This window comes from Clostridium coskatii, from assembly GCF_001675205.1.
Taxonomy (GTDB): Bacteria; Bacillota; Clostridia; order Clostridiales; family Clostridiaceae; genus Clostridium_B; species Clostridium_B ljungdahlii.
Map to the genome: position 1 here is coordinate 1 of NZ_LROR01000051.1, position 45,884 is coordinate 45,884.

Sequence of the window (45,884 nt, forward strand, 5' to 3'; positions counted from 1 at the left end):
TTTTAAGCTGCATATGAAATTCTGTAATTTCAAAGCAATCATCTAAATCAAGTGAATAATTGCTAAAATTTATTGCTGTACATTCCTTAATACAAAGATTTTCAACGGACCCTTTACCCTGAATGGCATTTTTAATTTTAGTAAACTGCTTACCTAAACTAATAACGTTCTGTGCCCAAAGGATATCCTTATTCAAAAGTTCTTCTTCTGTAATAAGGAACAATGCTTCCGTTGATTTCATCTTACTGTAAAGTTTTTTCTTCTTCCAATTATTCTTCTTTTTCGACTGTGCAGGTGTTTGATTTTCCTTTATGGTCTGCACCTTTTCCACAGTTTCCTTTTTCTCTACAGCTTGTTTTTTCTCTACAGTCTGCTTTTTCTCCACAGTCTGCTTTTTATTTGCAGTATTTCTCTTTGTGTAAGGACCATCGTCAAACATATTTATACCTTTATCTGATAGAAATTGACGTGCTCCAGGCGTAAGTCTTGTTCCCGGTTCTAATTCATAATCTGTAAAAGGTTCTTTTCTATATAAATCCCGCAAATCAATTTCGGTAATAAATTTCATTTTGGCCCCCCTTTACTTTTATTTTAAAAATAAACATTTTTTAGGGCTCCGCCGGCTAATCCGCTAGGAACACTAATCTTATAATAAGGCTCTGAAAGTTTTATTTGCCTCAACTGTCGGAAACATAAATTCTAATGTTCCGCCATCAAATCAATTTTATTTACTACACCAATTACAGGTCATCTAATAAATCTTTATAAAACCAGGGAAATTACACATTAACACATATTGACTAATTAACTGCTTATTAATGCTTAATAACCGCAACTGGGAAATCATATTCTTTAATCCAGCCTTCAATCCTATCCAAATCATCACTGCTTAAGCTTGGATCTCCCTCTATTGGATAATCTATACCCAGCTGTGTATATTTATTTACGCCTAATTTATGATAAGGAAGCAGATCTATACCTTTAAAGTTTTTGTAATCACGGAAAGGCATCAAGAAGTTAATTACACCATCAAATTCTTCTTTGCTATCATTCAAGCCTTTTAACAGGGGCATCCTAATCTTCACGTTATATCTGTGATTAAGAAGTTCCTTCAAGTTCTTCAAAATTTGTTCATTATGCACTCCTGTCAATTGATAGTGTCGTTCAGGATCAATATGCTTTATATCAAAAAGGAACAAATCTGTGAACTCAGCAACCTTAAGTATTGCTTCTAATTTTGCATGACCACAAGTTTCAATGGCTGTATTGATTCCTTCCTGCTTACATACCATAAGCAAATTTGCTGCAAATTCCCACTGCATCAATACCTCGCCGCCACCTAGTGTGACACCACCACCTGAAATTTCATAAAACTGCCTGTCCTCTTCTATAACTTCCATAATTTCAGAAACAGTCTTTTCTTCTCCCATAATGGATATTGCAGACTCGGTACAAGCATTCTCACACTTGCGGCAACCTAAACAATCAATACTATGATCTACCTCATGTTCCATTCCTTTTGACATTGTATGTATTCCAACCGGACAAACAGAGACACAAGCACCGCAATTAATGCATGAATTCTTTTTGAACATAACTTCATATTTTCGTAATTGTCCTTCAGGATTGGCACACCACTTGCAACGCAATGGGCATCCTTTAAAGAATACCAGTGTCCTTACTCCCGGTCCATCATACATATTGTATTTTTGCACATTAAAAATGACTGCTTTTCTTTCAATCATTGCTGCCTTCGCATTACTCATACTAACCAATCTCCTGTTTGATTCATTTTGGTGTTCAGATAAATTTTTAACCGAGCCTGTCCTCTTGCATACCTTGCAGTATGCAAGATACAGACATCAGATAAATTAATTAAAAATCAATGGAATACTATGTTTAAAAATGTGTCAACATAGTTCTACTAATAATTTCATCCTGAACATCCTTACACAATTCAACAAAGAATGCACTGTAACCTGCTACACGAACAATAAGATCTCTGTACTGTTCTGGATGCTTCTGTGCTTCAATCAAAGTCTTGTTATCCAAGTAATTGAACTGCATTTGTCCATTACCAAATAAGCAAGCAGTACGTAACAATGTGATAATACCTTCTTCTCCTTCTGGAGTTTCAAGCAATCCTGCCATAAGTTTAAAGTTATGAACCATACCTATGTTCATATTGTCACAAGACATCTTGGAAACAGATTTAATAATAGCAGTAGGTCCTTTGAAATCTGCACCCTGAGTTGGACTGATACCATCAGATAATGGTGTCCAAGCTTTACGTCCATTAGCAGACGCACCTGTCAACTGACCAAATGGAGTATTATTTGAGATAGATAAAGTACCATGACTCAAAACAGAGTACAAAGTCTTATATTTACGATGTTCCATCTCTGTAAAGTTGATTAAATCTGCAGCAATTAAATCTGCATAATCATCATCATTACCATACTTAGGAGCTTTTAAGCAATCATTTCTAAGTTCTTCATATCCAACAAAATCAGCTTTCAATGCTTGATTTAATTGCTCTAAAGTACATTTCTTGTCATCAAATACTACCTTCTTGATAGCAGCCATGGAATCTGCATATGTAGCCAATCCAGTCCATACAACACCAGGTCCGAAATTGTACATAGCACCACCGGCAGAAACATCTTTACCGTGTTCCATACATCCTTCATACATGATGGACATCAAAGGCTTTGGAGCTAAATCTCTGTGAACACGCTGAGAAATAACTGTAGCAACATCAGTCCATTTTGTAATATACTTAATTTCTTCTTTAACAGCAGCATCAAACTCTTCATAAGTCTTAAATCTGCTCAAATCTCCCATATCAGGGCAAACTTGTTTTCCATACCATAAAGGAACACCATGGTTTAGAACTAATTCTATACATATAGGCCATTGAGTATAAGCTGTAGAAGTCCACTGATATAAACGTCCAGCCTTCTGAGGCTCAACACAGCCCATTATACAATAATCTCTAGCATCTTCTATGGAAACACCTTTTGCAAGCATCATCTTAATATGTGCATCATCAAAATGGCAAGCTGGGAATCCCATACCAGCACGAACAACATCAACAATCTTCTTCAAGTACTTCTTAGGTGATTTGTTGTGAATACGGCAAGCTAAAGATGGCTGATAAATCTTAACGTGGCGAACAGCATCCATCAAAAGATAAGTCAAGTCATTTGTTGCATCAAGACCGTCACGAGTAACACCACCAACACACATATTTACGAATGGTTGGTAACCTGCAAAGAACTTAGAAGCACCTTCGCTTGTAACCCACATCATTTCAGACATTTTGATTAACATGCAACCAGCTAATTCAAATGCTTCATAATTATTCATACGTCCTGATTCTATATCTGCCTTATAGAATGGATACATATATTGGTCAACACGGCCGATGGACATACCAGTTTGGTTTTCTTCAACTACGAGTAATGACTCAATAGTCCAAACTGATTGAATTGCTTCCCAGAAGTTGCTAGGCTTATGTGCAGGAACATGAGCATTAACTTCTGAAATCTTTTGTAATTCTGCCTTACGTTTAGGGTTTGTCTCTTTTGCAGCTAATTCAGCAGCATATTCAGACATACGTTTAGCGTAAATCATAACTCCTTCAGTAGTATCAATAACGGATTTATAGAAATAAATCTTTTCGATATCTTCAGGATTTTCATAATCTAATTTTGCTAAATGATCCTTTGCTTCCTGCTGAATATCTGCCATACCTTTTTTCATTAAGATAACATCATATCCAGGGTTTGAATCACCACCACCATTAGTTGCATGGTAAGAGCAATCTGAAACAAATGATTCACCAGAAAGTTCCCAAACACCTGCTTCACGGTACTGGTCTTCACAGTATTCATCAACGGATTTACCTTGCCAGAATGGGAAAAGTTCTTCACGCATAACCTTTTTATCTTCTTCAGATACATAAAATGGATCTTGAGGACGTGTTCCAATAGTATCTATTTCATCTTGCATCCATCTCCATGCTATATCAGGAGAAAAAGCTCCAGCACGAGGTGCACCACAAGGAGCTCCTACAATTAGCTCATCATCTTGAATTACTAAAGGTGCAGTTTCACAGCAATAACGGAAACATTTAGCACGTAATAAAATCTTAGGCATACCAGGATTTTCTTTAGCAATCTTTGTAATAGCCTTAGCACGATATGTTGTTATTGAAGGCTTTTGCTTTAAATAGTTTTCCTTTATTCTTTTTAAACGTTCTGTCATTCCATTTGGAACTTCTCCATTATTAGTGCAAGGTTCTGCACAAGCTGCAGATGCTCCATTATCTTCTTTTGTAATTTCTTGAGAAACGCCTTGAAATATCTTCATTAAGGCTGCTTGTTCTTCTGCAGACATATTTTTAGTTGCCTCTGCAAACTTATTTGAAAATTCACGAATATCCAAAACACTTACCTCTTTTCTTTCATAATTATTTTAGATTTAACTATTTGAGTTTTAAACTTATTGTTTACCATGTTCCAACACATCTGCACGCTATTTAATTTTTTCCATAGCCTTTTTCAAAATATGCTGCAACATTTGTATATCCTCTGGATTATAGTCTGACTGCTTTGTCATACCACTCAAATCACTTTTTTCTTCTGTAAACAATCCATTAGTATTGACAATCTCTTCTACATTCCGTACGCCATATCCGACTTTGCGGACGTAAATAAGATTCATTGGTGAAACATTATCGGAGGTAATACCTTTACCTGCCGATCCACTACCTAAAGTTAAAGCAGGAAATAAATTACTTGTAGCACCCATACTACCAAAGGAAGCAGGCGTATTAACAAGTATCCTACCTACAGGTTTTTTTAATGCAAACTGGCGAATTACATCTTCGTCTTTTGAATGTATAACAAGAGTGTGACCATGTCTCTCACTTAACAGCAACTCAATACACTTTTCACATGCATGCATCCAATCATCTTCAATGTAGTAAGCTAGTACCGGACAAAGTTTCTCCTTGGAATAAGGATTATCTTGTGAAACATATTTCTGCTCTGAAATTAGCACTGTGCTACTTTCAGGAATGCTGAAACCTGCTTTCTTAGCCAATCTCTGTGCGGATTTGCCAACCATTTCTGAATCCATACTGCCATCAGAACGGAAAAAGAGAGAACCCAGTTTTTGTGCTTCCTCCTCTGTCATGAAATATGCACCACTATTTTGCAACTCACGTTTAACATCAGATGCAACACAGCTATCTACAACAATAGATTGTTCAGCTGATGGTACTATTCCGTTATCAAAGGTCTTACTAGCAATAATATCTCTTACCGCCTGCTTGATGTCAGCTGTACGTTCAATAAATGCTGGTCCATTACCAGTTCCTCCATAGATAACAGGTTTTCCAGATCTATATGACGCTTTAAGCATCCCGGGAACACCTGTATTCATAATCAAAGAAGTCGCCTCATGGTTCATCAACTCGATTGTTCCACTAGGCGTCACAGTATGTAAGTATGCAAGAGCTCCTTCTGGCAACCCATATCCTTCAGCTGCACGAATCATGATGTCAAGCGCCTTACAAATTGTTTCCTTTGCTCTAGGATGTGGAGAAAAGATAATTGCATTACCAGACTTAATTGCAATTAATGCCTTATATATGGTAGTAGAAACCGGACTAGTTGCAGGACATAATGCAATAATTACACCCATAGGTACACCTACATCCATGGTCTTATCCTTACCATTTTCGTTAATAATACCTACACATCGCATTCCTCTAAGCTTAGTTGGCAAATACTCACAGGCAAATCGGTTTTTGATGCATTTATCCTGCCATTTTCCATAACCAGTTTCATCCTGTGACATTACAGCAAGCTCTCGGGTATGTTTTCCGATTTCTTCTGCCATACGTTCAACAATCTCATCTAACTTTTCTTGTGGAAAAGTTGCTAACATTTTTTGTGCTCGTGCAGCATTTTCCACAAGGATTCGGGATTCTTGGATGGAGAGCAAATCATTATCAATAATATTCATTTCTAACTCTCCCTTTCATTTTTACTAACTAAGTACTGTACTTCTGTACTTTTTCATTTTATGTGGTGGTATCATATCACCCACATATTAAGGAAGTAAATTTTCAATTGTATAACGTTTGGTGATCTTCTGAAGATCCGGATGTGGACTTGCAATAACAACTGAACTATAAACTTCAGTGCCCATATCTTTTACAGCTTTTACTCCAGCTTCTACAGCTGCTTTGCAAGCTCCTACGTCTCCGGCAACCAATACAGAAATATAACCGGAAGCTACATTTTCATAGCCAATTAATTCAACATCTGCAGCTTTACACATTGCATCTGCAGCCTCTAAAACAAAAACCAAACCAAATGTTTCTACTAAACCTAAAGCTACATATTTGCTCATCTGTTTTCCCTTTCCTTTATCATATTTTTTACTATATTTTTATGCATCGATGTCATGTACTGAAACAATGTCTCCAACACCTTTAATTGGTCTTGGCATAACATTGTGTGCTGTCAATTTGCCTATTGCTGCAGCAGCAGCAGCTCCTGCTTCCACAGATGCTCTAACGGCAGCAACGTCACCCTTTACCATAATTGTAACAAGAGTGGAACCTATATTTTCATATGATATCAGTTCAACATCAGCAGCCTTCAGCATTTTGTCTGCTGCTTCAATTGCAGGAACCATCCCTAATGTTTCAATAAGGCCTAATGCCTCTTCGCCATAATACCTCATTTCATAACCCTCCTCCTCTATACGCAATTACGCAGTATGGATCTTTTTCAAGCAAATGCAACTTTGATTCAATCACCTTTGCTTGAAAATATTTATTATTTGAACTAATAATTTGAACTTATGGAATCCAAGTTATTAGTCTTTAATATATTTATTAATTGTAGCTGCTCCTTCTTCATTTGCGTGATAATAAACTCTCAAATTACCTGATTTATCCTCATCAAATCTTGTTTCTTCAAGGAGACCATTAGCTTCAGCTGTCATTAAAGCTTCAATTACAGCATCTTTATTAAGTGCTCTAAAATTACCATAGTCACCTTTTAAAGCTTCAATAACATCTTCTGCACAAGCTTCTTTAACTGTTGTAAAGTGTTTTAAAATAGCATAATTAAGTGGTTTCATACAATTAATCCTCCTTTTTTCTGAATAAATCCAGTGGATTCATGGAAATTACTAAAATACCTAATACCATGAGTACTGCAGCAATCCAACCAATAGCAGGTATTGACCAACCTGATTTGCCAAAGATTACACCAAGTACTATCCAGCAGCAGAATGGACCCCAGAATGAATAAGTACCATTACAAGCCATACCAAGAGCTGCACCACACATACTATTACCCTTATACCAACTCATATATGAAACAAATGCACAAAGACCACTTATGGAAAACCAAATCATAGCAGATCCACTTGTAAATGCCTGAAATACAAGACCAGTTGAAAGCTTAACACTACCTGCAAGCATACCCATAATAGGTATTAATATAATTAAGTTTGAAATACCTGATGTTGCCTGACGAATAGTAATACCAATCTCAGAGTCAATCATAGATGTACCAAAACCAGCTACACAGCCTTCAAAACCCCAACCAAGAGCTGCTATGAAAGCAATAGCAATACCTAAAAGAGCACCTTTAGGAGCACTTCCTGTAATGCTTGTACTACCAATCATAAAACTAGCAGCAACACAAATAACTATACCTAACATCATACGTTTATTTAATTCTTGTTTGAATAATATTCTACCTAATATAGCACCAATAGCCGGACAAAGAGCTGTAATAGGAATAACTATTGAACCAGCCATCTGAAGACCGATAACATAAGCTGTACTGGAAATTGGTCCTCCTATAAGGGCTGCCAAAATCATTACACGGCCTGGGGTGGTATTAATACATCTCAAGAAATCTCCAAACTTACCTTTAATACCTGCATAAAGCATTGCCCATATAGCACTACAAGAATCATTTACTGCACTACCAAGGGCACCCAATACGTATGTAATAACAAAAGCGGATAATCCTGCTTTATTAGCTCCATACCAGTCACCCCAAACTCCCTTAGTCATACCTAATGACAAAAATGCTGAATAAAATCCATACATAATACCTGAAAATATAGCAATTGATATACCTTTTTTAAAAAATTGTGATGATAACTTTTTCTTAGCAGCAATTGCAGATGCACTAACCGCCCCTGTCATTTCACTCATAAACAAAATTCCTCCTCATATTAAAAAACTAGACTGATGAAAACGTTTTTGCAATCTAATGATATGTTAACTCATTAGAACATTTTTTCATGGTACAAAATGCCATATTTTAATGCATAATATCTGCTAGTTTTTTGGAGTTCTTGTACTATAGTCATTTTCTTGCACTAATAGTATTGACTTTAATCAATATACTTATTAATTGTAGCTGCTCCCTCTTCATTTGCATGATAGTAAACAACTAAATCACCTGACTTATCCAATATAGACCTTGTTTCTTCAAGAAGTCCATTAGCTTCAGCTGTCATTAAAGCTTCGACTACAGCACCTTTTTTAAGTCCTTTAAAATTGCCATAATCACCTTTTAAAGCTTCGATAACGTCATCTGCACAAGCTTCTTTAGCTTTTGTAAAATGTTTTAAAATAGCATAATTAAGTGGTTTCATACAATTAATCCTCCTGTTTTCTAAATAAATCTATTGGATTTACAGCAATTACGAAAATACCAAATGCCATTAATATAGCAGAGAACCATACTATAGGAGCCATTGACCAACCTGATATTCCGAAAATTACGCCAAGTATAATCCAGCAGAAGAATGGTCCGAAAAATGAATATGTTCCATTGGTTGCCATACCAAGAGCTGTACCAGTCATACTATTACCTTTGTACCAAGTCATAAATGAAAGATAAGCACAAAGACCACTTATAGCAAGCCAAATCATAGCAGGGCCACTTGTAAATGCTTTAGCAGTAAGATGAAATGCAAGACCTGCATTATTACCTACAATTACAGATATAATAGGAATAAATATAATTAAATTTGAAAGACCTGATGTTGTCTGACGAATAGCAATACCAATCTCTGAATCTACCATACATGAACCATAACCAGCTATACAACCTTCTAGTCCCCATCCAAGTGCAGCAATAAGAGCGATAACCATACCTAATCCTGCTCCTGCAGGTGCATTTCCAGTAACACTTTGAAGACCAATCAAACCACTTGCACAAACACAGATAAGAATACCTACAATCATATGCTTGTTTAATTCTTGTTTATATAAAACTCTACCTAATATAGCACCAATAGCTGGACAAAGGGCAGAAATCGGAACAGCAAGTGAACCTGCCATCTTAAGAGCTACAACATAAGCTGTAGTAGCAACTGGACCTCCCATAAGAGCAGCTATCATAATCAATCTACCTGGCTTAGTATTAAGACATCTAAAGAAATCACCCAATTTACCTCTACCAGCTGCAGCAATTAATGCCCAAACTGCACTAGCAGTATCATTTATTCCACTACTAAGTGCACCAAGTACATATGCAATAGTAAGTGCTGTTAAACCTGCTGTATTTGCACCATACCAGTCACTCCAAACTCCCTTTGTTGTAGCTAATGTCAAAAATGCTGAATATAGTCCATATGAAATTCCTGAAAATAAACCAATTGCAATACCTTTTTTAAAGAAACTTGATTTTACCTTTTTTTTAGCAGCAGCCAAAGCTGCATCCATTGACAGTTCCATAAACAAACCTCCAATTATTTTATTATATTGTTATTTGATGAGAGGCCTCATCTTAATGCGAATTTCAGATTAAGACGCTTTTGTAATATTAATATATTAATACATTACTTATTGTAAACGAATAGAAGATCTTTTCATGGCATAAAGCGACATATGTTATTTGGACAATATCCGCTTATTTTTTTATCTTTTTGTACTATCGTTACCTTATTGTATTAATAGTATTAATTTTTTTCAATAAAATATTAAAGGAATTATCTTACTTTGTGAATAATTTAGAATAAAGAGATGCATTTTGCGATAAGACAGAAGATTATGCCTACCACTTCTAGAATTGTTAAAAATTATACAAAATGTTATGCAATCTGCTTGCAGTACATATCTAGACGCACAGCAATGCTTATACCCCACTTTCATAGTCACTTTCACTATGTCCATGGGAGTGTTAGCAATAGCAGTTATCAGATAAACTTCTGATTATTTGCGAAAGCTTTTTGAGTCCTAGCTCCAAGTCATAAAGAGAAGCATAGGAATAGGATATCCTTATATTATAATTTTTAGTAAAATCGTATATATATCCTGGATTTATTAATATTCCATTTTTACAACATTTATAAAAAAGTTTTTTCATGTCTATTTTATTTTTAAGCTTTAACCATATATAAAATCCTCCTTTTGGCACATTCCAACTAGCCATGTTAAAAAAATATTTTTCAAGAACATTTAATGCAATTTCTCTCCTTATTTTAAGTTTCTCTCTCAGTTCCTTTAAATATATTTCATAAAATCCACTTTCTATCCATTCTGCAGTTACATACTGTGAAATGGAACTTGCACCATAATCCGTTTGCATTTTAACATCTCCAAGTCGCTCAACAACAGTTTCCGGCGCAACAACCCACCCTATTCTTATTCCTGCTGCCATTGATTTCGATGTAGTACCCATATAAAGTACTATTCCATTTTCATCTTTTGCTTTTATTGGATAAGGTGGTATTTCATCCAACCATAATTCCCTATAAGCATCATCTTCAATAATTGGAATTCTCTCTTTATTACATAAATCCAATAGCTTGTTTCTTCTATACTGCGGCATTAATATACCTGTAGGATTATGGAATGTTGGAATAGTATATAGAAGAGATGTATTTCTATCTATATTTTTTAAAATTTCATTTAACTTAATTCCATCTGCATCCATAGATATTCCACTAAAACTAACTCCGGAAAAGTCAAATACATGAAGTGATTTTATATATGATGGTTTTTCCACAAGTATCTTGGAACCAGGCTTTAGTATGCTCATTGAAATCAACTGAAGAGCTTGAAGTGAACCTGAAACAATTAGTATTGAATCCGGTGACACATTTATATGAAACTTTTTTAAATACTTACTTATAACCTTTCTCAATTTAAGTGAACCCTTAGCCATTTCATAGCTTAAAGAAGTTATATTATTGGACACAGTTTTAAATACCTTCTTCATCATATCTTTTGGAAATAATTCAGGAGAAAGTTCACCTGTACCAAGCCTTATTATATTGTCCTTATACTCCATCTTATTTATAATTTGGATTGTATGGAGGTTAGGTTTGTGTATTCCACTTTTTATATAAGGTTCCCAACTACCTGGCAGCATAGAAGCCATCAAGGACCAAGTATTATTTATAATTCTGGTACCTTTTTTACTTTTTCCCTCAATTAAACCATCAGCTTTTAACTCGTCTAAGGCTTCTACAATAGTGCTTCTATTTACTTCAAATTTTTCTGCCAATTCTCTCTGTGATGGTAACTTTTCTCCTACAGTCCACTCTCCATTTCCTATTTTCTCCTTTATATAATTTACAATTTGCCTGTACATAGAAATACAAGATTTTTTATCCGGTTTCCAATCAATGTTTAACATACATATTCAAATCCTTTTATTTTGATAATATAAAATTAAAACCAAGTCTTACCCCGTAATAAATTATTATTATACCACATATTCTATTAATTACCTTAATTGATTTTTCATTAAAACTGTGCTTAAAAATTGACATAATAGCTGCAAGAGAAGTAAACCAAAAAATTGATGCCATGCATGATCCCAGTATAAAGTACCAGGAGCTTTGATAAGAAAGAGATGCCCTAAATCCTCCAAGGAGAAGTGAGCCATCAATAATAGCCTGTGGATTCATCCATGTCACAACAAAGCAAGATATAATTACTTTAACTAAGTTTTTTTCTATATTAGTTTTTTCATCAATATCTGGTTTACTTCTTATAAGGCTTATTCCAATGTATATAACAACTATGCATCCAACCAATAGCACAACCGATCTCAAAACCTTTGATTTTTGGATTATGGTTCCTACACCCCAAAAGCAGGTTAGTGCAAGGGAAATATCAAAAAATATAGTTATAAAAGCTGTCCTAAATGCCTCTGCTCTTTTACTAGCAGTTATAGCTGAATTAATTACATATAAGTTCTGCATACCAATTGGAGCGACATAAGAAATTCCAAGTAAAAATCCTTGTAAAAAATATCTAATCATTTTTCCACCTCTAAAAATTCATATTATAGAATCTCCAAGTAAAAAACAAAAACCCTATAAAGTCAATTATATTTATTAAAATGCCAATGTCTTCAACCAAAATCTAAAATTTATACCAACCAAAAGATTTTATTTTCTTTGTATTGACAAATCAATACCCATATATTAATATTTAAGTTGGAAACCATATGTACCATATCAGTTTCTATAGTGTAAATCTTGATGAAAGGAAGCTATATTTTTATAACTTTTGTGGTGTAATTATGGAGAATATCAGTACAAAAAATAATGAAATGTTAAGCGTAATTATGTTAAGTTTGGTTCTAGCACTAAGGCAAATGGCAATGACTATTGTATCCCCTTTTATTTCCGTTTATAGTAAATCCCTTTTATACAATACTCCTCTTCTTGCGGGGTTAGCACTTGGCATATTTGGACTTACACAGGCAATTTTCCAAATACCATTTGGTGCTTTAAGTGATAAGTATGGAAATAAAATCATGATGCTTATCGGCATCTTACAGGTTGATATAGGACTTGTAGTTGCTTTTTTAGCAAAAAATATATATGTTTTTATCTTTGCAAGAGCACTTCAAGGAAGTGGTGCAATACTGGGTGTTGGATACTCTTGGGTTTCAAGTATGGTAACTAAAGACAAGGAAATAAAAGCCCTAAGTATTTTAGGTGCTTTTGTATCCTGTGCAGCTGCCCTTTCTTTTGCACTTGGCCCTATTATTCATAATTTTCTTCCCGTAAACAAAATGTTTTTAATTTGCGCCCTCCTTATATTTGTAAACTGGCTGTATATACTTTTATTCCTAGAAGATAGTAAAAACTATACTAATAAAATAAAAAATTCATTTAAAGAAAACTTTAGGATTCTTGTTAAAAATAAAACTTTTATAATATTAAATAAAGCTGCATTTTGTAATAATTTTATGATGATGGCAGTATTTTACGTACTTCCTATTTATCTTAGTAACGTAACAGGTATAAATGGTATGTGGAGAATATTTATTCCATCCATAATTATTGCTATAATATTTATGAAAAAGGCAATAAGGTACATGAAAAAATATGGCAGTAATATAATCCTTGCTGCAGCCTTCACAGTTTCATCCTTAAGTATATTTTTTTACTTTCAAAAAACATCTTATATATTTTTGCTTCTAGGTACTATTTTTTTCTTTTGTGGATATATGTGCCTAACAACAATACTTGCAACCAATGTAAACAATATAGTAAAAGATGATTTAAGGGGTACAGCAAATGGTATATTCAACTCATTTCAATATATTGGTTCCTTTGCAGGGTCTATTGCTGCAGGAGCATTGTGGGGATTTTCACAAAGAATAACTTTGATTATCATAATATTTACTGGACTAGGTGGAATTTTTACAATAATTTTTAGTAAATCAAATATAAAAGAGGAAGGTAAAATATGAAAGATAAAATATTAGACACAGCTGCTAATAAAATACAAATGCATGGCTTAAAAAAATTCACTCTAGACGAAATAGCCAAAGATTTAAAAATCAGTAAAAAAACTATTTATAAATATTTTAATAGTAAAGACGCAATTGTAGAGGAGTTTTTTAATACAGTAGTGGAAAGTGATAAAAAAAATATGGAAAACTCTTTAAAGCAGCAAAATGACTTTATTTTAAAAATTCACTCTATTATATACTCAAACCATAAGTACAAGATTCCCATTAACTTAATAAGTGAAGCAAAAATGTATTATCCAAAAGAATGGGATAAAATTCAGGAATTAAAGCAATATAAACTTGATTCTATTAAAAAATTATTAGAAGAAGGAGTTTCAAGCGGCGTAATAAGACAAGATATTAATTTACCAATACTCATCAAAATGCTTGAACAAACAGCAGATACATTTCTAGATTATAATTTTCTAATGGATAACAAAATGAAATTTTCGGAAGCTATCCAGGAAGTATTAAAAATTATCCTATATGGAATATCAACAAAATAATATTTATTAAAGCACCAGTTATCAATTGGATTAATAACTGGTGCTTCATAAAATTATATTAAGTTTATATTAGGGTTATATTGAGGTCATATTGGGTCATATTAAAAAGTTACCTTTTTTCCATCATATATACATTGAAGTATCTTTTTCATTTGATCAAAATCTATAGGCCTTGGATTAGCTCCTGTACATGCATCTAAGAGCGCATTCTTTGCTATAAAATCAACATTTGAATTGAAATCATCTTTGCTTATACCATAATCTTTTAAGGTCAAAGGTATATTCAATTCCTTATCCATATCTTGTACCATTTTAACTAGAGAATCTACCAATTCATCTTCAGTAGTTCCTTTAAGTCCTAATATTTTAGCTATATTAGCATATCTATCTGAGCAAGCTTTTTTATTAAAATCTAAAACATATGGAAGATATATTGCATTAGCGCATCCATGTGGTATGTGCCATACAGCTCCCGTTTTATGTGCTAAACTATGAGTTATACCAAGAAGTGCATTAGAAAATGCCATACCTGCTAAACATTGTGATATATGCATCTTATCTCTAGCCTCTTTATCACCCTTATAGGATTTAAGTAAGTTATCCCTTGTCATAATTATGGAATGTATTGCAAGTGGATCTGAAATATCTGATCTAGCTGATGCTACATAAGCTTCTAGTGCATGAGTTAATGCATCCATACCAGTATGTGCAGTTAATTTAGGTGGCATTGTCTGGGCTAATGCTGGATCAACTATAGCTATATCCGGTGTCAAATTGAAGTCAGCTAAAGGATACTTTATTTTAGCTTTATAATCAGTTATTACTGAAAATGAAGTAACTTCAGTAGCTGTTCCACTAGTAGAAGCTATAGCTACAAATTTAGCTTTTTGTCTTAATTCTGGTAATCCAAACGGAACAATTGCTTGTTTAAAAGTAAAATCTGGATATTCATAAAATAGCCACATAGCCTTTGCAGCATCTATTGGTGAACCTCCTCCAATAGCAACTATCCAATCTGGCCCAAATTCTGTCATTATTTTGGCACCTTTCATAACGGTTTCCACAGATGGATCTGGTTCAACACCTTCTATTAGTTTAACTTCTATGTTTGCTTCTTTTAAATATTCTTCTACCTTGTCAAGGAAACCGAATCTCTTCATGGATCCTCCTCCAACAACTACTACAGCTTTCTTACCTTTTAACGTTTTCAAAGCACCCAAAGCGTCTTCTCCAAAGTAAATGTCTCTTGGCAACGTAAATCTCTCCATTATTATTCCCCCTAATTTTATTTCCATATATTTTTATTCCCATATATTTCATTAGCAAAATTCGTACCAATCAACTTACTTACTTTTCAAATTTTCTATATCATTAGATATTGTACCCAAAGCCATACCAGTTAAGGCTTCGAGGTACTTTTATAGCTTTTCCAACTTTATGCTTATCTTTAATAATACCAGTACCTCTGTTCAAAAAAAGAACAGGGTTTTGATCAAATAAAGAACACAATCTTCAGATAATTCTGTAATGTTATTATTTGGATAATAGCCGTATATTCCTTTGTATTACATTAAAATTTTCATAATACTATATTTTATTGATTTCTATCTCATCTATTAAGTGCACCTTTTTTGTACACTATGAGTAGATAACTGATAGTTGAATTTTTTCTTGTTTTATTTTAGGCACTATTCTGTAAATTTTCTATAAACAAATACCTTCTAACAGGTGATGATATTTTACCCAGTTAACTCCAAGGACACTTCCCAATGAAATAAAAGTAGTGGTCCATATAAGAGCTCCTATATATGCATTAACTGAAAATCTTTTATATGACATATCTGCAATGCCTGAAACATACCCCGTAACATGCCTTACACCTGGAATAAAGTAGGCTATAATTAGCAGCTTATTACCATATTTTTTAAGCCATAGAGATACCTTATCAAATTTATTTTTATTCATATGAATATAATGTCCATGTTTTTCGAAAAAAGCTGATCCTAATATTCTTCCAATAAAATAGGATAGAGTTACACCTATACTTACTCCAAGTGAAGCAATTAATATACTTAAAATTAAACTCATTTTCCCCTTATAAATAACATATCCACAATAGGTCATAAGTGCCTCTCCAGGTAAGGGAAACGCTATAAGTTCCAGCATTAACGCTATTAATAATACAATGTATCCATAATGATTAAATAATCCTATTACATACTGCAAAATTTTCACCTCACATATACAAGTATAACCCTTATGTTATACTCATTGTCCCTACTACTGCATGGTCACAAAGGATTTCTTAGTTTTTCCACACATATTTTAGATCACATTTTAAGTGTTGCATATATCAATCATATCTGACAAAGGAAATATTAATGTAACTTTAGTTCCTTTATTTATATCAGAGTTAATACTAATTTTCAACCCCAATTTTGAACAAAGCTTTTCACATAAATATAGTCCCATTCCTGTGCTTTTGCTAAACTTTCTTCCGTTCTCACCAGTAAACCCTTTTTCAAAAACTCTATTTATATCTCTATCTACTATACCCACTCCATTATCCTCTATAGTTAACATTACTAAATTAGCTTTCTTCGCTGAATATATAATTATCATTGGCTCCTTATTACTTGAGTACTTTATAGAATTTCCTATTATCTGATTTATAATAAATTCAACCCATTTTCCATCAGTATATACAATTTCATCAATATCTTTTATATCTAATTTTATTTTCTTATGAATAAAATCTCTATAATTCCTTTTGACTGCATTTCTTACTGCATTATCAAGGTTAATTTGTTTTATAATATAGTCTTTACTCACATTGTTACTTCGTGAATAATAAAGTACCTGTTCTATAAATCCCTCAATTCTATCCATCTGGAAATCTATTTTATTAGTTACTTCATTTTGATTATTTTCAAGTATAAGTTTTGTAGACGCTATTGGTGTCTTAATTTCATGTACCCAGGTCTCTATGTATTCTCTATAATCTGCCTGCATATCTTTATAATATTTTACATTCTCATGCATATTTCTGCTTACTACTTTAAGTATATAATTAAGCTTTTCCCCTTCTATAAAGCTTGCTTCCTTTATTACCTCTGGAAGAAGATATTTCTTATCTAATTTTTCTAATATACTGTCAATTTCATCATAATAATTTTTATATTTTATAAATTCTAAGGCCATATATGAAATTAGTGGTAAAAACCAGATGCAAAAAAACAATACAATTATAATGAAGTTAACATTAATAGCAAGCATTATGACTGCTAGCACAATAAACATCAGCATATTACATAATATTACTACCATTTTATCTTTAATAAATTCACCTATACTCATAGCATTATATACCCTAACCCTCTTCTTGTCTCTATCGGATTTTCTATACCTATTTCCTCAAGCTTTTTTCTTAATCTGTTAATATTAACATTTAAGGTGCTGTCATCTACAAAATAATCTGCTTTCCACAAGTATTCCATAAGTGAATCTCTTTTTACTATATTTCCTCTATTATTTATTAAATAAGAAAGTATCTTAACCTCATTTTTAGTTAGCTCTAAGGATTTGTCTTTATAAATAACTGTTGCATTTGAAAGATTTAAATTAAAGTCTTTGTAATTTAATATATTATTAGTTTTTAAGTTTCCATAGGTTCTTTTTAATATATTTGTTATCCTTGCAAGTAGTATTTCTGTATTATAAGGTTTTGTTATAAAATCGTCTGCCCCCAAATTCATACTAATTAATTCATCTGCATCACCATCTCTGCTAGTAACTATTATGATGGGAACATCTGAGGTTTTACGTATTTCTCTACATATATAATAGCCATCAAACTGTGGAAGATTTATGTCTAGCAGTATAAGGTTTGCATTCTCATTTTCAACATACTGTATTATATTATTAAAATCTACAGGAGCTTTCACTTCGTATCCATATTTCATTAAAAAATTTTGTAATTCTTCTCTTATAACTTCATCATCTTCAATAATAATAATTTTTCTCATTATTTTCTTTACCTTTCTATATAAAAGACTATTAAACTTTGGCAAACAAAATTTAATAGCCCTAATAATTATTATAATATTAGATATTATTTTTTACTATATTTTTATATCCTGTATATGTTGTATAAAAATATCCTGCGTAAACTGCAATAAATAATAACGCTGTTATTAAAGCTGAAAATCTAATATCTATTTGGTTAAACTTGCTTATTTCTTCATTAACTACTGAAACACCAATAATAGAATGAATTAATGCAAGCGTAACTGGGAGACTAAAATATATCAGAGTTTGAATGAAGATTGTTTTATCTATCATTTTTTTGTTTGCACCAATTCTCTTTAAAGCTTTATATCTTTCTATGCTATCACTGGCTTCTGATAATTGTTGAAGAGCAAGTACTGCCATACTGGTTATTAGAAATATTATTCCTAAATATATTCCTATAAATAATAATGCTGTTGTTCCACCCTTTTCACTGGAATAAATATCATCTTTTGAATAAACATTCATATTGGAAATACTTAAGTTTGCATATTTATGATTTAATAAATTCTCATCTATTTCACTATATTTTTTATTATTTTGTTCTCTATTTTTATCTGAATACATCACATTAAGTATGGATCTATTAATTTTATTAGAATCAGGTAAAAATTTATCATTTATAACTATAGTTAAATAAGTATCCTGTATGATATAATTTGCAAGATTTTCTTCTATAATTTTATCGTTTTTAACCAAGTACTCTTTTCCTTTAATATTAACTTTCTTACTACTTTTAAGCTTTTTATGAGCTAACTTAACCAGCTCATTATAGTTGGACATAAGTAAAACTTCATCCTTATTTAAGCTTATTTCTTTTTTTCCTCTCAGTTTCAACATTTTATTATAATCGGATATTTTAACAAAGGATACACTGTCATCCCTATGATCCTCATCTGTAATTGATAATAACCCTCCTACTTTTACTCCTGAAATATATTCATTGTAAGATGCATACTTTTCATTTTTACTTGTTTTAAAATTAATTTTAGCTAACACATCTTCTAAATTGTTCTTTTTACTATTATTGTATACTGTTATACTAGCATCAAAAGGTGCCTCTTTTTCAAGCCCTGCTTCGAAATCCTTCTTAAGACTTATTCCCGTAGATAATATAAGTATTGTAATAAATAACATTAAACATATTACTGACATCGATATAAAATTTGTATTAACTTTACTGCTTATTTGTTTTACTACAAATATATTTAATCCTTTTAAATATACATTCTTATTTCTATTTACTATATATAGTATTACTCCAGATAAACTAAAGAAGAATAATACCGTACCTACTACCGAGAAGACTATTAATGGCTTAAACATAGGATTTCTTGTATCCAAACCTATCTTTAGTATAGATTTATACGTAAATCCAAGTAATACCACACATAGAATAAAAGCTAATAAATATGTAAATGAATTTTTAAATTTTGTATCTTCATTTTTCCTACCTGCTGTTAGTAAATCAATTATTTTATACTTAGAAATAACAAATACATTAAATATCATAACAAGCAAAAACATTATTCCAAAGTATAATATAGTCTTACCTATAGCACTTGTTGAAACAGCAAATCTGTATTCATTTATAGGAGTCTCAAATAATTTTAATGTAAAAATAGACAGAACCTGTGATGTTCCCATTCCTAATATAAGACCGGCAATTAAAGATATGACTCCAACTATAAGTGTCTCTGTTACTAATATCCTAGATACTTTTCCTTTTCCCATACCTAAAGACATGTATATTCCTAATTCTTTTTTGCGTTTCTTTATTAAAAAATTATTTGCATATAATATTAAACTCCCTAATATCATTGATACAAATACTGATACGCCAGACATCATTTCCATTAACCTGGATATGTATTTTGCATTTGAAGATTTTACATCAATAAGTGCCTTTTGTGAATCTATAGAATTAAAGCTGTAAAATATACAAACAGCCAGTATTAATGTTAAAAAGTATATAGTATAATCTTTATAACTTTTCTTAATATTGTTTATAGCTATCTTAGAATACATTGTTGTCATCACCTCCAAGAAGAGTTATAACTTCTATAATTTTATTAAAGAATTCTTTTCTAGTATTATTCCCTCTTACAAGCTCGCTGAAGATTCTTCCATCTTTAATAAAAAGTATTCTATGAGCATAGCTTGCTGTAAAGGAATCATGAGTAACCATAAGTATGGTAGTATTCAACTCCTTGTTTAAACTTTCAAATCTTTCAAGTACTAATCTGGAAGACTTTGAATCCAGTGCTCCTGTTGGTTCATCTGCAAGTACCAGGGATGGATTAGTTACTATTGCTCTTGCTGAAGCAACTCTTTGTTTTTGTCCTCCTGACATCTGATAAGGATATTTATTTAATACTTGTCCTATTTCTAAATATTTAGCTACTGATTTTATTTTTTCATCTATTTCTGAAATTTTCTCGCCTTTTATTGTTAATGCTAAAGCAATATTCTCATAAGCTGTAAGAGTATCTAATAAGTTGAAGTCTTGAAATATAAACCCTAACTCATTTTGTCTAAACTTGTCCAATGCTTTTGATTTTAACCTGGTAATGTCACTACCATTTATTATTATCTTTCCCACAGTAACATTATCAATAGTTGATATACAGTTAAGTAATGTAGTTTTACCACTTCCTGAAGGTCCCATTATTCCAACAAACTCCCCTTCATCTACCTTAAAGCTGATATCATCTATAGCCTTTGTTACATTATCTTTACTACCATAATACTTTTCAATTTTTTCTACACTTAATATATTTTGCATTCCCAATTCTCCCTTTTTTCTTAGTACTATTCTAAACATTAATGATTTTGTTATCTGATGACATTACCATCAAGTGATTCAATTTTACATGTATATCACTTAATCCGTTATTTGTCTCACTGGTAATGGATGCAATAATATAAATACCCATGATATTATATAACCATACCTCGGTTGCTGCTCAGTAATTAAATAAAGCAGCCCAAAACCACAAAAAATTATATATAGTAAGTTTATTAGCTTATTATCTAAATATTGTTTTACATGAAATAATCGTTTATATATACACATCATTAAAATAATATATAACATTTGAGAATAAAAGAATAATACTATGCTCAAAGTAAATCTTGAATTTAATATGCTAATCTCACCTGTAGACCAATATGCTCCTGAAAAATCACCACTTGACCATTGTCCTATAAATTTAACTATATAAAATCCAATTAATTCATACAACGGTGTACTCGTCAATCTCTCCTTAATAATAGACTTACAAGCTGATTCAACCTTATCATAATTAAAATTATATTTTTCTGCTACTTGACTGTCTTCATTATTCCACATACCTATAGCTTTAATATTTGTACCTTTTAAGGCAGAGGTCCATACAGCTGGTTCTCTTCCATGCCACAGCGAATATTCTGTTATATTCAATCTTAACAATATGGTGTTAGTAGTGCCTAATGGAATTAAAAATGAAACTATTAATAATATACTTATAGTAATGCTTTTCCTATTTTGATAATAAATTATTAAATAAGAAATGTACGCTATAATAATAACAATACCTACCATTCTAAAAAGATTACCTATACTTAATAATAGTCCTGAAACAAGAATCCACAGTGAACCCTTTTTATTTTTTATTACTAAAATGAATATGTAGATACTTCCTAAAAAAAATGTCATAGCTAAATTTTCTGAACAAATTACAGAATTATAAAATATAAATGCTGGAAATACACATGCTATAAAAGAAATTATGATTGATTCCTTTTTATTTCCGTATAATTCTATACTTATCAAATAAATAATATATACATTTATTGTTGATAAAATTATGTTTATTAATTTAATTACCAATAAAGCATCTGGAAATACTTTAATTATCATTCCAAAATATAATGTTAATATTGTTAAATGGGAAAACCTGGCTATATAGCTTGTACCTTTAAAGACTGAGTAGTCTCCATATGCAAATTTTTGACCACAATTATAAATTATTTCAAAATCTGAAAATGGTTTAACATCTATTAATAAAATGTATAATAGCCTTAATGAAAATGCTAATAACAAAATTATTAATAATATTACTTTATCAAAATAATCTTTTTTCAAAAGTTTACAAATAAAGTATCCTATTAATGAGCAAATTAAAAATAAAATTAAACTACTTATTATTAAATATATTATATTTTTGAATGATAACTTTATAAGACTTAGAAATGACATTCCTATACTTCCTAATATAATCAATAAAAAAAGAATTTTTAAAGATATGTTCATGAAGTTTGCAAACTTTTTTTTGATATAATTCATACTGCCCTCCTTTGCAATATTGTCGATAATTTATATAATACTTTCATTTTGAGATATTAACTGGCACTATTAACGTCATTTCATGTAACTTATTTTATACGATTCTATTTATGCCATCAATTGAACTATATTTCATTAACATTACATTTTTGTTATATTATTTTCTTTAACATAAACAGAGTTCTTAACATCAGATGGAGTTTTGACTCCACCTGATGCTTAGAACTCGTTATCCAGGGACGTACCTTCTCTAATACTCCAACTTCTTTAAGTTGGAGTATTAGAGAAGGTAGTCATCGGATAAATATAGGTCTGCGGCACTAATTTCTTAATGCCACAGACCTATGTTATAGATGTTCAATCTTAATATAAAATTATTAATCTCTCATATGTATGAGAAAAAATCTTATATTTTTATTTCCCCAACCTAAATCCCAGGGTACATGATACCTATCTGTAGTATGAGAGTTAACCAAAGGGTAATTGTGAGAATCAAATCCCGTTACTATTGCAAAATGATCTATATTACCTCTGCCTTTCTCATAAGCTATTAAATCACCTGTCTTTAACTTACTAAATACTCCATTAGATGTATTTGATATAGTAGCAGTCAACTGGTCAAAAGTTCCAATCTTTATAATTCTTCCCCTTCCACTGTGTAACAAATAGTTTTTTAATCCATCTGCATTTGACCAAGCTCTTGTACCTGGGTGCCATTCACCGTTGGTACGCATGGCACCTCCTTCTTTATCTCCCAATACTTGAGATATAAAATTAGTACAGTCTCCCCCTGCTCCATTATAATCATCATACTTCCTATTATATTTAAAATTATTGCTATTTCCCCAAGCTATACCACAATACTTGTCAGCATAAGCCACTGCATTTTTCCTGTCATAAACCATTTTCCTTTTACCACTGAAATTACTGGAATATTTTCTTGAAGAACTTAAGTTATTATTTAATGCTGCTGTATAAAGTTGAAGAGAATCTTCGAAGCAATCAGTGTACCAGTCACTAAGTACAAGCCACTTTCCATCCTTTTTTACTACACTTGCCGTATGGCGTATACCTACTCCAAATGAATTTAATGGACTAGCTTCATCATTTTTATATTTATAATCAAACTTATAACTTTCTGCAATAACTAATCTTACTGCGTTACCCCGAGGTATAGCTTTTCTTAAATTTATAGTAGATTTAATATCTTTAAATTCTATATTTCTTTTGCTACACCAATCCTTCAAGTATTTAGCTCTTTTTACCTCATGCTCTAACGCATATTTGCCACTTGGTCTAGATGTATCATAGTAATTATTCAACGTTGAATAATCCCCAGTTTTAAGAGCATCACACCGAAAATTATATATTTTTTCAATTTCTGCACTTATCTCTTCCTTATTTATACTTTCCCTAGACTTGCATATTGAACATTTAAGTATAGGGACCGTTAAGAATATAAATATTAAAGTTATGTATTTTAACAATGACATAACTTTAATTTTTTTCATCACATGATTTAATCTCACGAGTAGTCTCCTCCTAAAAGACGGCTTAACAATTTGCCCATTATTTTAATAAACAGAGTTCTTGGCATCAGATGGAGTTTTGACTCCACCTGATACTTAGAAATCGTTATCCAAGGACGTAGCTGCTCTTTTACTCCTACTTGGAGAAAAGCAGATATCCCAAATCTTTGATTTGGCGATAGTCGCTTTCACAGAGTGCGTGGGAGTATCAGAGCAGGTAGTCATCGGATAAAAACCTTCATATATATGATTAGGAATTTATCATAAAATCATGTGATAAATATATTTCCAAATTTATGTGAAATTTTGTATTTTATCCTACTTAATATCAAACATAGCATTATTTAATGATGTCTATCTTTGTTATTTAAGTATTTAATTATATTAATCATAATTTTTATAAAAGCAAATGTTATACCTTCCAATACAATTAATCCACCTGCAATAATTAAAACTATTCCTGCGCTTTGTGACAATCAATATCACTCCTTCTAATTTAAACATATCTATTATTATACCCATTTATAAAAAATATTTTTTCTTTGCGTCTTAAGTTTTAAAAGTGGTATACCGCATTGAAAATGGACAGATTGAAATTGCTTGATATAAGGTATGCTATGAAAAATAAGAATTTTTAGCAACTTAAAGAAGACTAGGCATAGAGAATATACCTAGTCTTCTTTTTTATAATAGTGAACCTTTTACAAAACTATGTATATGTAGCTTTGTAAGGTGTACAAAAAGTATATTTAACATTTTTTGCTTTTCATATAATCATTAACTTTATACAGATAGTATTTATGCTCTCTAATCATATGGTCCGGAAGGAGAGGATTTAATGTACCTATTGCCATAACCTCACAACTGGATCTCAATTTTAATATTTCTTGTAAATATAGGATAAATTTTTTCATTATTTTTTCTGTTTCTTCAATCAACAGCATTAAAGCCCCACTGCCTGATTCACTTTGCATCATCATCATTTGTAACTCATTACCTTTCACTGCCAACATATCAAATTTCATCTTAAATTCAAGTGCTTCACCGCTAAGGATTGATTCAGTAGGATCTAAAAATGAAGCATAAGCCGAGGCATGACCTGAACTATCAGATATCCACTTATTTAATAATTCTATAAAATGTATAGGATCTTGAATACTTTTTAAATAATCTTCTGGATACATAAGTTGAAGTCTAAATTCCATAGCTTCATTTATTTGATGACTAATAAGAGTTGGCGGCAAATTCATCCCTAATTTACAGGTCAAAAGACCTTTAAGTATACTTACTTTAAAATTTATGAAGTCATTAAGAACTTCAATTAAACCAGATGTATTTTCATCAAAATTGTCTTTGCTTTCAATTTTGTCCATAATTTTTTGAAAAAAGTTTCTAAAAATTATTGTTTTCTGAATATATGGCACTTCTTTAGATGTTAATGCACTATTTTGAAATATAGCATGGTCTCTCATTATACCTGTCCAAAATAATAAATCTTGTTTTTCATTAGGCAAAAAGCTTCCTCCATACAATTTTCATAATCTACATTTAGTTTATGTATGTTCTTCAATATTGTTACCATAAAACTTATCTATTCTAATATGACCCGTTTTTCTCATTTACATATTTCGTAATATTAAGCATAATTTTTATAAATACAACCATTATTGTTCCAATTGTAATTAATCCACCTATAGTAATTAAAAATACTTTTAAAGCTCGCGGCACCTAATCTCACTCCTCTTCTTAAAGTTTAATATTATTTTTATTATTATCACATATTGACTAATATATACACTGTACAAATATAATAAAATCTTTCAAGACTAAAAGTACCTACAAATTCTACTCCTGTTATGAAAGTAAATGAATTACTTTCATTTATAGATAATTTTAAAAGTAAAAATAGAACTATTTCACATGAAGAAATCAAAAAATTAGAGACAATTATTGATACCAAGATAGATTTATAATTGTTTACATAATATGGATAAACTACAGAAAAAAGCCGGTTATTTTAACCGGCTCTAATACTCACGCTTTCCAGTCTTCACAATTCCATACATTCGTTACAATGTCTTCATAAAACTCTGGTTCATGGCACACTAAAATTATGCTGCCGTCATATTCCTTTAAAGCACGCTTAAGCTCATCTTTAGCATAGATATCTAAGTGATTAGTTGGTTCATCCAAAACTAATATATTGGTTGGTTTATTGATGATCTTGCACAATCTAACTTTGGCCTGTTCTCCTCCACTCAATATATTAATAGGACTGTCTATGTGCTGTCTTGTGAGTCCACATTTAGCAAGGTCACTTCTAACCTCAGTTTGGGTCAAATCAGAAAAAGTCTTCCAAACATCATATAAAACCGTATGGGTATTACTTTCTGCAACTTCCTGCTCAAAGTAGCCTATTTTTTTATAGTCACTTAAAACTACTTTACCATTTACAGGTTTTAATAATCCAAGCAAACTTTTTAATAGAGTTGTTTTTCCTAAGCCATTGGCTCCAGTTATTGCAATTTTTTCTCCTCTTTTCATTTTTAGATTTAGAGGTCTGCTTAAAGGCTTATCATATCCAATAACTAAATTGCTGGCTCTAAAAATTACACTTTCCGGCATTTTTACACTTTTAAAATTAAAGCGAGGTTTTATAAGGTTCTTTTTAATTTCTATTCTTTCAATTTTACTTAGCTTTTTTTCTCTTGCCTTTGCTTGTTTTGCCGTTGCAGCTCTCGCTTTATTTTTTCTCACATAATCTTCAAGCTTTGCAATTTCATTTTGCTGCTCTTTGTATTCAATCTGCAGCTGCTGTTTTCTTATTTCATAAAGCCTGAGAAAATAATCATAATTTCCGTGATATCTAGTTAAGATTTTGTGTTCAAGGTGATATATTATATTGACAACGCTGTTTAAAAAACTGTTATCATGGGATATCAATATAAAAGCATTTTCGTAATTTATTAAGTAGCTTTTTAACCATTCTATGTGTTCTTCATCCAGGTGGTTAGTAGGCTCATCTAATAACAAAATGTCTGGTGCTTCAAGTAAAAGCTTGGCAAGTAAAACCTTTGTCCTTTGTCCACCGCTTAAATCTGAAACGTCTTTATCTAAAAGTTCTCTAATCCCAAGACCTGCTGCTGTAGATTGTATTCTTGAATTAATACTGTAAAAGTTGTTTTTGTCTAAAGTTTCTTGCATATTTGATAGCTTATTGAGAGCTTTGGATAATTCCTTTTCATCCATAGTACCAAGCTTGTTGCATAAGTCATTTATTTTTTTCTCTATATCAAATAACTTTGAAAATGCGCCCTTTAAAGTGTCTAGTGTAGTATTTCCTTTTTTTAAATCAACATGCTGATCCATGTAGCCTATGCTAAATTTAGGATTCCATTCAATTGTACCCTCATCTGGCAGAAGCTCTCCCGTAATAATTTTCATAAAGGTTGACTTACCTTCCCCATTAGCACCAATAAGACCAATATGCTCTCCTCTTAATAGTTTAAAAGATGTATTTTTAAATAATACTCTTTCACCAAATGAATGGCTCATATTTTCAACTGTTAAAATACTCATTATTTATTTACTTCCTTTATCTATGTATTTCCAATCTAATATATTATGCGCTTTTAAAGCATATCATTTCATGCTATAAATACTCAAGCTCATAAATATTTCTGTATTATATGTGACTATATAGCTAAACAGCCTCAACTATATTCAATTGTTTAGCTATAGTAAAATAAAATAACGGTATATTAGCATACTTTTTTATGCTAATATACCGTTTTACGTTAACCATGTTTTTTTTGTTTTCTGATTATTCTTCTAATACTATTTTCTGTTAAATAATATTGTTTAGATAAGCTTTTAACAGATATTCCTGTACAATACTTATTAAAAATTTCTTTATTCCTTATATAAAGATACTTTTTGGTTTCAGTATTTTCTCCCCAGAATTTTTTATTTTCATTTTTCCTAGGAATATAAATATATCCACCATCAGTATATTTTTGAATTTCTTGAATTATACATTCTGGTAATACACTCTGTGCCTTTTCATATTTCATAAGTCATCCGCTCCAATCTACATTTACTTTGTAAATAATGAAGCAAAGACTGAACAAAACATGTAAAAACTAAATTGATAAATTTATAGGGTCGCTAATTAACTTATACACTACTCATAATGATTTGAAAATGTCATTTTGAAACATACATAAATTAAGTTTAACATTATTTTCCCTGCAGCTCCAAACAAAATTTTTCCATGTTTTTACAATCTTTGCATGGAGCTAACTCTTATAACTAAAATCATTATAAATTCCCCCTTTTTTCCTTAATCTACTAATTGTATATTTACAATAATTATTCTATGAACTCATACATCATGAAAACTATTGAAGATTTCAAATACAATCAAATTAAGTATAATATAAACTTAAGCATTTTCAAAGCTTTAATTTAAGATGACTTCAATAACAAATATTGAATTTTATCCGATGGCTACCAGCCGTAATACCCCCATCTTCTTATAAAGTGGGGGATAACGGCTGCTACGCCCCTGGATAACGATTTCTAAGCTTCAGATGGAGAAAAGAATTCCACCTGAAACCAAGAACTCTGTTTATTATTCTAATAATTTACTTAATATTTCTTCTAAATAAATAGTTTCAATCTTACAAAATAGAGACATTTTCAAAATTTATCTATAAACATCTAAAGAATGTCCATACAGAGTTTTAAGTTTAACACTTGATGAAATAACTCTTTTATAATCTTTATCAAATAAAGTTTTAAGATTATTAGCCTCATAATCAATTGTAAAATCTAAAGCGTTATTTTCCCCAATATTTATAATACCTGCTTCCTCTAATGTAGGCTTTATTAGATTTTTGTATTCTTCTATAGCTTTATCAAAACTTTTTTCATTTGAATAATCTACGTTTGCAAAAGTATCCATAATTTTTTGTGCATATTCCTTATTAGTGGCACGTTCTAAACTTTTTACGGCATAGTATTTACTATTTTTATCTGTAACCATGTCAATTTTGATGTTTACACGTTTCAGGTCTTCAATTACAGTTGATATTTCTGGCTCTGAATCTATAACCTTTTGTATTCTTGCAGACATAGTTGAATTAAGTAACTTCTGCTGCTCTGCATTTAGATTTTTTTCTCCATAAGAACTTACCTTACCTTTAGCTATTCCCATTTCTGCATAATCATTATAATCCATACCGCCTAAAGTATTTACAATAGAACATGCATAATCCATAACCTTTGAAGAATCCACTAATTCTTTTAAAGTAAAATCAACTCCATTTACCTTAAACTTAGTATTTAAGTTTTCTATATTATTAGAAATACCTTTTGAAATATTTCTTTTCATTTCTAAAGCAAGATCATCTATTCCTTTTTTTATTGACTTTTCATCCTCTTTTAAACTGCTGATATCACTAAAATTTTGAGCTATTTTTGCTACAAAATTATTTACATAATAATCATAATAATTTACATCTTTTCCTTGAGCTTTAGAAGCAAATACATCTAAATAATCTTTATTTAAAGTTTCACCTTTAATCTTACAATAACTAGTTACAGTAAATTCCTTTCCATCTTTCCCTGTGCACTTTTCGTAGTCTATATCTTCTGATGGTATATATAATATTTCTGATGGAGTTCTGTTTGTTTCATTAACATTTGCATTTTCAATCTTTAAGGCTTTACTTGTATCAAATTTGGCTTTTGTAATATCGCCACTTTTATCCCATAAATTTTCATTTGTATAAAGTCTGTTTTCTGCTGAATTTGAGATATTATTAACATTCATAATTCAAAACCCCTTATATAATAAATAAAAATATGTTAACAATATTCTCGTAGTAAATTTTCAAAGCTTTACCAATATTGTTAGCTACCTCCTGATATTGTTGAAAATCCTTGTTTGAAATTTAAGAGTCAGTATCCTTGTTTTATATATTTGTTAGGATAGAAAAACGATTGGGGAAATTTTAAGGAAAGCTTTTATTTTGAATGCTTTAGAGGATATAATAAAAATGATCTACATTTATAAGTTAATCACTAGTGAGAAGAAACTCTGCTGTGAGAATCAATGTCTGGAGAAACAGTTATTTATAGTTAATTTCAGAAGCTGAAATCTTATATTTAGAAGCATTTGCTATGGTGAGATATTATGGAGAAAAATAAAAAAATATATAAAGTTATTGATTTAGCTAGAATGTATGGTGTTCATTCCAATACTATAAGGCTATATGAAAAGTTAGGCTTTATATCTAAAGCAAAAAGAAATATGAATAACTACCGCATATTTGGAGAATTACATGTACTACAAATAAAGGTTTGCCGGTGCATTTTTGGCTATCCTTTTACAAACAGGCACATAAGAAATGCCGGTAATAAAATCATGTGGTTAATATCAAAAAAGCAGTGGGATGAAGCAGGACAAAATACAGATTGTTATATACAGATAATTGAACAGGAAATTAAGAAGGCTCAAAAGGCCTGTGAAATGCTGCAGAATTGGGCAAACTCAACTAAGAATAATGAAATTTTTTTAGAAAAGAAAATGTTGTCACGTAAAGATATTGCTGATTATCTTGGAGTCACTACTGAAACCATACGAAACTGGGAAAGGAATGGGTTAATTCTTCCAGAAAAAGTAGGTGCAAAAGGTGAAAAACTTTATTCAAGTACTGATTTAGGAAGAATGCACATTATATATATGTTATTACAGTCCGGATATAGTATGGCCTCGATCCATCGTAGTATTTCAATGTATGATAAAGGACATGCCGAGTTAGTGGCATCATCACTGGACTGTCAAGAGTATGATGAGTTTATTTCAGTTGGAGATCGCTGGCTTTATGAATTAAATAAACTACTAAAAGCAGCTCAAAAAATACCTTCAATTATTGAAGAGATGAAAAACTTGTCCGATGACTACCTGCTCTAATACTCCCACTTCTCCAAGTTGGAGTAAAGAGCAGCTACGTCCCTGGATAACGATTTCTAAGCATCAGGTGGAGTTAAAACTCCATCTGATGCCAAGAACTCTGTTTATAAAAAACCTTACACTTGCACACCACCCTATATTTTCTATGTTATTTTTTAATAGAAGGATGGTGTGTTGTTTTTTCATCCTAAACTATAAAAACTGGAGGTAAAATAATGATAAGTAAGGTTTTTGAAGTGATTACGAAAGAACGTGCAGTAGGAACAGCTGCAAATGATGAAATAGTAAATTTTTTAGAAAATAAGTTTAAACATATGAACTATTCAATAAAGTCTCTGTCATTTGAATGTGCTATTTGGGAAAAGGGAAAATCAACTCTTATAAGCCGCAATCACTTGTTCCAGGTTGAGCCAAGTCCCTTTTCTGAGCCTTTTAAAGGAATTGGTAAATTGATTATGGTTAAAACTGTGAAGGAATTAGAGGATATTGATTGTAATGATGTTATTTTGGTATTGTCAGGAAAGCTTACAGAAAGTCCTTTGCAGCCAAAAGACTATCCATTTTATTATCCGAAAGAGCATAAATATCTTATTTCTCTACTTGAAAGAAAGAAGCCAAAGGCAATTATTGCTGTAACAGGTAAAAATCCATTAAGTGGGCAAAATCCATTTCCGCTTTTTGAAGATGGAAGCTTTTTAATACCATCAACAAATATCAATGATCAAACCTTATCAAAAATTGAGGCCGCGGGGCTTTTAGGTGAGGTTGTGAATTTAACAATAGATTCCCATAAAAGGTTGTCCAAAAGTCGACAGATTGTAGCATTAAAGAAAGCTACAAAATCAATGGGCAAAATTGTTATAGGTGCTCATATGGACACAAAATATAATACACCTGGAGCCTTGGATAATGCAGCTGGAGTTGCAGTGTTGCTGCAGGTGGCTAAAGTATTGAAATCTACAGCATACGATATAGAGCTTGTACCATTTAATAGTGAAGAATTCTATGGTGCCTGTGGTGAAATGGAATATTTAAAATTAATTGATAATGAAAAAGATAGAATTAAGCTCATGATTAATATAGATTCACCATGCCATAAGGGATCTAAAACTGCCATTTCTTTTCACAATCTAAGTGATAATATAAGTGACATTATAAACTGCACTATAGGTAAGAGTGAAAAAATTGTTAAAGGTAAAAAGTGGTATGCCGGAGATCATTCTCCTTTTATATTTCGTGGTATACCTTGTTTAGCAATAACATCATCAGATCTTTTTAGTGGTGCCTTAGAATACACCCATACCTCAAAAGATACGTTGGATACCATTGATTTTGACATGATTGGTCATATAGTTAAATATATAACTGAAATTATCTCAGCTCTTTCTGTTTAAGTATTTCTAAAATGAATAAATTTGAACTGCATAAATAATCAGCTTAATCTTAGAATCTTTTTTGGCATATATATGTTATGGTAAAATATAGTTAACTGTGTTTATATGAGGAGTTGATTAATACAATGGATGAAAGTAAAGAACTTTATCAAATAGGAAAAGTATCTAAAATATGCAATATTCCAATAAAAACACTCAGATACTATGATGAAATAAAATTGTTGATACCAAGAAAGATTGATCCAGACAGTAATTATAGATATTATTCAAATGACCAATTGGCTTTAGTGCTTGTGATTAAGCATTTTAAAGAAGCAGGTTTTTCATTAAAAGAAATAAAAGTACTTTTGGGCAGAGAAAATTTAGAATATAACACAAGAAAAATTAATGAAAAATGTATAGAGATTGATAATAAAATTAACGATTTAAAGATGCTAAAACAAAAATTGCAGTTTTTTATAAAAGAAAGCAAAAAGGAAAAGAAAAAAAATAAGGATTTTAAAATTGAGATAAAAGAAATACCAGTCTCTTATGTTGCCTATCTCAGGAGCAAAGGGCCCTGTACTATTGAAGAATTTACAGTTAGGTACTGTAAGCTGATTTCATTAGTTGAAAAAAACAATTTTCATATTATAAAAAATGCTATGGCAGTGTATTATGATAACTGTATCGATTTTGAAGAAAAAGAAAAGGAAGATTATGATATAGAAGTTTGCATAGCTGTATCTGAAGAAAGAGAAATAGATGGTTTAGTTAGAAAGTTTGGAGGTTTTAAAGCTGTTACTGCTGTCCATTATGGAAGTTATGCTAGTATGATAGATACTTATAGAAAGTTGTACAAATACATTTATGAAAATGGATATGAAATTTGCGGTGAACCTGTAGATAATTATCTTGTGGACATAATGAACACAGTAGATGAAGAAAATTATGTGACTGAACTTATAGTTCCAATAAAATAATTAAAATAAGTGTTGACTCTCCCGTTACTGTATGCATTATTCTTTCAATTGTAGATATTCACACCAGAAATATATATCTGTAGATAAATTGATTAATTTCAGTGGATGTCTATATGAACTTTGAAAGAGGTGTATGTAAGTTGAGTGAAAAGAGTACAAAAATTAATGAAAGCTATATTGAAAATGAAAAGCTTGGCAAGCTTATTATGAAGTTTTCAATTCCCTGCGTACTTGCAATGGTGGTCAATGCTCTTTACAGTATTGTGGATCAGATTTTCATTGGTCAGGGAGTAGGCTATATTGGTAATGCAGCTACAAATATAACCTTTCCACTTGTAGTTTTAGCCTTAGGTTTTTCACTACTTTTGGGAGATGGAGCAGCTGCTTTTTACAGTATAAAATTAGGAGAAAAGAACAAAGAAGAGGGCGCTAAGGCAATAGGTAATGCAATTGTTTTGATGGTGATTTTAGGTTTGATGTTTTTAGCAGTTGGATATATTTTTATGGAAAAGCTGCTGTGGAGCTTTGGGGCTACAAGCACTAACATTTCTGTAGCACTGGATTATATGAGAATAATCTTAATAGGATTTCCTTTCATGATTTTGGCAGCAGGTCTAAATTCAATAATACGTGCAGATGGCAGCCCGGAATATTCAATGCTTGCGATGATAGTAGGAGCAGTTGTAAATATTGTTTTGAATCCTATACTTATATTTCATTTCAGTATGGGGGTTAAAGGTTCTGCTATAGCAACAATAATAGGACAAATTTTATCCTGCACAATTTCTCTAAGTTACCTTAAAAAGTTTAAAAACATAAAGTTTAAAAGAGAATATTTGAAGCTTGATGTAAAGGTAAGCAAGACAGTAATGCTTTTAGGGATCTCCAGTTTAATTACGCAGGCAGCAGTAACAATAATAATAATAGTAAGCAATAATATGCTTAAAATTTATGGAGCACAATCAATTTATGGCAGTGATATTCCCATATCAGCAATAGGTATTGTAATGAAAGTAAATGATCTTTTATTAGGAGTAGTAATAGGTATAGCCATAGGAGGCCAACCAATACTTGGATACAATTACGGTGCTAAAAATTTTAAACGTGTTAAAGATACCTATTTTATGCTTATAAAAATAGCAACTGTTGTATCAATAATAGGATTTATTATATTTCAGTTTTTTACACAGGGTATAGTAAATCTATTTGGTCAAAATAGTGCATTGTATAATGAATTTGCATTAAAATCTTTTAAGATATTTTTAATGCTCTGTATGTTTATAGGTTTTGAACTTACAAGTTGTATTTTCTTCCAGGCTGTAGGTAAACCTGGAAAAGCAATGCTTCTCACACTATGTAAACAGACCTTCTTTATAGTTCCCCTTATGATAATTTTACCTAAATTTCTTGGAGTTTTAGGAGTTTTATATGCAGGACCCTGTGCAGAAATATTATCAGTTATAGTGACTATTATTCTTATTACCTCAGAACTTAAGAAATATTCTAAGTTAACTGTAAGTTGATTTTGTAAACTAAAATCAACTTTTAATCCATTGTTATCATATATTAAAACCGTATAATTACATTATAAGAGGTGATAATTATGAAAGAGATTAATATTGCAAAAACACTTGTTACAAAGCGTAAGGAAAAAGCCATTACGCAGGATAAATTAGCTGAATATATAGGTGTATCCAAGGCGTCAGTTTCCAAATGGGAAACAGGTCAAAGCTACCCTGATATTACTTTTCTTCCGCAGCTTGCAGCATATTTTAATATCAGTATAGATGAGCTCATAGGATATGAGCCGCAGATGACAAAGGATGATATAAAAAAACTCTATAATAAGTTAGCTGGTGAATTTAGCAGCAAACCTTTTGAAGATGTTCTAGATGAGTGTCATGAAGTTATAAAAAAATACTATTGTTGTTTTCCACTTTTAGTGCAGATGGCTGTACTTCTTACGAACCATTATATGCTGGCAAAGGGCAAGGAAGCACAGGAGTCCGTTCTTCATGAAGTAATTGATTTATGCCAGAGAATTAGAACGGAAGAGGACGATGTGTATGTAACAAATGAGGCAAACTCACTTGAAGCTGCCTGCTCCCTCATATTACAGCATCCAGAAGAAGTTCAGGAATTACTAAATGGAACAATGAAACCTAAACCATCAGATGAAGTACTACTGGCAAGTGCATATCAGATGACAGGAAATATGCAAAAGGCAAAAGAAGTTCTACAGGTTGGTATATATCATCATTTAATTAATATGATGGATATATTGCCAAGTTATTTTATACTGAATCAGGATGTTCCAAAGCAGTTTGAAAATATACTCCAGCGCACAATTTCCACAGCTGAGCTTTTCAATTTAAACAAACTTCATCCCGGAGTTATGCTGAAGATATATTTAACAGCAGCACAGTGCTATGCAATGCAAAAGAATCAGGATAAAGCAATTGATATGATAAGAAAATATGCGGATATATGCACATCGGAGTCACTCTCATTTGAACTACACGGAGATGAATTTTTTGATAGTATTGATAATTGGTTTGCAGAATTTGATTTAGGTAACCAGGCACCTAGAGATGAAAAGGTCATTAAAAGAAGCATACTTCAGGCAATCACAGAAAATCCAGCATTTGCAGCATTTAAGGATCAACCCAAATTTAAGAGTATCCTTGAAGCAGTGAAATCAAAATTAGGAAACCTATAAAAGGCTTATTTGATACTGTCACAGCTTCTAAAGTTTCTGCTTCACAGATGAGCCAACTTAATCAAATAAATATTCTTATTTAAGACGAAGAAAATCTTTTGCTTCAGCTAAAATGGAACTATATTAAGTTATAGCTCCATTTTGGTTAAAATGATTTTTAACCAATTACTTTTTCAACTGTTTTAATAATAGCTTCTATGCTTGGAAATAGACTTGGAAATTTGGCCTCTCTATTTTCAACAAATATTACTCCATCTTCTTTAAGTGTTTTCACATTTCTTTGTACACTTGGTTTGCTGTACATTTTCGGATTAATATGAGTTGCAAAAATAATAGGTGCACTTGTTGACAATAGATTTGTAGTAAGAAGATTATCTGCTATCCCATTTGCTGCCTTTCCAACAGTATTAGCAGAAATTGGTGCAACAAGCATTAAGTCAGATTTAAATGACAGCGACTGATGATTCATATCATAAGCCTTTGGAAGTTCAAATTGCTCTATCTGGATAGGCGTTCCTGCCTCTCTCTGTACCATAAGCGGTGTAATAAAATTGGCTGCATTTGTCGTCATAATTACATGCACCTGTGCTCCACGCTTTTTCAATTCCTTAATTAACGTAAGTGACTGGTTTGCTGGGCTGCATGCTGTGATCCCTAAAGTTATTATTTTTCCTAATAACATATTTACTCCCCCATTTTCTTATAATTTTATTATTTCATCAATTACTTACATAATAATATAAATTCTACAAATTAACCCAAACTCCTCTACGAATAACCAAATTTATAATACTTTAATTTGTGCGCAGCAAATTATTTTCTTTTAATTTATTTACATTCTTAGTATGATAATCACAAAGTCTTGAATTACATGCTACATCAATAGCAATTTTTCTTAAATTTTCATCACTCTCTATTATTTTGCTCAATGCCACATCTTTTTCATCTTTAAATGGTCTTCCTCCTTTACGACCTCGTGCTCTTGCACTTACTAATCCTTCTTTGGTTCTTTGACTTATTAAATCTCTTTCAAATTGCGATATATCAGCAAATATTGTAAAGAGAAGTTTTATATTCTTTTAGAATTTCAAGTAGCTTCTAAACTGATTTTTTATCTTTATTTACTTTTTTGTATATTATCTGTGTAATATTCCATAGAATATACAAAAGAAAAAAGGATACATTAAATATGTAGTATAAGTTAATTACAACCTTAAGATAAAATTTATATTTTAAAATCAAAGAAGGTGTTTTTCTTATGAAAAGATTTTCTATTTTGAACTATAACGCTTTTATGCTTACATTGTTACTTGTATGTTTGAATTGTAGCAGTATTACATATGCGAATAAATTAAATATAGCTAATAACAAATTTAAAGATGAAAACGTTCAAGAATTGCCTAAAGAAGTATTTTTAACTTTTGATGATGGTCCATCTGTAAATAACACACAAAAAATATTAAAGATATTAAATGATAACAATATAAAAGCTACTTTTTTTGTAGTTGGAATAAAAGCAGAAGAAAACCCTACAGCACTTAAAGAATTAAGTAATAGTGGCATGTGCATAGGAGTTCATACCTATTCTCATAATTATAAAAAAATATATAAAAATTTAGATGCTTATGCTAATGACTATGAAATGTGTAAAAATATAATAAAAAAAATAACAAGTAAAGATCCCGTAAACTATACCCGATTACCAGGTGGTTCGACTAACCTAATAATTAGTAAAACAAACTTATCCTTAATAAAAAAAGCCTTAAATAATAAAGGAATAAAATATGTAGATTGGAATGTTTGTTCAGGTGATGCAGATAGTCATGAGGTACCTGTTGGGAAAATAAAAAGAAACGTTGAAAATCAATGTAAAAATAAAAAAATTGCAGTAATACTTATGCATGATACTTACTACAAACATTTTACAGTAGAATCACTACCTGAAATAATAAAATACTTAAAAGACCAAGGGTTTAGTTTTAGAACGTTTGAAAATTTAACGGAAGCAGAGGAAAAAGAACTGATGAAACTTGAAATAATAAATAAGAAGTAATATCTAAAACATAACTACCACAAATACTATTTATAACTTATCTTAATACTTTGATTAGTGGAACGATTTTGGAATTAAGATACAATTATAAAAATGATTTTAAGTTTACATTTCTTATATTATGATTAGACTTAAAATCATTTTTACATTTGTATCTTAATTAGTATCCTTTTTCTTAAACAATTCCTTAAAATCTTCCCTTGCATATCTAAAAATATCAAGCAACCATTTCCCAAAAGTATTAATAGGCTGTTTTTTTCTAAGATAAATTTTCATTATTAATAAGATAATTAGTAAAGAAAATCCTATAATTATAAAAGCAACCGCAAGTGGATTCTCTTCATACATTGAATTTGCAAAAAGTTGTGTAGCTGCAAGATACCTTGTAATATAAGTGTTAGCTGGTGATGGAAGTTCAACCCTAGTAACACTCTTACTATTATCGATTTTTTCTATTATATAATGATAATAGCTATTTTTTGTTAATAACTCTGCTCCTGCGCCACCAGTAATTATATAACGTACACCTTTTCTAGTATAATCAAAATAACTATGAATGTGCGACAAATATACTGTATCAACATGATATGTACTCATAATATTTTCAAATTTTTCTGCCTCTTTCGGGTCTTGGAAACCATGATCCATTTCTTTACTTTCATTGTAATTATTTAGCTTTTGCTCTGCCCAGCTCTCTCCACTCTTAACTTCATTTTCATAATTGGATATTTTATTTGGTTTAACTCCTTTTCTTGGGTCTTGTGGAGGTATATGTGTAATTACAAAAATACGCTTACCTTGTGCTTTTTTCAAATCCTTTTGAAGCCATACATATTGCTCATCTGAAATTGCTCTTTTTTGAGCCCATCCTGGAGCTGAATTTAAAAATGTAAAATGGCTGTCTGCAAAATCAAAGGAATAATAAGACGGACCATACAGCATAGTATAAGTATTATATCCATTACCGCGAATGTCATGATTACCTAGTGTCATAATAGGGTAGTTGATATTTTTGATGCCATCTTGTCAAAAAGTCGATATTGATTAGGTTTTCCACTAAATACAAGGTCACCATTATCTATTACAAATACAGGTTCTTCTCCATTGACTTGCTGAATAATTTTCTGAAAAGTATCATATCCATTACGATTATCACCTAAAATAATATATTGATATTTATTCACATTATTGGGCGTGTTTTTTTTAACTGGTTCAATTTTTATAGTTTTACCATGACTAACAGGAATATTAAGCTGCAAAGTATTAACGGTAACCTTTGCCATATGTAGCTTACTACCTTCAATACTCTTCGCATAAAAATCGGGATTAACATTTTCAATAAAGATTGAAACATTAGCTGATTTTGTTCCTTGTATTTTTAATGTTGGAAGTGGAGATAATGCTCTAATAACAAGACTTTTTACATTGTTTTCCCCATTTTTAATCCCCTTAACAAATCCACCATAAACAGTAACTTGTGTATTTTGTATACTATATGTCGAAGAAGAATCATCATAATTGAACTTAAGCGGTATACTAACAAAGTCGCTGCTAATTTTGTAAGCATCTTTAGCATTATAAATAAATGCACCAACACCTACTATAAGACATACGCACAAGATAATTAGTATTAAATTAATAAATTTTTTTATTTTCATAGATATACCTCTTAATTTTATAAACTATGTATCATTTACCAGAGTCTGATGATCTGGAGTTAGTTTCTGAAGTTGCCATGCTGCTTATCTTCTTTGTTATTCTCTATTAATTATTCCAAATTAAATGTTTAGTTATTCGTTTTCACCAGTGCTTCTTGGTAACTATTTAATAAAGTAACGAATAGAATAATAAAGAAAGTTTATTAATCAGTAGGAGAGAAGCTTCATGATAACTTATAAAGTTCAACATGGTGATACACTATATGCTATAGCGCATCGTTTCAAAATTTGTATCGGAATGCTTGCAATGTCTAATAATATATTTGGGCCACATCAAATATCTGAAGGGCAAAAATTATTAGTTCCAATTGGAATATCAAATAAGGACTTAAATTTTAGAAATCATAGAGCAGAATATGATTTAAAAACCATAAAAAAAATTTTTTCTCAGGAAGGTACTACTGCGGGAGGAGTTTTTAAATTTACTTTTCCACGTTTTGATTTGAAGGTTAGAATAGATAGCATTATAATAGAACCTGATTTAGCACTGACCTCCTGGGTAGCCTTTAATCAATTAGGAAATCACAGCATGATGATGGGAGACCTTGTTTTATTGGAAAATGAAGTAGGTCCTGTTATGTCAAGCCTAATTGAAAATGGAATTGAAGTAACAGGGCTTCATAACCATCTACTGCATGAATCACCACGAATTATGTACCTTCACATTAAAGGAGAAGGGGATCCAATTAAACTTGCTCAAGGTATAAGAAATGCACTTTCTTTAACCTCAACTCCCTTTAACATAAAAAAACAACAACCTCCATCTCAAGTTGATTGGAAGTCAATTGAAGATATTTTAGGACACAAAGGTTCCCATAAAGATAAAGTGCTGCAGTTATCAGTTCCAAGAACTACAATAATTTCAGAGGATGGTCAGCAGTTATCTCCAGCCATGGGGATATCACATGCTATCAATTTTCAATCAGTAGGGCGGAGTGTTGCCACAACAGGTGATTTTGTTTTATTAGCAGATGAAGTTAATCCAGTTACAAGTATCTTAAGAAAGAATAATATTGCTATAACTGCTATTCACAATCATATGCTTACCGAAGTTCCTCGACTATTCTTCATGCATTTTTGGGCAGTTGGCAAACCAAAAGAATTAGCACAAGTATTTAAATTCATTCTTGATTTAGCGAAATAGCTTTCATATATTTAATTAATAAAATCAATGTATTTCATGTTGTTTATGTATAAGCGTGGTATACCGCCATCTGATATTTGAAAAAGGTACCCTGAATTATAAATTTAATCAAGGCTAAAATGAACGTTTAAAAGAGCACGACCTTGACAAAATTTATAATTCAGAAATAGGATTAATAAGATCAAATAACTATGTCTGCAAGTACTTTGTTTGCTATCATTCTTAGGCACAATTTTATAGTATAGATAAGAAGGTCTCAGCAAATAAAATTTGCCAAAACCTTTTATAATTCAATATACTATGCCAACCTGAACTGTATGCCAAACCCTCCCCTTGGGAAGTTCCAATCAATATTATCATGAGAACAAGCTATACGACATGCCCCACATTCAAGACAACCTTCATAACCAACAGTAACATGTCCATCCTTACATTCATAAACACGAGCAGGGCAAATGAAAGTACAGGTCTTTTCCTTACATGTCTCACATATCTTTTGATCCTTTATAGCTAAGTGGGAAAGAGTGTCTACATTATAAGTATTTAAATACAGCTTATCATCAATATTTACTTTTAATTTTGTATCTTCCATTATTTCATCGCCCTCCATATTTTAAATCCATCCATACCCATACTTAATATAGATTTTCCACCAGCCATATGTTTAATAGCTAACTTTTGCTTGTCTCTCTTTGATACTCCATCTACAGTAAACATTTCACTCATTACCTTGTTAGCTGCTGGTATATAATGATTAAAGAACTTCGGATTTTCTTCCATAGTTGTAGATGCATTCTTGTATTTTTTTAGATCTTTCATAACATAACTTTCTTTAAGCATTTTCTGATAACATGAAAGTGTTTGTTCATTGGATTTGCCTAGTTTCTTAGCCTGTATAATAGTCTCAGCAGCAAAACGTCCGGAGGTCATTCCTAAATTTGATCCCTCTCTATGAATACCATTAACAAGCTGTGCTGCATCACCAATTACGAGTACTCCATCCCCTACTAATTTAGGTATGCTATTATACCCTCCTTCTGGAATTAAGTGTGCATAATACTCGCTTGCTTCACTTCCTGCAATTAAAGGCTTAATAACAGGATGCTGCTTGATATACTCTAATAATTCATAAGGTTTAACATTTCTTTCACTCATCTGTGAAAGCAAAGCTCCGCAGCCAATAGATATATGTTCCTTGTTCGTATAGATAAAGGCTGTACCTACCATACCTAAGGTTCCATCACCAAACATTTCTATAGTTGCTCCCATACCTTTGTCTAAGTTAAATCTATCTTCAATTTTATCTGAAGGCAGTTTTAATTCCTCCATAACTGCAAGAGCTACCTGATCCTTACACCATTCTTTATGGAAGCCAAGGTTTTTAGCTAGCAATGAATTAACTCCATCTGCAAGAACAACCACATCAGCATAAATATCTCCATCTGGTCTATCTGTTCTAACTCCAACAACTTTATTGTTTTCTACAATACATTCCTTTACAACAGTCTCGTTGACAATTAATGCTCCAGTTTCCATGCATTTTTTTGAAAACCACTGATCAAACTTACCTCTAAAAACTGTAAAGTTGTTATAAGGGGGCTTTGACCACTCCATTCCTCTATAACCGGTTTTAGCTGCGGATTCTTTACCTAGTAACCAAAAGTTTTGTTCTACAATAGGACGTTCAAGAGGCGCTTCCTTCCAAAACTCTGGAATAATCTCATCCATCATATGGCGGTATAACACCCCTCCCATAACATTTTTAGAGCCAGGGTATTTACCTTTTTCAATAACAATAACGTTTAGACCTTCTTTTGCCATTACATATGCTGCTGCAAGTCCCGCAACACCAGCGCCTACAACAATAACATCAAACTTTTCAGCCAATCTTTAAACCTCCTTCGCAATTGCACATAAATCTTCAGTTTTTAACTGTGAACTATCTCCGAGTGCTTCCTTAAAACTACTAATTAATTTAGGTAATACTTCAAAAACATCTCCCTCTATTCCATAAGTAGCCAACTTCATCATTTCACATTCAGAATCTGTATTTATACAAACTATTGTTTCAGCTCCTTGCATTCCAACGGTATGCTGTATTGCACCAGAAATTCCTATAGCAAAGTATAGTTTTGGGGATACTGTTTGTCCTGTCTGACCAACTTGACGTTTATGATCTACTAAACCTTTCTCAACAGCACCACGACTTCCTGCAACTACACCTCCAACAACCTTTGCTAACTCCTCTAGCAACTTAAATCCTTCCTGATTCTGCACACCACGTCCACCACAAACTATAATTTTAGCATCTTCAAGTTTTGCATTTTCTGCCTGTTCTTTAATAACCTCAAGCACCCAAGTCTTAAGAGATTTTTCTTCAATTTTGAAAGTCTCTCTAACTATATAACCTGTTTTATTTACTTCAGCTTCTGACATCGGCATAACTCTTGGACGCACAGTAGCCATTTGGGGACGGTGTTTCTCACATACTATTGTTGCCATTATATTTCCTCCAAAGGCTGGGCGACTGGCAAGCAATACTCTTTTTTCTAAGTCAATATCTAGTCCGGTACAGTCTGCTGTAAGTCCAGTTTTCAATGCAGTTGCAACGGCACCAGCTAAATCTCTTCCCGTAGTTGTTGCTCCCATTAATAATATTTCTGGTTTATACTTATCTATTAAATAGCAGAAAGCTCTATTATAAGTCTCTGCTCTATAAAAATGAAATACTTCATCATCTATAACATATATGGTATCTGCACCATATGCAAAAAGCTCAGGTATTATAGATTCAACTTTATCACCTAATAAAACTGTACATACCTTTACCTCTAATTTTGAAGCAAGCTTTCTTGCAGCACCAATAAGTTCAAGAGTAACAGAAGACAGCTTACCTTCTAATTGTTCTGCAAAGACCCATACATCTCCAGTAGGTTTTTCTGACTTTGAAGCTTTGCTACCTTCCTTAGTCTCATTCTTCGAGATATCATTGGCTTTCTTGTTGATACCTGAAATATTTAACGCAGAAACTGGACACACCGATACACACTTTCCACATTCAGTACATTTTTCTTTACTAGCCACTAATTTACCTTCTCCATTAATCCCCAATGCATCGAAGGGGCAAATTGGGATACAGGATTCACATCCAATACAAGAATCTGTAATTATAACTGCCATCTAACTATTCCTCCTTTCAAGCTATTTGTAAGCTGTTTTACCACCTCATCAATGTTGCCTTTTAGTAACTCCCCACCGGACCTTTGAGGTGGTGGAAATATACGTCGAACTGAAGTTGGCGATCCTTTAAGCCCTAATTGACTCATATCTGCTTCAAAATCATTAATTCCCCAAACTGTTGCTTTATAACGTGCTGCTCTAATAATATTTGATAGTGGAGAAAAACTTAAATCATTTATATCTTTTTCTACTGTGATTAAGCATGGAAGTTTTGATTCAACAACTTCATAGCCATTATCAATTTTTCTGTGTATTACCACAGTATTATTTTTTAAATTTAAAAACTTTATTTTTTCCACATAGGTTAACTGAGGTATTTCAAGTCTTGATGCAATACCTGGTCCAACCTGAGCTGTATCTCCATCTATAGCTTGCTCTCCACAAAACACTAAATCAATAGCCTCTTTCTCCATTATTTTTTTTATTCCCATTGAAAGTATATAACTTGTAGCTAGAGTATCAGAACCAGCAAATGCTCTATCTGAAAGAAGATACCCTTCATCAGCTCCCATTTCAATACACTTTTTAATAACTTCCTCTGCTTGTGGCGGCCCCATTGATATAATAGAAACCTTACCTCCAAACTTATTTTTAATTTTCACAGCTTCTTCTACTGCATGTGCATCATAAGGATTAATAATTGTAGGTGCGCTTGATCTATCTAAAGTATTTGTTTTTGGATCCATTTTAATTTCTGTAGTATCCGGTACTTGTTTCACACAAACTAAAATATGCAACTAAACAACAACTCCTTCAATTTTTATTTAAAATTATTATTTACAATCATTTTTCATTATTTGTGCTCTATTATATAAGTCTCATATGAAGAAAAAATGAAGATTAAATAATTTAAAAAATTTATTTAAAACAAGTTTGGTTATGCAAATATTTTTTATATAAATCTTTATAACTTCTACACAACTATTCTGTATATTATAGCTATTAAATGTATTTACAATGTGAGGACTATACCAATGTACTCAGCTTATAGAATAAAAATAATAATATACTGGTGAGGTGAATTTATGAGTATAAAAAATATAAGATTAAAAGTATACAACATGACTTGTACATCTTGTGAAAAAACTATAGAAAGAGTATTAAAAAAATTAGTGGGAGTTTTTAATGCAAAAGCCAACTATAGTGGTCAATTTGTAGACATAGAATATGATTCTGAACTTTGCAATCTAAAGGATATAAAAGATTGTATAAATAGTACTGGTTATAGTACTGAAAACTCTTCAAACCTTGGGTTTGCTGGAATATTACTGGTAGGAATGGCTATTATTCTTATAGGTAATTCTGATAGTGTAAAGTGAGCTATGAAAAAAATAACTCCAAAAAATATGCTTGTAAGAGCTTAGGTGATTGTGAATTTTTTCTAAAATAAGGTTTGATTGTTAGAACCGCCACCCTTGACTGCATGATAAA

Annotated in this window: 44 protein-coding genes and 1 pseudogene; 10 read left to right on the top strand and 35 right to left on the bottom strand. The window is 31.4% G+C overall.

What is annotated here, in order from left to right; all coding sequences use genetic code 11:
• The 12 genes from CLCOS_RS11175 to CLCOS_RS11230 all read right to left on the bottom strand — a co-directional run.
• Positions 1–568, bottom strand: a 568-nt coding sequence (locus tag CLCOS_RS11175) for a hypothetical protein (protein ID WP_065080052.1), incomplete at its 3' end; no start/stop codon positions are given.
• Positions 569–815: 247 nt separating this feature from the next.
• Complete coding sequence (cutD, locus tag CLCOS_RS11180) at positions 816–1,766, bottom strand: choline TMA-lyase-activating enzyme (protein ID WP_063602279.1); 951 nt, start codon at positions 1,764–1,766, stop codon at positions 816–818.
• A 133-nt stretch (positions 1,767–1,899) separates the two neighbouring features.
• Complete coding sequence (gene cutC, locus CLCOS_RS11185; RefSeq protein ID WP_063602280.1) at positions 1,900–4,449, bottom strand: choline trimethylamine-lyase; 2,550 nt, start codon at positions 4,447–4,449, stop codon at positions 1,900–1,902.
• Between the two features lie 90 nt (positions 4,450–4,539).
• On the bottom strand, positions 4,540–6,036 hold the full coding sequence (locus tag CLCOS_RS11190) for an aldehyde dehydrogenase family protein (protein ID WP_063602281.1): 1,497 nt from the start codon (positions 6,034–6,036) through the stop codon (positions 4,540–4,542).
• Between the two features lie 87 nt (positions 6,037–6,123).
• Positions 6,124–6,426: a BMC domain-containing protein gene (locus CLCOS_RS11195; protein ID WP_013240574.1), complete on the bottom strand. Its 303-nt coding sequence runs from the start codon at positions 6,424–6,426 to the stop codon at positions 6,124–6,126.
• 39 nt (positions 6,427–6,465) lie between these two features.
• Positions 6,466–6,762 (bottom strand): BMC domain-containing protein, encoded by a 297-nt coding sequence (locus tag CLCOS_RS11200; protein WP_013240575.1) that lies wholly within the window; start codon positions 6,760–6,762, stop codon positions 6,466–6,468.
• A 135-nt stretch (positions 6,763–6,897) separates the two neighbouring features.
• Complete coding sequence (locus CLCOS_RS11205; RefSeq protein WP_013240576.1) at positions 6,898–7,164, bottom strand: helix-turn-helix transcriptional regulator; 267 nt, start codon at positions 7,162–7,164, stop codon at positions 6,898–6,900.
• A 4-nt stretch (positions 7,165–7,168) separates the two neighbouring features.
• Positions 7,169–8,257: a hypothetical protein gene (locus tag CLCOS_RS11210; protein ID WP_063602282.1), complete on the bottom strand. Its 1,089-nt coding sequence runs from the start codon at positions 8,255–8,257 to the stop codon at positions 7,169–7,171.
• Between the two features lie 182 nt (positions 8,258–8,439).
• Positions 8,440–8,703, bottom strand: a complete 264-nt coding sequence (locus tag CLCOS_RS11215; RefSeq protein ID WP_063602283.1) for a hypothetical protein — start codon at positions 8,701–8,703, stop codon at positions 8,440–8,442.
• Between the two features lie 4 nt (positions 8,704–8,707).
• Positions 8,708–9,790 carry a hypothetical protein gene (locus CLCOS_RS11220; protein ID WP_063602284.1) on the bottom strand — a complete coding sequence of 361 codons (1,083 nt, stop codon included), beginning with the start codon at positions 9,788–9,790 and terminating at the stop codon, positions 8,708–8,710.
• A gap of 445 nt (positions 9,791–10,235) precedes the next feature.
• The gene (locus CLCOS_RS11225) at positions 10,236–11,696 is read right to left on the bottom strand and encodes a PLP-dependent aminotransferase family protein (protein ID WP_063602285.1); all 1,461 of its coding nucleotides are present in this window, start codon (positions 11,694–11,696) and stop codon (positions 10,236–10,238) included.
• Positions 11,697–11,712: 16 nt separating this feature from the next.
• The gene (locus CLCOS_RS11230) at positions 11,713–12,327 is read right to left on the bottom strand and encodes a LysE/ArgO family amino acid transporter (protein ID WP_013240581.1); all 615 of its coding nucleotides are present in this window, start codon (positions 12,325–12,327) and stop codon (positions 11,713–11,715) included.
• A 260-nt stretch (positions 12,328–12,587) separates the two neighbouring features.
• Here CLCOS_RS11230 and CLCOS_RS11235 point away from each other — a divergent pair, with 260 nt between their 5' ends.
• Together CLCOS_RS11235 and CLCOS_RS11240 are read left to right on the top strand one after the other, a co-directional pair.
• Positions 12,588–13,772, top strand: coding sequence for an MFS transporter (locus CLCOS_RS11235; RefSeq protein ID WP_063602310.1), 1,185 nt, complete (start codon positions 12,588–12,590; stop codon positions 13,770–13,772).
• Positions 13,769–14,320: a TetR/AcrR family transcriptional regulator gene (locus CLCOS_RS11240; RefSeq protein ID WP_063602286.1), complete on the top strand. Its 552-nt coding sequence runs from the start codon at positions 13,769–13,771 to the stop codon at positions 14,318–14,320. Before CLCOS_RS11235 ends, CLCOS_RS11240 begins: the two co-directional genes overlap by 4 nt.
• Positions 14,321–14,421: 101 nt before the next feature.
• On the opposite strand, the gene CLCOS_RS11245 is transcribed toward CLCOS_RS11240, so the two are convergent.
• The 14 genes from CLCOS_RS11245 to CLCOS_RS11300 all read right to left on the bottom strand — a co-directional run bounded on the left by CLCOS_RS11245 (position 14,422) and on the right by CLCOS_RS11300 (position 30,080).
• Entirely contained in the window at positions 14,422–15,588 is a 1,167-nt protein-coding gene (locus CLCOS_RS11245; protein ID WP_063602287.1) for an iron-containing alcohol dehydrogenase, read from the bottom strand.
• Positions 15,589–16,024: 436 nt separating this feature from the next.
• A complete protein-coding gene (locus tag CLCOS_RS11250; protein ID WP_013240585.1) occupies positions 16,025–16,546 on the bottom strand; it encodes a DedA family protein in 522 nt (173 codons plus the stop codon).
• Between the two features lie 111 nt (positions 16,547–16,657).
• Positions 16,658–17,677: a sensor histidine kinase gene (locus tag CLCOS_RS11255; RefSeq protein ID WP_063602288.1), complete on the bottom strand. Its 1,020-nt coding sequence runs from the start codon at positions 17,675–17,677 to the stop codon at positions 16,658–16,660.
• Positions 17,674–18,345: a response regulator transcription factor gene (locus CLCOS_RS11260; protein ID WP_063602289.1), complete on the bottom strand. Its 672-nt coding sequence runs from the start codon at positions 18,343–18,345 to the stop codon at positions 17,674–17,676. Before CLCOS_RS11260 ends, CLCOS_RS11255 begins: the two co-directional genes overlap by 4 nt.
• A gap of 79 nt (positions 18,346–18,424) precedes the next feature.
• Positions 18,425–20,416, bottom strand: coding sequence for an FtsX-like permease family protein (locus CLCOS_RS11265; protein ID WP_063602290.1), 1,992 nt, complete (start codon positions 20,414–20,416; stop codon positions 18,425–18,427).
• A complete protein-coding gene (locus CLCOS_RS11270; protein ID WP_063602291.1) occupies positions 20,406–21,173 on the bottom strand; it encodes an ABC transporter ATP-binding protein in 768 nt (255 codons plus the stop codon). The genes CLCOS_RS11265 and CLCOS_RS11270 overlap by 11 nt, the downstream gene beginning before the upstream one ends.
• A gap of 99 nt (positions 21,174–21,272) precedes the next feature.
• The gene (locus CLCOS_RS11275) at positions 21,273–22,715 is read right to left on the bottom strand and encodes a glycosyltransferase family 39 protein (RefSeq protein WP_063602292.1); all 1,443 of its coding nucleotides are present in this window, start codon (positions 22,713–22,715) and stop codon (positions 21,273–21,275) included.
• A 377-nt stretch (positions 22,716–23,092) separates the two neighbouring features.
• A complete protein-coding gene (locus CLCOS_RS11280) occupies positions 23,093–24,244 on the bottom strand; it encodes an amidase domain-containing protein (RefSeq protein ID WP_153042930.1) in 1,152 nt (383 codons plus the stop codon).
• A 344-nt stretch (positions 24,245–24,588) separates the two neighbouring features.
• Complete coding sequence (locus tag CLCOS_RS22980; RefSeq protein ID WP_275507170.1) at positions 24,589–24,720, bottom strand: hypothetical protein; 132 nt, start codon at positions 24,718–24,720, stop codon at positions 24,589–24,591.
• Positions 24,721–24,993: 273 nt separating this feature from the next.
• Positions 24,994–25,758, bottom strand: a complete 765-nt coding sequence (locus tag CLCOS_RS11285) for a DUF2935 domain-containing protein (protein WP_063602293.1) — start codon at positions 25,756–25,758, stop codon at positions 24,994–24,996.
• Between the two features lie 82 nt (positions 25,759–25,840).
• Entirely contained in the window at positions 25,841–25,972 is a 132-nt protein-coding gene (locus CLCOS_RS22985) for a hypothetical protein (RefSeq protein WP_275507171.1), read from the bottom strand.
• Between the two features lie 306 nt (positions 25,973–26,278).
• The gene (locus tag CLCOS_RS11290) at positions 26,279–27,823 is read right to left on the bottom strand and encodes an ABC-F family ATP-binding cassette domain-containing protein (protein ID WP_063602294.1); all 1,545 of its coding nucleotides are present in this window, start codon (positions 27,821–27,823) and stop codon (positions 26,279–26,281) included.
• Positions 27,824–28,041: 218 nt separating this feature from the next.
• Positions 28,042–28,317, bottom strand: a complete 276-nt coding sequence (locus CLCOS_RS11295; RefSeq protein ID WP_063602295.1) for a CD3324 family protein — start codon at positions 28,315–28,317, stop codon at positions 28,042–28,044.
• Between the two features lie 635 nt (positions 28,318–28,952).
• On the bottom strand, positions 28,953–30,080 hold the full coding sequence (locus CLCOS_RS11300; RefSeq protein WP_063602296.1) for a hypothetical protein: 1,128 nt from the start codon (positions 30,078–30,080) through the stop codon (positions 28,953–28,955).
• Positions 30,081–30,443: 363 nt separating this feature from the next.
• On the opposite strand from CLCOS_RS11300, the gene CLCOS_RS11305 reads away from it, so the two are divergent.
• The 5 genes from CLCOS_RS11305 to CLCOS_RS11325 all read left to right on the top strand — a co-directional run bounded on the left by CLCOS_RS11305 (position 30,444) and on the right by CLCOS_RS11325 (position 36,298).
• Positions 30,444–31,223 (top strand): MerR family transcriptional regulator, encoded by a 780-nt coding sequence (locus CLCOS_RS11305; protein ID WP_063602297.1) that lies wholly within the window; start codon positions 30,444–30,446, stop codon positions 31,221–31,223.
• Positions 31,224–31,438: 215 nt separating this feature from the next.
• Complete coding sequence (locus CLCOS_RS11310; RefSeq protein ID WP_063602298.1) at positions 31,439–32,617, top strand: M28 family metallopeptidase; 1,179 nt, start codon at positions 31,439–31,441, stop codon at positions 32,615–32,617.
• Positions 32,618–32,742: 125 nt separating this feature from the next.
• Positions 32,743–33,579 (top strand): MerR family transcriptional regulator, encoded by an 837-nt coding sequence (locus CLCOS_RS11315; protein ID WP_063602299.1) that lies wholly within the window; start codon positions 32,743–32,745, stop codon positions 33,577–33,579.
• A 113-nt stretch (positions 33,580–33,692) separates the two neighbouring features.
• Positions 33,693–35,102: an MATE family efflux transporter gene (locus CLCOS_RS11320; protein ID WP_082853621.1), complete on the top strand. Its 1,410-nt coding sequence runs from the start codon at positions 33,693–33,695 to the stop codon at positions 35,100–35,102.
• 80 nt (positions 35,103–35,182) lie between these two features.
• A complete protein-coding gene (locus CLCOS_RS11325) occupies positions 35,183–36,298 on the top strand; it encodes a helix-turn-helix domain-containing protein (RefSeq protein WP_063602300.1) in 1,116 nt (371 codons plus the stop codon).
• A gap of 157 nt (positions 36,299–36,455) precedes the next feature.
• Here the strand turns inward: CLCOS_RS11325 and CLCOS_RS11330 are convergent, their stop codons facing one another.
• The 3 genes and pseudogenes from CLCOS_RS11330 to CLCOS_RS22790 form a co-directional block, all read right to left on the bottom strand.
• A complete protein-coding gene (locus CLCOS_RS11330) occupies positions 36,456–36,980 on the bottom strand; it encodes a flavoprotein (protein WP_063602301.1) in 525 nt (174 codons plus the stop codon).
• A gap of 112 nt (positions 36,981–37,092) precedes the next feature.
• Positions 37,093–37,227 carry a hypothetical protein gene (locus CLCOS_RS22990; RefSeq protein ID WP_275507172.1) on the bottom strand — a complete coding sequence of 45 codons (135 nt, stop codon included), beginning with the start codon at positions 37,225–37,227 and terminating at the stop codon, positions 37,093–37,095.
• 14 nt (positions 37,228–37,241) lie between these two features.
• Positions 37,242–37,368 (bottom strand): annotated as a pseudogene (locus tag CLCOS_RS22790) (recombinase family protein); the annotation flags it as partial.
• A 188-nt stretch (positions 37,369–37,556) separates the two neighbouring features.
• Between CLCOS_RS22790 and CLCOS_RS11335 the strand changes: the two are divergent.
• Positions 37,557–38,351: a polysaccharide deacetylase family protein gene (locus tag CLCOS_RS11335; protein ID WP_063602302.1), complete on the top strand. Its 795-nt coding sequence runs from the start codon at positions 37,557–37,559 to the stop codon at positions 38,349–38,351.
• Positions 38,352–38,507: 156 nt separating this feature from the next.
• Here CLCOS_RS11335 and CLCOS_RS22660 read toward each other — a convergent pair whose 3' ends face one another.
• Positions 38,508–39,344: a metallophosphoesterase family protein gene (locus CLCOS_RS22660; protein ID WP_204524442.1), complete on the bottom strand. Its 837-nt coding sequence runs from the start codon at positions 39,342–39,344 to the stop codon at positions 38,508–38,510.
• Entirely contained in the window at positions 39,341–40,009 is a 669-nt protein-coding gene (locus CLCOS_RS22665) for a hypothetical protein (RefSeq protein WP_063602303.1), read from the bottom strand. The genes CLCOS_RS22660 and CLCOS_RS22665 overlap by 4 nt, the downstream gene beginning before the upstream one ends.
• A gap of 226 nt (positions 40,010–40,235) precedes the next feature.
• Here CLCOS_RS22665 and CLCOS_RS11350 point away from each other — a divergent pair, with 226 nt between their 5' ends.
• Complete coding sequence (locus CLCOS_RS11350; RefSeq protein WP_063602304.1) at positions 40,236–41,213, top strand: DUF1259 domain-containing protein; 978 nt, start codon at positions 40,236–40,238, stop codon at positions 41,211–41,213.
• Between the two features lie 298 nt (positions 41,214–41,511).
• Here the strand turns inward: CLCOS_RS11350 and CLCOS_RS11355 are convergent, their stop codons facing one another.
• From CLCOS_RS11355 to CLCOS_RS11370, 4 genes are read right to left on the bottom strand one after another with little or no spacing between them, the layout of a single operon-like run.
• The gene (locus CLCOS_RS11355) at positions 41,512–41,805 is read right to left on the bottom strand and encodes a ferredoxin family protein (protein WP_063602305.1); all 294 of its coding nucleotides are present in this window, start codon (positions 41,803–41,805) and stop codon (positions 41,512–41,514) included.
• On the bottom strand, positions 41,805–43,100 hold the full coding sequence (locus CLCOS_RS11360; RefSeq protein ID WP_063602306.1) for an FAD-dependent oxidoreductase: 1,296 nt from the start codon (positions 43,098–43,100) through the stop codon (positions 41,805–41,807). Before CLCOS_RS11360 ends, CLCOS_RS11355 begins: the two co-directional genes overlap by 1 nt.
• 3 nt (positions 43,101–43,103) lie before the next feature.
• Positions 43,104–44,393, bottom strand: coding sequence for an FAD-binding protein (locus CLCOS_RS11365; RefSeq protein ID WP_063602307.1), 1,290 nt, complete (start codon positions 44,391–44,393; stop codon positions 43,104–43,106).
• Positions 44,381–45,190: an electron transfer flavoprotein subunit beta/FixA family protein gene (locus CLCOS_RS11370; protein WP_063602308.1), complete on the bottom strand. Its 810-nt coding sequence runs from the start codon at positions 45,188–45,190 to the stop codon at positions 44,381–44,383. The genes CLCOS_RS11365 and CLCOS_RS11370 overlap by 13 nt, the downstream gene beginning before the upstream one ends.
• 288 nt (positions 45,191–45,478) lie before the next feature.
• Here CLCOS_RS11370 and CLCOS_RS11375 point away from each other — a divergent pair, with 288 nt between their 5' ends.
• The gene (locus tag CLCOS_RS11375) at positions 45,479–45,772 is read left to right on the top strand and encodes a heavy-metal-associated domain-containing protein (RefSeq protein ID WP_063602309.1); all 294 of its coding nucleotides are present in this window, start codon (positions 45,479–45,481) and stop codon (positions 45,770–45,772) included.
• The last annotated feature ends 112 nt before the right edge of the window (positions 45,773–45,884 follow it).

Coding starts and splice junctions, on each gene's coding strand:
- cutD (WP_063602279.1), bottom strand. CDS start 1,766: ATGAGTAATGCGAAGGCAGCAATGATTGAAAGAAAAGCAGTCATTTTT.
- CLCOS_RS11190 (WP_063602281.1), bottom strand. CDS start 6,036: ATGAATATTATTGATAATGATTTGCTCTCCATCCAAGAATCCCGAATC.
- CLCOS_RS11195 (WP_013240574.1), bottom strand. CDS start 6,426: ATGAGCAAATATGTAGCTTTAGGTTTAGTAGAAACATTTGGTTTGGTT.
- CLCOS_RS11200 (WP_013240575.1), bottom strand. CDS start 6,762: ATGAGGTATTATGGCGAAGAGGCATTAGGCCTTATTGAAACATTAGGG.
- CLCOS_RS11205 (WP_013240576.1), bottom strand. CDS start 7,164: ATGAAACCACTTAATTATGCTATTTTAAAACACTTTACAACAGTTAAA.
- CLCOS_RS11210 (WP_063602282.1), bottom strand. CDS start 8,257: ATGAGTGAAATGACAGGGGCGGTTAGTGCATCTGCAATTGCTGCTAAG.
- CLCOS_RS11215 (WP_063602283.1), bottom strand. CDS start 8,703: ATGAAACCACTTAATTATGCTATTTTAAAACATTTTACAAAAGCTAAA.
- CLCOS_RS11220 (WP_063602284.1), bottom strand. CDS start 9,790: ATGGAACTGTCAATGGATGCAGCTTTGGCTGCTGCTAAAAAAAAGGTA.
- CLCOS_RS11225 (WP_063602285.1), bottom strand. CDS start 11,696: ATGTTAAACATTGATTGGAAACCGGATAAAAAATCTTGTATTTCTATG.
- CLCOS_RS11230 (WP_013240581.1), bottom strand. CDS start 12,327: ATGATTAGATATTTTTTACAAGGATTTTTACTTGGAATTTCTTATGTC.
- CLCOS_RS11240 (WP_063602286.1), top strand. CDS start 13,769: ATGAAAGATAAAATATTAGACACAGCTGCTAATAAAATACAAATGCAT.
- CLCOS_RS11245 (WP_063602287.1), bottom strand. CDS start 15,588: ATGGAGAGATTTACGTTGCCAAGAGACATTTACTTTGGAGAAGACGCT.
- CLCOS_RS11255 (WP_063602288.1), bottom strand. CDS start 17,677: ATGAGTATAGGTGAATTTATTAAAGATAAAATGGTAGTAATATTATGT.
- CLCOS_RS11260 (WP_063602289.1), bottom strand. CDS start 18,345: ATGAGAAAAATTATTATTATTGAAGATGATGAAGTTATAAGAGAAGAA.
- CLCOS_RS11265 (WP_063602290.1), bottom strand. CDS start 20,416: ATGTATTCTAAGATAGCTATAAACAATATTAAGAAAAGTTATAAAGAT.
- CLCOS_RS11270 (WP_063602291.1), bottom strand. CDS start 21,173: ATGCAAAATATATTAAGTGTAGAAAAAATTGAAAAGTATTATGGTAGT.
- CLCOS_RS11275 (WP_063602292.1), bottom strand. CDS start 22,715: ATGAATTATATCAAAAAAAAGTTTGCAAACTTCATGAACATATCTTTA.
- CLCOS_RS11290 (WP_063602294.1), bottom strand. CDS start 27,823: ATGAGTATTTTAACAGTTGAAAATATGAGCCATTCATTTGGTGAAAGA.
- CLCOS_RS11295 (WP_063602295.1), bottom strand. CDS start 28,317: ATGAAATATGAAAAGGCACAGAGTGTATTACCAGAATGTATAATTCAA.
- CLCOS_RS11300 (WP_063602296.1), bottom strand. CDS start 30,080: ATGAATGTTAATAATATCTCAAATTCAGCAGAAAACAGACTTTATACA.
- CLCOS_RS11305 (WP_063602297.1), top strand. CDS start 30,444: ATGGAGAAAAATAAAAAAATATATAAAGTTATTGATTTAGCTAGAATG.
- CLCOS_RS11310 (WP_063602298.1), top strand. CDS start 31,439: ATGATAAGTAAGGTTTTTGAAGTGATTACGAAAGAACGTGCAGTAGGA.
- CLCOS_RS11315 (WP_063602299.1), top strand. CDS start 32,743: ATGGATGAAAGTAAAGAACTTTATCAAATAGGAAAAGTATCTAAAATA.
- CLCOS_RS11320 (WP_082853621.1), top strand. CDS start 33,693: ATGAACTTTGAAAGAGGTGTATGTAAGTTGAGTGAAAAGAGTACAAAA.
- CLCOS_RS11325 (WP_063602300.1), top strand. CDS start 35,183: ATGAAAGAGATTAATATTGCAAAAACACTTGTTACAAAGCGTAAGGAA.
- CLCOS_RS11330 (WP_063602301.1), bottom strand. CDS start 36,980: ATGTTATTAGGAAAAATAATAACTTTAGGGATCACAGCATGCAGCCCA.
- CLCOS_RS11335 (WP_063602302.1), top strand. CDS start 37,557: ATGAAAAGATTTTCTATTTTGAACTATAACGCTTTTATGCTTACATTG.
- CLCOS_RS22660 (WP_204524442.1), bottom strand. CDS start 39,344: ATGACACTAGGTAATCATGACATTCGCGGTAATGGATATAATACTTAT.
- CLCOS_RS22665 (WP_063602303.1), bottom strand. CDS start 40,009: ATGAAAATAAAAAAATTTATTAATTTAATACTAATTATCTTGTGCGTA.
- CLCOS_RS11350 (WP_063602304.1), top strand. CDS start 40,236: ATGATAACTTATAAAGTTCAACATGGTGATACACTATATGCTATAGCG.
- CLCOS_RS11355 (WP_063602305.1), bottom strand. CDS start 41,805: ATGGAAGATACAAAATTAAAAGTAAATATTGATGATAAGCTGTATTTA.
- CLCOS_RS11365 (WP_063602307.1), bottom strand. CDS start 44,393: ATGGCAGTTATAATTACAGATTCTTGTATTGGATGTGAATCCTGTATC.
- CLCOS_RS11375 (WP_063602309.1), top strand. CDS start 45,479: ATGAGTATAAAAAATATAAGATTAAAAGTATACAACATGACTTGTACA.